We start from the raw sequence: 57671 nt of genomic DNA, 5'->3' as shown, positions 1-57671 counted from the left end.
GCTTGAAATTCCTATGGATGCAGACATAAACATAGGAGATAGCGTTGAAATATTCGGAGAAAATATAAGCGTTTCAGATTTAGCTAAAATATGTGAAACAATTCCTTATGAGCTTTTATGTTGTATAAACAAAAGAGTAAAAAGAGAATATATTTTAAATTCAGAGCCGAGAGAATTTTAATTTCTCGGTTCTTTTTATTTAACATAATTATCTTTAACATGAAATTAGAGAAAAATTTTAAAAGATAATTAATTTTTTTCATAAATACTATTGACAATATATATAAGTGTGCTAAAATACTATTAGCACTCAGGAAAGAGGAGTGCTAACGAGATTGATTATAACTAATATAAAATATATTTTAGGAGGCGTGAGTTAATCATGAAATTACAGCCACTTGGCGACAAAGTCGTAATAAAAGTAAAAGAAGAAGAAAATAAAACAGCAACAGGTATCATTTTACCTGATACAGCAAAAGAAAAACCTGTTATGGGTGAAGTAATCGCTGTTGGTACAGGTGAAATCGTAGATGGTAAAAAAGTTGCTTTAGATGTAAAAGAAGGCGATACTGTTATTTATTCAAAATATGCAGGCTCAGAAGTAAAATTAGAAGGCGAAGAATATCTTATTTTAAGACAAAACGATATTTTAGCTATTGTTAAATAATTTTAATAATTAGTAGATAAGGAAAGGTGATATAAAATGGCAAAAGAAATTAAATACGGAATTGAAGCAAGAGAAGGTTTAAAAGCCGGAGTTGATAAATTAGCTGATACAGTTAAAGTAACATTAGGACCAAGAGGAAGAAATGTTGTTCTTGGTAAAAGCTTTGGTTCTCCAATCATTACAAATGATGGTGTAACAATTGCAAGAGAAATTGAACTTGAAGATAACTTTGAAAACATGGGTGCACAACTTGTAAAAGAAGTTGCAACAAACACAAATGATGCAGCAGGAGATGGTACAACAACAGCAACTGTTCTTGCACAATCAATCATTAACGAGGGTCTTAAAAACGTTGCAGCAGGAGCAAACCCAATGGTACTTAAAAAAGGTATCGAAAAAGCAGTAGATAAATTCGTTGAAGAACTTAAGAAAATTTCTAAACCTGTTGAAGGTAAAAAAGCTATTGCTCAAGTAGCAGCTATTTCTTCAGCTGATGAAACAGTAGGTGAACTTATTTCAGAAGCTATGGAAAAAGTTGGTAATGACGGTGTTATTACAATCGAAGAAGGAAAGTCAATGAAAGTTGAACTTGAATTCACAGAAGGTATGCAATTTGACAGAGGTTATTTATCAGCATACATGGCAACAGATGTAGAAAAAATGGAATGTGTATATGACAAACCATACATCTTATTAACAGATAAAAAAATCACTAATATGCAAGAAATCTTACCTTTATTAACAGAATTACAACAAGCTGCAGGTAACTTACTTATCATTGCTGATGATATCGAAGGCGAAGCTCTTTCTACATTAATTGTAAATAAACTTAGAGGCGTAATTAACTGTGTAGCAGTAAAAGCTCCTGGATTTGGTGATAGAAGAAAAGCTATGCTTGACGATTTAGCAATTTTAACAGGTGGTACAGTAATAAGTGATGATTTAGGTATGGATCTTAAATCTACAACTCTTGATATGCTTGGTAGAGCAACACAAATCAGAGTTGACAAAGAAAACACAATCATCGTTGAAGGTCATGGTGATCCAGAAAAAATCGAAGACAGAAGAAATCAAATTAAAGCTCAAATTCCTGAAACAACTTCAGAATATGACAAAGAAAAATTACAAGAAAGACTTGCTAAACTTTCTGGCGGTGTAGCAGTAATTCAAGTAGGTGCTGCAACAGAAACAGAAATGAAAGAAAAGAAATACAGAATCGAAGATGCTCTTAATGCTACAAGAGCAGCTGTAGAAGAAGGTATCGTTCCTGGTGGTGGTAGCGCAATGATTTCTACAATTCCAGCATTAGACGAACTTGTAAACTCTCTAGAAGGAGATGAAAAAACAGGTGCTGCAATTATCAGAAAAGCTGTTGAAGCTCCACTTAGACAAATTGCTTACAATGCCGGTGTTGAAGGTAGCGTAGTAGTTGATAAATTATTAAATGAAGAAAAAGGTAAAGGTTTCGATGCATTTAACTTTGAATACAAAGACATGGTTGAAGCAGGTATCGTAGACCCAACTAAAGTAACAAGATCAGCGATGCAAAATGCTGCAAGTGTAAGTGCTATGTTCCTTACAACAGAAGCTAGTGTTGCTGATATTAAATCAGAAGACAACGCTCCTCAAATGACACCTCCAATGATGTAATTTAAGTGAAGCGAAATTAAAACACCCTTTATTAAGGGTGTTTTTTTATTAAAAAAAATTAATATTATAAAACATTATAAATTTATATTTTATGATAAAATTACTATATAAAATAAAATCAGAGGGTTTTTATGAGATATATAATAAGTGATATACATGGTTGTTATGATGAGTACATGGATTTAATTAATAAAATAAACTTGAAAGACAAAGATATATTATATATTTTAGGTGATGTAGTGGACAGAGGACCAAAACCAATGGATGTATTTAAAGATATAATGAATAGGAAAAATGTTGTTTATCTTCTAGGAAATCATGATTTTCTTTTTTATGAAATGATAAAAAAATTTGACAATGATTTAAAAGATAAAGATAAGAAAAATTTATCTTCTGCCGATATTGATTTATATTTTGCATGGAGCGAAAGCGGCGGGAAAATAACAATGAATGAATTTAAAAAGATGAGTAAAGAAGAAAAGATAGCATTGGCTGATTATATAGAAAATGCAAGTTTATATGAAGAAATATATCATGACAATAAACATTATATTCTTACTCATGCCGGACTTGAAAATTTTGATAAAGATAAAGAAATCGGTGAATATGAAATATTTGATTATATAGAAGGAAGAAGTGACTATTCAAAAAGATATCTTGAAGATAAAAATACTTTTTTTATAAGTGGACATACTCCGACTATGTTAATTAATGATGACAGCAAACCTCATATATATAAGCAAAATGGACATATTGCAATAGATTGCGGTTGTGTATATGGAGGAAAGTTGGCGGCATATTGCATAGAAACACAAGAAGAATTCTACAGCGATTAATATATATTCTTTTAGCTCTTTCTTTTGTTTTTTACTGAAGTTGCAATAACACAGAAATTTATATTTACACTATAAAAATAAAAAGGTATATCAATTTGATATACCTTTTTTTTATATAAAGTTTGAAAATAAATCAATTATTATTCCACAAAGTGAACCTATTAGATAGAGAAGAATAAGAATTTTAATGTTTTCTTTTCTGTCCTTGTTAACCTTAAATAAAACCAAAAGACCAACTCCTGCACTTACAAGTAATCCTGACATCATGGCTCCAAAGCCGAGTCCTCCACTTAAATATAAATTTGTTATTATTACTGAACCTGCACAGTTAGGTATAAGTCCTACAATACCGGCAATTAATGAACCTATTATAGGTTTATTTAAAATAATGTTTGAAAGATTTTCTTCTCCAATAAATTCAATAAAAATATTTAGTACAAATGTAAATATAAATATGAAAATAAAAATATTTATAGTGTGTTTAATTGCAGAAAACAAAAAACTTTCTTCTTCTTTGCAATCATCATGCATATGGTTATCACTGTGTCCCATATTAACTTTATGATCTATGTCTGATTTTCTAAGTAATATATCTATTATTAACCCAAAAAATATTCCGATTACTACTTTTGAAAAAATTATCTTAAGTATTAAAGAAATAGGAGCAGCACTTGCAATCATTATAGGAAGCATTTCATCTGATGTTGATAAAAAGATTGCAATTAAGGTACCAAGAGAAATTATTCTTCCTGCATAAAAATTTGATGCAGCGGTTGAAAACCCGCATTGTGGTATTGCTCCAAGCACAGCCCCTACAATTGGACCGAATATACCAGCTTTTTCAATTATCTTATTAAACTTATCTTCTGTTTTATGTTCAATAAATTCAAGTATTATATATGTAATAAGTAAGAACGGAAATATTTTAATGCTGTCGGTAAAAGCATGTTCCAAAGAATGTAATAGCATGTAACTCTCCTTAAATTGTATTATGTTAGTTTATGGTAACATATATTAACATAAAAAGTCTACCATAATTATATAATAAAAATTGTTTTTTTCTAATAGTAATAAAGTATTTTTAATATTATTTACAACTGTCTTGTCATATGTAAAGTTTAGTGCTATAATATGTGACAAGTCAATTAAGGAGTATAAAATGGGAGATACAGTTATTAGTAAAATCGAGAAATTAAAAAAAGAAAAAAATGCAGTTATATTGGCGCATTATTATGTGGATGATGAAATACAAAAAATAGCAGATTATGTTGGAGATTCATTTTATCTTGCAAAAGTGGCAACAAAAATAAAAGAAGATGTAATAGTATTCTGCGGAGTATCTTTTATGGGAGAGAGTGCAAAGATACTTAATCCAAATAAAAAGGTTTTAATGCCTGATGAAAGTGCAGATTGTCCAATGGCACATATGGCAAGTGTAGAAAAAATAGAACAAATGAAAAAGGAATACGATGATTTGGCAGTTGTATGTTATGTAAACTCAAGTGCAAAATTAAAATCACACTCTGATGTATGCGTAACATCTTCAAATGCATTAAAAATTGTTGAAAGCTTGCCAAATAAAAATATTTTCTTTATACCTGATGAAAATCTAGGAAGATATGTATCAGAAAAAGTAAAAGATAAAAACATTATTTTAAATGACGGATATTGTCCTATACATAAAAAAATGGATAAAGAAAGTTTATTAAAGGCAAAAGAGCTTCATGAAAATGCTGAAGTTTTGGTTCATCCTGAATGTACAGAAGATGTATTAAAACTTGCTGATTACATAGGCAGTACAGCTGGTATTATTGATTATGCCACAAATTCTTCATGTAATGAATTTATTGTAGTAACAGAAACCGGTGTTTTATATGAATTAAAAGAAAAGAATAAAGATAAAAAATTCTATACTATTTCATGTGAACAGATTTGTCCTGATATGAAAAAAATTACTCTTGATAAAATACTTAACTGTCTTGAAAATGGCAGTGGTGAAGTAGTATTAGATGAAAATTTAATGAAGGAAGCATATTTACCTTTGGAAAAAATGCTTGAACTTGGGAAATAAGGAAGAGATAATGAAAACAGATATAGTGATTGTGGGTACAGGTGCGGCAGGACTTTTTGCCGCACTTAATTTACCTAAAGAAAAAAATATAATTATAATAACTAAAGATGAAGCGAAAAACAGTGATTCATTTTTGGCTCAAGGCGGAATGTGTGTTTTAAAAAGTGAAGATGATTATGAGAATTATTTTGAAGATACAATGAAAGCCGGACATTATGAAAATGATAAAAAATCCGTTGATATAATGATAAGATCTTCTGTTGATATATTAAAAGATTTGGAAAAATATAATGTAGATTTTGCAAAAGAAGGTAATAATTATATATATACAAGAGAAGGTGCTCATTCTTCCAAAAGAATATTATTTCATGAAGACACAACGGGAAAAGAAATTACATCTAAGCTGCTTTTAGAAGCAGAAAAAAGAGAAAACATAACAATAATGGAACATGTTACAATGGTTGATGTTATTTCAAAAGATAATGTATGTTATGGTATTGTTGCAAGAAATGAAGAAAATGAAGTTTTTCTTATAAATGCAGATTATACTGTATTTGCTTGTGGAGGAATTGGAGGGCTTTATGATAACTCCACAAATTTTCCTCACATTACAGCTGATGCAATAGCCATTGCAATTAACAGGGGAATAGAACTTAAAAATATTGATTATATTCAAATTCATCCAACCACTCTTTATTCTAAGAAGAAAGGAAGAAGATTTTTGATTTCCGAATCAGTAAGAGGGGAAGGGGCAATTCTTTTAAATAAAAACATGGAAAGATTTGCAAATGAACTTTTACCAAGAGATCTTCTTTCAAAAGAAATTTTAAAACAAATGAAAAAGGATAATATGCCTTATGTATGGCTATCAATGAAACCGATAGATAAAGAGGTAATAAAAAAACATTTTCCTAATATATATAAACATTGCCTTGAAGAAGGTTATGACGTTACAAAAGAGCCTATTCCTGTTGTTCCGTCTCAGCATTATTTCATGGGAGGAATAAAGGTGGATTATAATTCAAAAACTTCTATGGAACATTTATATGCAGTAGGAGAAACAAGCTGTAACGGAGTTCATGGAAAGAACAGACTTGCAAGTAATTCCTTGCTTGAAAGTTTAGTTTTTGCTAAAAGAGCAGCAAAGGAAATAACCGAAAAGTATGAAAAATTAAATAAAATTGATATAAATATCAATTTAGATAATTACAAAGACTATACTTCATTAAAACAACAATATAAAGAAAAGGTACTTAAAGAAGTCGAAAGGAACAAGAAAGAACATGAAAGAGCAAATTAGCATGAAATTAAATATGGACAGTCTCATCATGCAGGCTTTAAGAGAAGATATAACAAGTGAAGATATAACTACAAATGCCGTAATGAAAGAATATAAAAAAGGTGAAGTTGAGCTTATATGTAAAGAAGATGGGATTATTGCCGGACTTGATGTTTTTAAAAGAACTTTTGAACTTTTAGATGAAGATACAAAAGTTGAATTTTATGTAAAAGATGGACAAGAAGTAAAGAATAAACAACTTATAGGTAAAATTACGGGAGATATAAGAGTTCTTCTTTCAGGGGAGAGGACAGCACTTAATTATCTTCAAAGAATGAGCGGTATTGCAACTTATACAAATAAAGTCGCATCAATGCTAAAAGGAACAAAAACAAAACTTTTAGATACGAGAAAAACAACTCCGAATATGAGAATATTTGAAAAATATTCCGTTAAAGTCGGAGGAGGGTATAATCATAGATACAATCTTTCAGATGGTATACTTTTAAAAGACAATCACATTGCAGCAGCTGGAGGAGTTAAAGAAGCTGTTATTATGGCAAAAGAATATGCTCCTTTTGTAAGAAAAATTGAAGTTGAGGTTGAAAATTTGGATATGTTAAAGGAAGCCTTAGATGCAGGAGCTGATATAATAATGCTTGATAATATGCAAAAAGATGATATGATAGAAGCTGTAAAGATGTGTAAGGGGAAAGCCAAAACAGAGTGTTCTGGAAATGTAACAAAAGAAAATATAAAAAATTTAACTGATATTGGGGTTGATTATATTTCAAGCGGTGCTCTTACTCATTCGGCAAAAATTCTTGATTTGTCTATGAAAAATTTAAGAGCTTTATAAAGGATAAAACAATGGATGCAAAAACCAGAAGGAAAGAAATTTTAAATATAATTAAATATAATATGGAACCTGTTTCAGGCAGTGCGTTAGCAAAAAAGCTAAATGTCAGCAGACAGGTTATAGTTCAGGATATAGCGCTCCTTAGAGCCGAAAATAACGATATTATTTCTACACACAAGGGTTATATCATAAACGGAGGAAACACTTTTAAAAGAGTTTTTAAGGTCTATCACAGCGATGATGAAATAATAGATGAACTTAATACTATTGTAGACCTTGGAGCAAGAGTTTTAGATGTGTTTGTAAATCATAAAGTTTACGGAAAGTTAACAGCAAAGCTTGATGTTTCTTCCAGAAGAGATGTAATGAACTTTATTGATGGAATAAACAAAGGTAAATCTGCGCCTCTTAAAAATACTACTTCAAATTATCATTATCATACAGTGGAAAGTGACAGCGAAGAAGTATTGGATCTTGTTGAAAATGCATTAAAAGAAAAGAACTATCTAATAGAAAAAACAGCTGAATAATCAGCTGTTTTTTTATAATATATTTTAGAACATGCCTTTCATAAATCCTGACATTATGCAAGCACCTTTTGCACCCATATTAATAACTGTATCTATATTTTCCTTATTAATTCCGCCTATTGCATATACCGGAATATCGACACATTCTGTTACTTCTTTTAAAAAGTCAAGACCTCTTCCTTTAAGACCTTTTTTACAGTCCGTTTCAAAAATATGTCCTGCTGTTATATATGTTGCTCCAAGCTTTTTTGCTTCTATTGCTTCTTTAGTGCTGTGTGTTGAAATTCCAATAATATCAAAATATTTAAGCTTTTCTTTTTCCTCTTTTGCTTTCCAAAGAGGAAGATGTATTTTCTTTTGATTTAAGGATATTGCTGTATCAATGAAATTATGAAGTATTATGTCTGTGCTGTATTTATCACATATTTTTATTACTTCCATAGCAAGTATTTTATATTCGTCTTCTTTTAAGTCTTTTTCCCTTAAAACTATAGCTTTAGGATTTTTTTTACATATTTGTTCTATTCTTTGTAAAAAATCTATATTGCATAAATGTCTGTTTGTGATACATATTAAATTATGATAAGTATACATAATCATTCATTACGGGTTGAAGACCTCTATTTTTAATTGCGTCTAAAACTTCATCAAGAGTTCTAGAATCGCTGATTTCAAATTGGTCGTCTCCTTCTTCTTCTACTTCATCAGTATGACTTCCAACTCCCGTACTTACTCCTGCTGATATTTTTGTTGCACACATTCCAAGAACATTATCTCTAAAACCTGCTCTTTCTCTTGTTGAGATAGTTAGCCCTGCAAAAGGCATAAATAATCTATATGCGCACATAACTTGAAGTAATTGTGGTTCGTGTACGTCTTTTGGATTTATTTTGTCGTTGTTTATTATAGGTCTAAGTCTAGGACATGAGAAAGATATTTCTGCATGAGGATATTTTCTTTGAAGATAATATGCATGAAGTCCCGTTGCAAGAGCGTCTTTTCTAAAATCATCAAGACCAAGCAGTGCGGCAAAGGCAACTCCTCTCATTCCACCCATTAAGGCTCTTTCTTGTGCATTAAATCTATAAGGGAAAATTCTTTTATGCCCCATTAAATGAAGTGTTTCATATTTATCTGAATTGTATGTTTCTTGGAATACCGTTACAAAATCTGCACCGTGTTCGTGTAAGTATTTGTATTCATCGCTATTCATAGGATAAACTTCAATACCTACGTTTTTAAAGTATTTTTTTGCTATTTCGCAGGCTTTACCTATGTATTCAACATCAGACATTTTTCTGCTTTCGCCTGTTAGTATAAGTATTTCTTCTATACCTGTTTTACTTATTGCTTCCATTTCTTTTTCAATATTTTCATATGGAAGTTTTGCTCTCTTAATTTTATTGTAGCAGTTAAATCCACAGTATATACAATAGTTTTCACAGTAATTTGATATATAAAGAGGAGTAAAAAGATATATTGAGTTCCCAAAATGTTTTCTTGTTTCTTTTGTAGCAGCTTTTGCTATATCTTCAAGAAAAGGAAGAGCTGCTGGAGATAATAGAGCCTTAAAGTCTTCTATGGATTTTTCGTCTTTGTTTAAAGCTCTTATTACGTCTTCTTTTGTATATATATCAAAATTTGTATTTTCTATTTCGTTTATTACTTTATCCATAATGTCGGAAGGTATTTGTTCCATATCTTCCATATATTCCATATGACTTACTTTTCTCATTTCTTCGATGCTTTTCATTTCTGCCTCCTTAGTCTCTTAAAAATCCTGTTAGCGGAGAAGATGAAACTGCTCCGTCTTCTATAACCCTTCCAAGACCTGCAAGATAAGCGTTTCTGCCGGCATTTATTGCATCTTTAAATGCTTTTGCCATTAGAGGAATATCTTTTGCTGTTGCTACTGCAGTATTTACCATTACGGCATCTGCTCCCATTTCCATTACTTCACAGGCTTCGCTTGGTCTTCCAAGACCTGCATCAACTATTACGGGAACATCTATTTCGTTTATAAGTACTTTTATGAATTCTTTTGTTGAAAGTCCTTTGTTTGAACCGATAGGAGAAGCAAGAGGCATTACACAGGCTGCTCCCGCATTTACCATATCCCTTGCTGCGTTTAAGTCAGGATACATATAAGGCATTACAATAAATCCTTCTTTTGCTAATTCTTCCGTTGCTTTTATTGTTTCGTAATTATCAGGTAAAAGATATTTTGATTCATGTATAACTTCTATTTTAATAAAGTCTCCACATCCAAGTTCTCTTGCTAACTTTGCTATTCTTACAGCTTCTTTTGCGTTTCTTGCTCCTGATGTGTTTGGTAGAAGGGTTACTCCTTTTGGAATAAAATCAAGTATATTTTCTCCTTTTACAGTGTTTGCTCTTCTTAAAGCAAGGGTTATTATTTGTGCGTCGGCGTATTTAATTGCCGCATCAATTAAGTTTAAGTCGTATTTTCCTGAACCTAGGATAAATCTTGAAGAAAATTCTTTTCCTCCGATTATAAGTTTGTCTTCTTTGTTTTGCATTGTTTTTCTCCTTTACACTTCTTCTTTTCCTAAAATAAGTCTTACTGCCATGTTTGCTTGATGTGCTGCACATATGTTTACTCTTGGTGCCATAAGTCCCATACCATTATTTATATCGCTTTTCTCATCACCGCAAATATATAAGTTTTTCATTTTTTTCGTTGTTTTTATGAGATTTGAACTGTCAAATCCTGCCATACCGTTTCCTGAAATAATTTTTTTGTCTTTATATTCACTTAGAATAGCAGTTATCAGCATAGCTTTATTTTTTGCATCGTCAAAAGCTTCACATATTATATCGTCATCTTTAAATATTTCTGCTGCATTTGTTTCGTTTATCTTTATATCGTCAGCTTTAATATTTAAGTATGGATTTACTTCTTTTAATATATCTATTGTTGCTTTTGTTTTTTTCATTCCAAGGTGTTTTATATAATAATTTTGTCTGTTTAAATTACTTAAGTCTACTTTGTCGAAATCGACTATATGAATATTTTCAATTCCGCTTCTTGCAAGCATTACGGCTATATTTGAACCAAGCCCTCCAAGTCCTGCCACTGCGACTTTTGCGTTTTTTAGCTTTTCATGTATTTCATTTGAAAATCTTATATCTATTATTTGGTTTATTTCTTCTTTTGTAGGTACTTTATTCATCAGCCTCCTCCTACAAAACTTACTACTTCTATTTTGTCGTTATCTTTTATTTTGATCTTATCAAAATCTTTTTTGCTTATTATTTCTTCATTAAGTTCCACTGCTACTTTCTCACTATCAAAATTGCATTTTTCCAGCAGTTCTTTTAAAGAAATATCAGAGAATTTTGTATCTTGACCGTTTATCTTTATCATATTTCCTCCTTTTTCGTAAAAAAAATACCACAAGAAGAATCTACACCCGTGGTGGTGTACCCCTTCTTGTGGTAATCACAATCTAAATATATTATATTAAGTTATATTTTGTTTGTCAATTAAAATTACATTAGAATTCTTTAGAATTATTGACTTTATATAGACATTAGATTAAAATGTGTAGCATGATACATAATATAAAGAGGGAAGATTATGAAAGAAGAAAACTTAGAATTTTATTTTAAAAGAATAAATGACGCACTAATATCTTATGTAAACAATGAACTTAAAGAATTAGATTTAACTTTTTCTCAAATGGAAGTTTTACAGTTTTTATGTGAAAGAAAAAATGAAGAAATATATCAAAAGGATATTGAAAAACATTTTAACCTCTCTCATCCAACAGTAATAGGTATATTAAAAAGACTACAATCAAAAGATTTAATCATAATTAAAAGAAGTGAAAAGGATAAAAGGAAAAGAAATATTATTATTACAAAAAAAGTAACAGATTCGGAAGAAAAAATGTATGCGAAAAAAAATGAAATAGAAGATCATATAAAAAGTTTATTATCAGATGAAGAAATATCTGAGCTAGAAAGGCTTCTTAAAATTTTATGTGAAAATATTATATATAAATTATAGATAATAGGAGAAAATTATGAAAAAAATGGACAATGGAACAAAACGTACTTTAAAAATTTATGGTGCAATACTTATATTCATTATTTTAATGAATATGTTTGTAATTCCTTCTTTAAGTGCAAAACAGATTAAAGAAGTTGATTACAGTACATTTATTACTATGACAGAAGAAAAACAAATTGACGAAGTGGAAATTACATCAAATAAAATATTATTTACAGATAAGTCAGAACCAAAGCATATTTATAAAACAGGTATTATAAATACAGATACACAGCTTGTTGAGAGATTACAAGAAAGCGGTGCAAAGTTTGGTAGTGAAATTGTAGAACAAAATTCTGCTTTTTCTAACTTTTTTATCTGGTTTATATTACCAATAATAATATTTACAGTATTCTTCAGTTTTATAAATAAGAAGATGGCAAAACGTATGGGTTCAGGTGGATTTGGTGCAATGCAGTTTGGAAAAAGTAATGCTAAAGTATACGTTAAATCAACTGACGGTGTAAAATTTAAGGATGTTGCAGGAGAAGATGAAGCGAAAGAAGCTTTAACAGAGATAGTAGATTTTCTACATAATCCCGGCAGATACCAACAAATCGGAGCGAAGATTCCAAAGGGCGCATTACTTGTAGGGCCTCCTGGAACAGGTAAAACACTTCTTGCCAAAGCTGTGGCAGGTGAAGCAAACGTACCATTTTTCTCAATTTCCGGTTCGGAATTTGTTGAGATGTTTGTAGGTATGGGTGCTGCAAAAGTAAGAGATTTATTTAAACAGGCAAATGAAAAGGCTCCTTGCATAGTGTTCATCGATGAAATAGATACTATAGGAAAGAAAAGAGGAAATGCAAATATAGGCGGTAATGATGAAAGAGAACAGACTCTTAATCAGTTGCTTACAGAAATGGACGGTTTTGATTCTTCAAAAGGTGTAATCATATTGGCAGCATCAAACAGACCTGACTCTCTTGATCCTGCACTATTAAGACCCGGAAGATTTGATAGAAGAATTCCTGTTGAGCTTCCAGATTTAAAAGGCAGGGAAGCGATACTTAAAGTTCATGCTAAAAATATCAAGATAGCAAAAAATGTTGATTTTGAAGTTATTGCAAGAACCGCTGCAGGTGCAAGCGGGGCAGAACTTGCAAACATAATAAATGAAGCTGCACTTCATGCGGTTAGAAACGGGAGAAGTGAAGTTACACAACAAGATTTGGAAGAAAGCATTGAAACTGTAATTGCAGGATATCAGAAGAAGAATAAAGTACTTTCTGACAAAGAAAAACTTATTGTTGCTTACCATGAAGTAGGGCATGCACTTGTTGCTGCGAAACAAACAAATTCTGCTCCTGTAACAAAAATCACTATAATACCAAGAACTTCAGGGGCTCTTGGTTATACACTTCAAGTTGATGAAGGCGAACATAACTTAATGAGCAAAGAAGAGCTTGAAAATAAAATTGCAACTTTTACAGGTGGAAGAGCCAGTGAAGAGATTATATTTAATTCAATAACAACCGGTGCTTCAAATGATATCGAACAAGCAACAAAGCTTGCAAGAGCGATGATTACAAGATTTGGTATGAGTGAAGAATTTGGTATGGTTGCATTAGAGACACAAAACAATATGTATCTTGGTGGAGATACTTCCCTTGCTTGTTCAAACGAAACAGCAAGAGAAATTGACAAAAAAGTCGTTGAAGTAATTAATAAACAATATGAAAAAGCAAAAGGAATCCTTAATGACAATATTATGAAACTTCATGAAATCGCAAAATATTTATATGAACATGAAACAATTACAGGTGAAGAATTTATGAAGATTTTAAATGATGAAAAAACTATGGAATAATCCATAGTTTTTTTATTGTATTTTTATTTTTTGTAGTAAAATAATGTATATAAAATCATAAGGATAAAGAAATGAAAATAAATAATAAAATTAAATTGTTTATGATGCTTGGCATTTTATTTTTAATATTAATATTTCCATTTTCATGGATACCTCTTGTAGTATTTCTATATTTTTATTTAAAGAAAAGCGATGATGATAATAAATTAAAAAACAAGAGAAGTATATTGATTATTTTATGTATTTTGGTATGTTTTGTAATTAATATTTTTGTTATTTTTACTCCAAAAATTAACTCGATAAAAATGTCTTCCAATGTAAAAGAAATGAATATTAATTCTACTTATCAAATAAATGTGGATATTTCACCTGATACTTTTTTCAAAGATGATATAAAGTTTTATTCTTCAAATGAAGATGTTGCCACTATATATAAACAGGCGGATAAATTTTATATAAAAAGTTATGAAGAAGGAAATGCAACTTTAAAAATAATTTCTAAAAACAGTAAAACACAAAGTAATGAAATAAATATAAAAGTCATTGATGAGAATAATAAAGAAAAAAGTGAAGATGTAAAAGAAGATGTTAATTATAATAATGCCGATGATTCCAGCGAAGAAAAAACATATGTTTATATTTCAAAGTCTGGAAGTAAATATCATTCTAAAGCAGATTGTTCAAATATGAAGAATGCAGAAAAAATTACTTTAAAAGAAGCAAAAGAAAAGGGACTTACTCCTTGTAAAAGATGTTATTAAAAGGAGAGAAAAATGGAAAATTTTAAACTAACAAACACAATTACAATACCCAAAATCGGATTTGGAACCTATAAAGCAGGAAATGGAAACTGTGAAAGTGCGGTTATTGATGCAATAAATTCGGGATATACCTACTTTGATACTGCTGCTTTTTATAAAAATGAAAGTGATATTGCAAAAGCGATAAAAAATTCAAACGTAAAAAGAGAAGATTTAATAATAGCTTCAAAAGTATGGAGAGAAGACCTCGGATATGATGAAACAATGAAAGCCTTTGAGAAATCATTAAAAGAATTAAATACCGATTATTTAGATGTTTATTTAATTCATTGGCCAAAAGAAAATCCTAACGATATAAATTGGAAACAAAAGGATATAAAAACGTGGAAAGCAATGGAAGAATTATATAAAGCCGGTCGTATTAAAGTAATAGGAGTAAGTAACTTTCTTCCACACCATCTTATAAATTTAATGGAGAATTGCGAAATAAAACCTATGGTAAATCAGCTTGAGTCGCATATAGGATATTTGCAAAAAACAGCATTAGATTTTTGTGTGAAAAATGATATTTTAGTTCAGGCTTGGTCACCTCTTGGCAGAGGAAGAGTTTTAGGTGAAGACTCATTAAAGAAAATTGCAGAGAAATATGGTAAAACAGTACCACAGCTTTGTATTAGATTTTTATATCAATTAGGAATAATGCCAATAATAAAATCCTCATCTGTATATAGAATGAAGGAAAATTTAGATATATTTGATTTTAGTATTGAAAGAGACGATATGTATTATTTAATGTGTCTTCCGCAAATAGGATGGTCAGGAGAACATCCAGATAGAGAAAGAGTTTATTTTGATTGATTAAAGGAGTTAAAATGGAATTTCATAATATAAAACCTGTATATAATAAAGATTCAAAAATACTTATTTTAGGTTCTTTCCCTTCTGTAAAGTCAAGGGAAGAGGAATTCTTTTATGCACATCCTCAAAACAGGTTTTGGAAGGTTATAAGTACTATTACAAATTATCCACTTCCTAAAACTGTAAAAGAAAAGAAAGAAATGTTATTAGAAAGTCATATAGCTGTTTTTGATGTAATAGAGTCTTGTGATATTGTAGGTTCTTCTGACAGTTCAATAAAAAATGTTAAGGTAAATGATTTAAAAGTTATTATTAATAATTCAAAAATAAAAAATATATTTTTAAATGGTGGAACAGCTTTTAATCTTTATAAAAAATATAATAAGGATATTGATATAAGCTATAAAAAATTACCTTCCACAAGTCCTGCAAATGCAAGATATTCTCTTGAGATGCTTTTGAATGAATGGATGGAGATAAAAAAATATATTTAAAAGTACAAGCAAATTTATTTTTTACCCTCATATATTTTATGGGGGTGATTTTTTATGTTAGGATTTTTAGGTATTCTTGATTTACTTCAACAAGTCCTTGTTTTTCTTGGTTACTTATCTTCAAACGAATCTTTTCCAAAACCACTTAAAAAAGATGAAGAGCTTAAGTATTTCAAGCAGTTTAAGGAAGAGAATAATAATAATGCAAAAGAAAAACTTATTAATCATAATTTAAGGTTAGTTGCTCATGTAAGTAAAAAATATTCTTCATCAAATATTCCAAAAGACGACCTTATTTCTATTGGAATAATAGGTCTCATTAAAGGTATAAATTCTTTCGATTATGGCAAAGGAACAAAGTTTGCGACATATGCATCAAGGTGCATAGATAATGAAATATTAATGGCACTTAGAAGTGAAAGCAAAATATCATCAAATGTTTTTTTAGAAGATTATATAAGTTTTGATGAAGAGGGAAATAACATATCCCTTATAGATATTTTATCAACTGATGAAGATGATGTTAATTCTAAAGTGAATTTAAAAGTAGAAAGTGAAAGGTTATATAATATTATAGATGAAGTTTTAACTAAAAGAGAAAAGGAAATTATATATTTAAGATATGGCTTAAAAGGAAGTAAAAATTATACACAAAGAGAAATAGCTAAGAAGTATAATATTTCAAGGTCGTATGTTTCGAGAATAGAAAAAAAGGCAATAGGGAAAATAGCAAATAAGTTTAAAGAATATTAAAACGCCAAAAGGCGTTTTTTTATTATATAACTTTTAGCTATAACAAGCTATGAAAAACAAGAATTATCATATAATAAAAAGATGTGTTATACTATAAGAAATTACCGATAAGGTTTTTTTATTTTTAAAATAAAATTGAAAAATTTTATGGTATAATATAGCGCGTATTTAATAAAAAAATGAGGAATTGGAAGATATGGAGTTAGAAAAAAATAATAGTCCGATTATAAAAATCGAAAACTTACATAAGACTTTTTATTCCAAAGACGGAGAAGTAAACGCCTTAAAAGATATTAACCTTGAAATAAACAAAGGTGATATTTACGGAATAATTGGTATGAGTGGTGCAGGAAAAAGTACCCTTGTAAGATGTATAAACTATCTTGAAAAACCTACAAAAGGAAGAGTTTATATTTCAGGTAAAGATTTATCAAAGTTAAGTGATAAAGAACTTAGAGAAACAAGACATCATGTTGGAATGATTTTTCAACAATTTAATCTTTTAATGCAAGAAACAGTAATAAAAAATGTTATGTTTCCTCTTGAAATTGTAGGAGTAAAAAAAGAGGATGCAAAAAAGAGAGCTTTAGAACTTCTTGAAATGGTAGGTTTAAGTGAAAAAGAAAATGCTTATCCTGCAAAATTAAGTGGTGGTCAAAAACAAAGAGTTGCAATAGCAAGAGCTCTTGCATCAAATCCGGAAGTGTTACTTTGTGACGAAGCAACATCAGCTCTTGACCCAAATACAACAAAGTCAATTTTAGATTTGCTTAAAGACATAAATAAAAAACTTGGTATAACAATAGTTATAATAACTCATGAAATGAGTGTTGTTGAAGAAATTTGTACTCATGTTGCAGTAATCGAAAATTCAATGATTACAGAAACAGGAAGTGTTGAAGAAATATTCACACATCCAAAAAGTAACTGGGCTAAAAATACAATTAATCCTGACAGTAAAAAAATGAGTCAAGATTTGAAGAATAATTCTCTTAGAATTGTATTTGACGGAAGTACAACACATGAACCGGTTATATCAAATATGATTTTAGATACAGGAGTTAAAGTTTCTATTCTTTATGCAAACGTAAAAGATATAGAAGGAAAAGCTCTTGGACAAATTGTTATAGAAATTCCAAAAGACGAAGAAGAAAAAAGAAAAGTTATGGAATATCTTGAAGGTAAAAATTTAGTAGTGGAAAGGATGGAAGATTAATATGTTAGGCAGTGCTGAATGGCAAATGATAGGTGTCGGTATTCTTCAAACACTATATATGACCATTGTTTCCACATTTTTAGGATATATTATAGGTCTTCCAATGGGAGTGTTGCTTGTAACTTCCGCAAAAGGAGGAATAAAAGAAAACAAGGTTATATTTAAGATACTTGACGTTGTTACAAATGTTTTAAGAAGTGTTCCGTTTTTGATTTTACTTGTAGTTTTAATTCCTTTTACAAGATTAATCGTTGGAACAACAATAGGTTCAACAGCAACAATCGTTCCTCTTGTTATAGGAGCGGCACCATTTATTGCAAGAATGGTTGAATCTTCACTTAAGGAGGTTGATAGAGGGGTTATAGAAGCCTCACTTTCAATGGGTGCATCAGTTTACCAAATAGTAACAAAGGTTTTAATTAAAGAAGCAATGCCTTCTTTAATGGTAGGATTTTCAATTTCTATAACAACCATACTTAGTTACTCTGCTCTTGCTGGTTTTGTAGGAGGCGGTGGACTTGGTGATATAGCAATACGTTACGGATATTACAGATATGAATCAACAATAATGATTATTACCGTTGTATTGTTAGTTTTAATAGTTCAAGTTCTTCAGGCAATGGGAACAATTATTGCAAGGAAGATTGATAAAAGAATATAAAATTAAAAAGAAAAGGGAGAAAAGATATGAAAAAATTATTTGCGGTATTATTAACCGGGGCTTTAGTATTCGGCTTATTTGCCGGATGCGGAAGTAGTTCAAGTTCAGATGACAAAGTTATTAAAGTAGGAGCAACAGCAGTTCCTCATGCAGAAATTTTAAATGCAGTTAAAGAAGATTTAGCAAAAGAAGGCTATACACTAGAAATTACAGAATTTACTGATTATGTACAACCAAACAAAGCCGTTGAAGATGGTTCTTTGGATGCAAACTTCTTCCAACATAAACCATACATGGATTCTTTCAATGAAGAACAAGGTACAAATCTTGTATCAGTAGGAACAGTTCACTATGAACCTCTTGGAATTTATCCTGGAAAATCTAAAGATTTAAAAAATATTCCTGATGGTGCAACAATAGCAGTTCCAAACGATACAACAAATGAAGCAAGAGCATTACTTCTTCTTGAAAAAAATGGTGTAATCACACTTAAAAAAGATGCTGGATTAAATGCAACAGCTAAAGATATTGAAAGCAATCCTCACAATGTAAAAATTCAAGAATTAGAAGCTGCTCAAATTCCAAAGAGTTTACAAGATGTTGACTTTGCTGTAATTAACGGTAACTATGCAATGGAAGCTGGTTTAAGCGTAAATAAAGATGCTATCGCAATTGAAACAGCTGATAGTGAAGCTGCTAAAACATATGCAAACATTCTTTGTGTAAAAGCAGGTAATGAAGAAACTGACAAAACAAAAGCATTACTTAAAGCTCTTCAATCAGATACAGTTAAAAACTTCATTGATGAAAAATATGATGGTAGTGTAGTATCTATTTTTGAATAAAATTTAAATGATAAAGAGATATACATTTTAATGTATATCTCTTTTTTTATACTAAAAATTACCAAATAAAATTTTTTATAAAGAATTGAGGAATGTTTTTTAATGTGATATAAAATCTAAAAGCTTATATAAATCAGAAGTTTCAAAATATAATATATAATAATAAATGGAGAAAACACAGGGGTTACAGTAAATGGAATTTTAAGTCCACATGTTCAGAAGTATGAAAATACATAGATACTTTATAAAGTAAACCATTGGGAAAAATGTTCTTGCGTTGATAAAGTTGAATTTGAGAGTTATGAATATAACTGAATAATAGATAAAGAAGCAACATCTACCGAAAAAGGTTTAAAACACCAAGAATGTAGTGTTTGTGGATATAAATTAGTGGAAGTTGAGATTCCTGCTAAATATAGATAATAATGAGAATAATTATAGTAATAATATAGATGAGCTTGATATTAAAGAAAACCGAATACCATCTCTTAAAACCTTGGATAAAAAATTATGGTATTTAGTATGTTACTAATTGTAAGTTTAATATTTATTATAGAGATAATGATATTTATAAAAAAGAAGATTAATATAATTAATTTTCTTTTTGGATAAAATATGAAAAAATCTTTTTTACTTGTAAAAATATAAAAAAAATGTTATAAATATATTATAAAAAATATGTCTTTATTTTTATGATTAAATTCTAGAAAGGAAAATGAGAAATGAAGAAAAAAATATTATCTTTAGCTTTATCAATGTTAATGGTTCTTGCTATGTTGCCAGCAACAGCTTTTGCAGCAACTTCAATTTCTGATAATATTGATGAGCCTGCACTGTAAAAAGCCGCTATTGCTGCTTTAGGAAAAGAAGATGAGCCTGATTATGTCTTAACTGATGAAGATGCAGCAACAATTGAAAGTCTAACAGTTACAGGACTAAAATATGGTTCTTTGAGAGGTTTAGAATATTTTACTGGACTTAAAACTTTGACTGTAACAGATTCTAAAGTTCAAGATTTAAGCTTTTTACAAGGATTATCATCTTTGGAAACTGTTGATTTATCAAATAACAATATTGAGGATTTATCTGGGTTATCAGGCTTAACAAATATAACAAGCCTTAACTTATCAGGTAATAAAATTCAAGATTTAAGTAAGTTAGCTAATTTAACAAGTCTTACATCTTTAAATTTATCAAATAACCTTATTGAAGACGCAGATTTAGCTTCAATATCTGCTATGTCAACAATTACTGATTTAGATTTATCAAATAACAATATTGAGGATTTATCTGGGTTATCAGGCTTAACAGATATAACAAGCCTTAACTTATCAGGTAATAAAATTCAAGATTTAGATGGGATTAAAGGGTTAACAAGTTTAACAGATTTAAATTTATCTTATAATAAAATTGAAGATATTTCTTTCTTAAGTAATTTGTCAAATCTTACTACTTTAGATTTAACAAATAACAGCATTAGTGATAGTGCATATGATAACTTCTTACCTGCTAATTTTAAATCTCAAAGTGGATATGAAAATTGGAAAAAAGAACAAATGGCTACTCAATTAAATCATAACCATAATTATGGTGAATGGGTAAGTGATGAAACAAATCACTGGAAAGAATGTAGTCTTTGTGGCAATATGACAGATATTTCAAATCATACATATAAATGGGTAATCGATAAAGAAGCAACATCTACTGAAAAAGGTTCTAAACACCAAGAATGTAGTGTTTGTGGATATAAATTAGCAGCTGTTGAAATTCCTGTTATAGATGATAGCACTGGAACAAGCGATAATGAAAATGTAGATAAAGTTGATGATAATAAAACTCAAACATTAGCTCCTAAAACATCAGATGAAAATAATATTGTATTATGGGTTGCTATGCTTTGTGTAGGTTTAGTTGGTTTTGGTGGAATAGTTATTTATAATAAAAAAAGAAGTTGTAAATAAGTAATAAAAAAAGACAGTTTAAAAACTGTCTTTTTTATTTTATTCATCAAAGATACTTACGATTTCGCCTTCCAAAATTCTGTTTGTATTTTTTACAGCACAGAAGTTACCGCACATTGAACATGTATCTTCTTTTTCTGGTTTTGATTCTTCTCTGTATCTTCTTGCTTTTTCAGGGTCAATGCATATTTCAAACATTTTTTCCCAGTCAAGTTTCTTTCTTGCTGTACTCATTTCGTTATCCCAGTCTGCTGCATGAGGAACGCCCTTTGCAATATCAGCTGCGTGAGCTGCAATTTTTGTTGCGATGATTCCTTCTTTAACATCATCTAAGTTAGGAAGTCTTAAATGTTCTGCAGGGGTTACGTAGCAAAGGAAACTTGCTCCGTATGTAGCCGCGATTGCTCCACCGATTGCAGATGTTATATGGTCATATCCAGGAGCTACATCTGTTACTATAGGTCCAAGTACATAGAAAGGTGCACCGTGACAAAGTGTTTTTTGTATTTCCATATTAGCTGCTATTTGGTTAAGTGGCATATGTCCAGGGCCTTCAATCATTACTTGAACATCTTTTTCCCATGCTCTTTTTGTAAGTTCTCCAAGAGTTATAAGTTCTTCGATTTGAGCTGCGTCTGTTCCGTCTGCTATTGAACCTGGACGGCAAGCATCACCAAGACTCATAGTTACATCATATTCTCTACAAATATCTAAAACTTCATCATAATATTCATAGAATGGGTTTTCTTCTCCTGTCATTTCCATCCATGCAAAGATGATTGAACCACCTCTTGATACGATATTTGTAAGTCTTTTGTTTCTTTTAAATTTAGTTATTGTTTCTTTATTAATTCCGCAGTGTATTGTCATAAAGTCAACACCGTCTTCTGCATGCATTCTTACAATATCAAGCCATTCTTTTGCAGTAATTTTTATAAGAGGTTTATGATAGTATACAACCGCATCATAAATTGGAACTGTACCTATCATTGCAGGGCATTCACTTGTAAGTCTTCTTCTGAATTTTCTTGTATCTCCATAAGAAGATAAGTCCATGATTGATTCTGCACCCATTTTTACAGCATTGTTTACTTTTTCAACTTCAAGATCCATATCTTTAAAGTCTCTTGATACTCCAAGATTTACATTGATTTTTGTTGTAAGCATAGAGCCTACTCCGTTTGGATCAATGCATTTGTGGTTTTTGTTGCATGGAATTATAACTTTTCCTTCAGCAACAAGCTTAACTAATTTGTTAATATCCATATGTTCTTTTTTTGCGACGATTTCCATTTCTTTTGTTATGATACCTTTTTTTGCCGCATCCATTTGTGTTGTGTAATTCATTTGTTTTCTCCTTTTATAAAAAAAAGCTTATCCAAATGGATAAGCTTAAAATTAACAATATTATTAGCATACATATCATGGCATTATCCATACGAAGTTAAGGGTCAAAATTCGATCGTTTTTTTTCTCAGCCTACGCGTAAGCTCCCCTGCTATTTATTATTTTATTAAATATTATCATTATAATAAAATATTGTCAATAAACATAAAAAAATTTATTTTAGAACTGCATTTGATATTAATTTGTCAAATTTTCTTATGTCCACACCTTTTTTTAAATTAACTTTAATATGTCCGACTTTTGTCCATAATTCTACTTCAGCATTCATATCTAAAAATCCGCCTGCATTTTCTGTGCTCCACATATCTATTGATGTATAAGGAAGAGAATATATTTCTACTTTTTTCCCTTTAAGTCCTTGAGCATCTCTTACAATAAGTCTTTTTGTTGTAAAAACAGCACTGTCTCTTATTGTTTTATATGCCGCTACAGGTTGTTCTCCTTCTACAAGTAATTCTTGTACATCTGCAGGAATAGGGCATTCTGCTGCAAACGTCCATATTAAAATTTCGTTTACTTCTGGCATAATAATTTCCCCCTTAGTTTATTTTCTATATTATATCATATGTTTATTTAAACGTTTAAATAAAATTGTTTAATTTTAAATAAAAAAATGTATAATTTTTTGTTATAATAAATTGAAATAATAGTTTATAGAGGAGAATGTCATGGGAAGAGAAATATATAAATATTTCTTTATGTTTATAATCTGTTTTGCATTTATGTTTCTTTTTATGCCTACACAAAGTTTTGCGGCAACTAATGATTGGAAATATGAAAACGGAACATTAATTAATAGTGAATATGCGTCAGTAGTAATATAAAATGTAACAGAAAATGAAGGAATGCTTACAATAGGGGATAATCGTTTTAATGATAATTTAAAAACTGTTTCTAGCATTGATTTATCGGGAAAAATAACAGATGTTTCTAATCCTGAAAAAGAATATGAAATTTTAGAAATCGGAGAAGATTCTTTTTTTAATTATCGTTTATTAGAAGAGATGGTTTTACCTGAAAGTATAACTTCAATTGGTGGCAGTGCATTTTATAATTGCGAAAAGTTAAATAAAATAAATTTGCCTAATAGTTTAACATACATAGGGGATGGAGCTTTTCAATATTGTGCATCATTAGAAAAAATAATAATACCAAATAATATAACAACAATAAAAGAAAGGACATTTGATGGATGTAGATCATTATCTATAGTTGTTTTGCCGAATAATTTGACTACGATAGAAATGTGTGCATTTAGGTATTGTGAATCATTAGAAGAAATAACTATTCCTGCAAGTGTAACAAATATGGGTATAGATATCTTTTCTTCATGTAAATCTCTTAAAGCCGTTTATTTATTAAGTGAAAATCCACCTTCTATTGGAGGTGAAATATTAGGTTCTTTTAATGAAGCAAAAATTTATATTTCATATAGTAATTTAGAAAAATATAAAAATGATCCTATATGGTCTAAATATATAGATAGTGTAGATTACATAAAAACAAAATTAACAGTTCAAAATGGAACTGGTAGCGGAAATTATGGAGATGGAGAAATTGTAACCATAAAAGCAAATGAAGATAATGAAAAAGAACATTTTTCATATTGGAGTGTATTTGCTTCTCCTAAAAGTAATAGTATTATTGCAAATGAAAATGCAAGAGAAACAACTATTACAATGCCTAACTATGACACTACTGTAGTGGCAAATTTTGAAGCACATGATTATGTTAATGGAAAATGTAGCATTTGCGGATATGACGACCCTAATTATGTTCCAACAAAAGATGATGATAATAATAATGATAATGTAAGTTCCGATACGAGTGAAATTACACAAAATAATAAAAATAATTCTTCTGTTAATACATCAGACCAAAATAATTTTATTTATTATATTTTAGGTCTTATTGTATCTATTATAGGTTTAGGAAGTTTAGTTATTTATAAAAAGAGAAAAAGCTGTTAATATATATTAACAGCTTTTTATATTAATAATTTAATTTAGTAAAAGGATTAATTTATAAGTAAATTTTTTAATTTCATATATAAATAAAAAATATAAAATAACTGTATATTTTTACCCTTATTTGTTGACAATAGGGCTTAATAAAATTATAATAGAAATACTTGATTATAAGCGGTAAGAAGAGTAGATTTAACATCATATCAGGGAGAAAATGCCGTGACTGGAAGCATTTTTTATGCTCTGTTACTTTGAAAAACAACTTACACATACGCTTAACAATTTAATAAAAAGCGGGTATTATACCAATTGGGGTGGCACCGCGGGAAATGAATTCTCGTCCCTGACATAGTTTTTATGTCAGGGGCTTATTTTATATAGAAAGGGAAATAAAATGGGAAGTAAAATATTTGCACCTAAAGGAACAAGAGACCTTTTACCTGATGAAGTAAAAGCTTGGGAAATGGTTGAAGGTAAAATAAAAGAAATATGCAAAACATTTAACTATAAGCAAATCAGAGTGCCTGATTTTGAACATTATGCACTTTTTGACAGAGGGGTAGGAGAAAGTACAGATATTGTAAGTAAAGAGATGTACACTCTAAATCACAGAGGTAAAGATGTATTTGCTCTTAAGCCGGAAGGAACAAGCTCAGTAATAAGAGCTTATATTGAACATGGTATGTCAAGTGGAATTACACCTACTAAACTATATTATATTACATCATGTTTTAGAAGTGAAAGACCACAAAAAGGAAGACAAAGACAATTCCATCAATTTGGTATTGAAGCAATAGGTTCATATTCTGCAAGTATGGATGCAGAAGTAATAATGCTTGTAAGAACTTTATTTAAAAAACTTGGAATAAAAGGCTTACAACTTAGAATAAACAGTGTAGGCTGTCCAAAATGCAGAAGCGCATATTATGAAAAGTTAAAAGAATATGTAAAACCATTTGAAAATGAACTTTGCGAAGACTGTAGAGATAGACTTAATAAAAATCCAATGAGAATTTTAGACTGTAAAAACGAACATTGTAAAACACTTCTTAAAGATGCACCTTTAATGGTTGATTATTTATGTGAAGAATGTAATGAACATTTTGAAAGTGTAAAAGATTATCTTACAAATGCTGAAATTGAGTTTGTTGTAGATCCTAAAATAGTAAGAGGACTTGATTATTATACACAAACGGCTTTTGAGTTTGTTTCTACTGACTTAGGCTCACAAGGAACAGTATGTGGCGGAGGAAGATATAACGGTCTTGTTAAGATGATAGGCGGTCCTGATACTCCTGGAGTTGGGTTTGGGCTTGGACTTGAAAGATTAATGCTTATTATGGAAGAACAAGGACTTTTAAATGACTTAGAAGATGATGAGATTGATGTATATTTGGCTCCTGTTGGAAAAGAAGCTTCAAAAGTTGCTTTTAAGACATTTAAGAAACTTACAGATAGCGGTATTAAAGCAAGTATCGATGTTATGGATAGAAGCTTAAAGGCTCAAATGAAATATGCAAATAAAGTTAATACAAAATATACTGCAATTTTAGGTGAAGATGAACTTCAAAAAGGAGTTTATACTCTAAGAGATATGCGCTCTAAAGAACAAGAAGAAGTTAATATAGAAAATTTATTTGAATATATAAAAGAAAAATTAGGAGAGTAAGATGAAGAGAAAAACAAGTTATAGAACATGCATGTGTGCAGAAATAACAAAAGAAGATTTAGGAAAAACAGTTACCCTTGCAGGTTGGGTACAAAGAAGAAGAGACCTTGGCGGGGTTATTTTCATTCATTTAAGAGACAGAAGCGGTATTATGCAATTAGTTGCAAATAGTGAACTTAATAAAGAAGTATTTGAAAAAGCAGAACATATTAGAAATGAATATGTACTTAAAGTAACAGGTGAAGTTGTTTTAAGAGATGAAGAAAACTTCAACCCAAATATTGAAACAGGTGAACTTGAACTTAAACTTGATACAATGGAAGTTCTTGATACAGCAAATACACCACCTATTTATATCGATGAAACAGATAATGCAAATGAAGCAACAAGACTTGAATATAGATTCTTAGACCTTAGAAAAGAAGGCATTAAAAATAATCTTATTACAAGAGCAAAAACATGTTCTATTGTAAGAAACTTCTTAGATAGTGAAGGATTTTTAGAAATTGAAACTCCATTCCTTGGAAAACCTACACCTGAAGGTGCCAGAGACTTCCTTGTTCCAAGTAGAGTAAGAAAAGGAAAATTCTTTGGACTTCCACAATCACCACAATTATTTAAACAAATTTTAATGATTGCCGGAATGGATAGATATTATCAAATAGTAAAATGTTTCAGGGATGAAGACTTAAGACAAGACAGACAACCTGAATTTACTCAAATTGACCTTGAAATGAGTTTTGTTGATGTTGATGATGTTATTGACGTAAATGAAAGACTTGTTAAAAAGATTTTCAAAGAAATCATTGATTATGATATTGAAACTCCTATTATGAGAATGGAATATCAAGAAGCAATGGACAGATTTGGTTCTGATAAACCTGATACAAGATTTGGAATGGAACTTTTTGATTTAAGTGATATTTTAAAAGATTGTAAATTTAATGTATTTGCAGGGCCAATCAAAAACGGCGGAAGCGTAAGAGCAATAAACGCAAAAGGTCTTGCAAGTTTCTTCTCTAGAAGAGATATTGACGCATTAGTTGATTATGTTAAAACATATGGTGCAAAAGGTCTTGCTTGGATTGCTGTAAATGAAGACGGTTCAATTAAATCTCAAATTACAAAATTCTTAAGTGAAGAAGAAACAAATGGTATTTTAGAAAGAGCTAAAGCAGAAAACGGAGATATCGTATTTATTGTTGCAGATAAAAATAAGGTTGTTTATGATTCTTTAGGAAACTTAAGACTTCATATTGCTAAAAAAGCAGATATTAAAATGGATGAAGGTTTTAATTTCTTATGGGTTACAAACTTCCCAATGTTTGAATATGATGAAAATGAAAAGAGATTTAAAGCAATGCATCATCCTTTCACTGCTCCAATGGATGAAGATCTTGATAAACTTGAAAGTGATCCTGCAAGTGTAAGAGCAAAAGCTTATGACCTTGTAGTAAATGGAGTTGAAATGGGTGGAGGAAGTATCAGAATCCATTCAGGTGATGTACAACAAAGAGTATTCAATGTTCTTGGTTTCTCTGATGAAGAAGCTGAAAATAAATTCGGTTTCTTGTTAAAAGCTTTAAAATACGGAACACCTCCACATGGTGGTTTAGCATTTGGTTTAGATAGAATGATCATGCTTTTAGTTGGAACAGAAAACATAAGAGACGTTATTGCATTCCCTAAAACTCAAAACCACTCTTGTTTAATGTCAGATGCTCCAAGTATCGTAAGTGAAGAACAACTTGAAGAACTAGGCATTGAAGTTGTTGATGAGGAAGAATAATGGATAAAAAACAAATTGATAGAATAAACGAACTTGCAAAAAAGAAGAAAACTGTTGGACTTACAGATGAAGAATTAAAAGAACAACAAGAACTATATAAAATTTATCTTGGTAATATTAGAAGAAATTTCAAAAATACCGTTGATAATATTGTTGTTGAAAGAGAAGACGGAAGTACTATTCCTTTAAAAGAATTTAACAGAAGAAAAAAACAATAAAAAAGAGCTTATTATAAGCTCTTTTTTTGTAGAAATAAGTTTTGTTTGTAAACTTATTTAATAAATGAAGAAATAATAATTAAATTAAGAAAAGTTATATAGTTATTATTACCCATTTTTGGCAAAAAATGGGTAATATACAAATAAGTACTAAACATGATAAAATAATTATAACGTTAAAATTTAAGGAGAAAGCCATGAAAAAGAAAATTCTCAAATATTTATTTATGTTTGTCTTATGTTTTGCTTTTGTATTTATTCCAAGGGAAAGTTTTGCTGCTTTAGGAGACTGGATTTATGATGAACAGGCTGCAACTTTAACAAATGAAGAAGGTATAGTAATAAACAATGTAACGGCAAATGGCAACGAGTTTACAATTGGGAATAATGAAAATGGAAGTTTTACTACTATTGATTTAACAGGAGAAATAAAGGATGTTTCGGGAGAAGAATATAGGATTGTATCAATTAGCGATTGGGCGTTTTATAATTGTATCAGGCTAACAGAAGTAAGTATCCCTAGTAGTATAACATCAATTGGTGAAGGAGTTTTTCATTCTTGTACGGGGCTTAATAAAATAACTATACCTGATAATATAACATCAATCGGGAATTTAGCATTCTTTAATTGTAGTAAATTATCACAAATAACTATACCAAATAAAGTAACGTCAATTGGTGAATATGTATTTTATAATTGCGAAAATTTATCAGAAATAATCATACCGGAAAGTATAACATCAATTGGTGAAGGTGCGTTTTATAATTGTATAGGATTAACTGAAATAACAATACCTGAAGGTATAACATCAATAGAAGAAGGTACATTTAATAAATGTGAAAATTTAGCAAAAATAACTTTACCAGAAGGCGTAACATCAATAGGAAATTTGGCTTTTGACTGCTGTTATTCATTAACAGAAATAAATATTCCAGAAAGTGTAACTTCTATTGGCGAAAATTCTTTTGCTTTTTGTACAAAATTAGAAGAAATAATTATACCAAAGTCAGTGAAATCAATTGGTTTAGATGCATTTTATAATTGTTCTTTTTTAGAAAGAGTTTATTTAATGAGCGAAGATCCTGCAAAGCTTGGAGATAATGTTTTTTATAGCTGCAGCAGTCTTTCTGATATTTATGTTCCTTCTTTAAGTGTTGATACTTACAAAAAGGAGGATAAGTGGAGTGACTATGCACATTTAATTAAAGCTGGAATTTATAAATTAACTGTTGAAAATGGAAGTGGAAGTGGGTATTATTTGCCTGGAAAAATAGTAACTATAAAAGCAAAAAAAGAGAATAATGAAAATGAACATTTTATTTCATGGACTATAGTAAGTGGAGAAGGTGTTGTTTTAGCTGATGAAAATGCAAAAGAAACGACATTTACAATGCCGAATAATGACGTTACTATTACAGCTAACTTTGAAATACACGATTATGAAGATGGTAAATGCAGTATATGTGGATATGAAGATGAAAACTATATTCCGCCAAAAGATCAAAATAAAAATGATAGCAGTATAAATAATGAAACGAATAATAAAACTCAAACTGCATTATCTTCCGTGAATACATCAGATGAAAATAATGTTGTTTATTATGTTATTGCGTTAATTATATCTATAATATCTATAGGAAGTTTATGTATTTATAAAAATAAAAAAGGCTGTTAAGAAGATTTCTTAACGGTCTTTTTTTATGTTTATATTTTTAAATATATTTAACTAAATTAAAAAAAATATACCCATTTTTAATAAAAAATGGGTAGTGTACAAATGATTAGTAAATATGATAAAATAATTATAACGTTAAAATTAAAGGAGAAAGCCATGAAGAAGAAATTACTCAAATGTTTATGTATGCTTGCTATATGTTTTGCCTTTATATTCCTTTTTATTCCAAAGGAAAGCTTTGCTGCATCAGGCGACTGGACGTATAATGCACAAAACCAAACATTAACAAATAGTGAAAATACTCAATTAGTAATAAATAATGTAACGGCTGACGGAAATAGTTTAACCATAGGAGCAAATCAAAAAGGAAGTTTTACAACTCTTGATTTAACGGGAGAAATAAGAGATGGGAATGGAACAGAGTATGCGATTACCGCAATCGATAGTCAAGGTTTTTATGCTTGTTCCTCATTAACAAATATAGAACTTCCAAACACTCTTACATCTATTGGAGACTCTGCTTTTGAAAGTTGTGAAGCGTTAAAGGAAATAGTAATTCCAGACAGTGTAACTTCAATGGGAGGATGGGTGTTTAAATATTGCTATGCCCTTCAAAACGTAACATTATCTAATAATTTAACATCAATCAAAAATAGTACTTTTCAGTTATGTGAGGCATTAACTGAAATAACCATACCAGATAGTGTAACTTTGATTGAGACAAATGCATTTGCAAACTGCTCTTCATTAACTAAAATAAATATACCTAACGGAGTAAGTAGGATAAACGAAAATACATTTTACAAATGTTACTCATTAAGTGAAATAACTATACCGGATAGCGTGACATCAATAGGTACTTTATCATTTTTCGGGTGTAGAGCTTTAAGTGAAATAACAATACCTGAAAATGTAACGTCTATTGAGGAAAGTGCATTTCAGGGGTGTATCTTATTAAATGAAATAACAATACCTAAAGGGGTAACCTCTATTAGTAATTATGCATTTTTTGAGTGTAAAGCCTTAAGTAAAGTAAACATTTTAGGTAATGTAACGAAAATAGGCGATTATGCATTTCAATCATGCGAAGCACTAGAAGAAATAAATATACCAGATAGTGTAACATCAATAGGTACATTTGCATTTAAAAATTGCTATTCATTAACAAATATAAACATACCGGATGGAGTGACATCAATTAATAATTATACATTTGATGGGTGTAAATCATTAAGTGAAATAGTAATTCCAAGCAGTGTGACAACAATAGGAAGTTCTGCCTTTGAAGATTGTTATTCATTAAGCAAGGTAACTATGTCAGATGGAATTACATCAATTAATGGGTCTGCCTTTAAAGGATGTAGAGCTTTAAGTGAAATAACCATTCCAGATACTGTAACAACATTAGGAAGTTCTGTATTTTCAGGCTGTACTTTATTAACAAAGGTAAATATACCAGGTGGAGTAACATCAGTCAGCAGTTATCTATTTAGAGAATGCAGTTCATTAAGTGAAGTAATAATTCCGGATAAAGTAACGAAAATAGGAAGTTCTTCCTTTGAAGGATGCAGTTCCATAAAGGAAATAACAATTCCAAATAATGTAACATCAATAGGAGAGTACGCTTTTGAAGACTGCTCTTCATTAACAAAGATAAACATACCGGATGGAGTGACATCAATTAGTAAATATACTTTTGATGGATGTAGTTCTTTAAGTGAAATAACAATTCCAAAGAATGTTACATCAATAGAAAGATATGCATTTGAAAATTGTACTTTGCTTAAAAAGGTTTATTTATTGAGTGAAACTCCTGTATCTATTGGAGATGATATTTTTTATAATTGTAATAGTCTTTCTGTTATTTATGTTCCTTCTGCTTTGGTTGAAGAATATAAAAGTTCAAATGACTGGAACAATTATAAAGATATAATCAAAGGAATATATAAATTAACCGTTGAAAATGGAAGTGGAAGCGGTAATTTTGGAGAAGGTGAAATAGTAAGCATAAAAGCAAATAATAATAATAAGAATGGACATTTTACTTCATGGAGCATAACGAGCGGAAACGATATTGTTTTTTCTAATATAAATGCAGTAGAAACTACATTTACAATGCCAAATAGTGATGTTATAATTACTGCTGTATTTGAAGCTCATAATTATGTAAACGGAAAATGCAGTGTTTGTGGATACGAAGACCCTGATTATATTATCTCAAACGGTGATAGAAACGATAAGACAACAGCTTCTTTAGTTAATACATCAGATGAGAATAATGTTATAGTTTATGTTACTTTGCTTATAATATCTTTAATGGCAATAGGAAGTTTATATATTTATAAAAATAAAAAAGACTGTTAAGAATTCTTAACAGTCTTTTCTTATGTTTTTATGATAAATAAAAAAAGCCCTAAGGCTTATAAATTATGGCGGAGTGGGTGGGATTCGAACCCACGGTACCCCGATAAGAGTACAATTGATTTCCAATCAATCCCGTTATGACCACTTCGATACCACTCCTAATTATTTACTTATTAATAATATCTAAAAAGGTCTATAAAATCAAGTAAATTGTTTTTTATTATCTTTAAATGGTAATTTCTTTAATTAAAAAAGACCGCATATTGCGGTCTAATATTTTTACTATTTAACTCTTTCCATGTATTCACCAGTTCTTGTATCGATTCTGATGATATCTCCTTCTTCAACGAATAAAGGAACGTTAACTTGAGCGCCTGTTTCTACAGTTGCAGGTTTTGTTGCACCTTGAGCTGTATCACCTTTAAAACCAGGTTCTGTTTGAGTTATTTCTAATTCAACAAATAATGGAGGTGCCACGCTGAAAGCTTCTCCCGCATGGAATCTGATTGTAGCATTATCATTTTCTTTTAAGTAGATAATAGCATCTGCTACTTGGTCGTAGTTAAGTGGAATTTGGTCAAAAGTTTCACCATCCATGAAATAGTATAATTCACCATCGTTGTATAAATATTGCATTTCTTTTGTTGTAATTTCTGCTTTTGGATATTTTTCGTTTGGTGAGAATGTTTTTTCTACAGTTGAACCTGTTTTAATGTTTTTTATTTTTGCTCTTACGAAAGCGCTTCCTTTTCCTGGTTTTACATGTTGAAATTGGACAATTGTAAATACGTCTCCGTCCATTTCAAATGTTACACCATTTCTAAAATCGCCTGCTGAAATCATAAATTATATACCTCCATATATTTTGTAACCTATTATTTTTCACATATTCAATTTATTATAGCATACATATTTTAGTTTGGAAATAGTATTGTATCTTTTTTTTCCAACTTTACTTTGTTTGCTTTTTCAATTTCTTCAAAGTTTTCTCTTAAAAGTTTTAATAAATCATTTGGTGATAAAATTTCATTTATTCTTAAAGAAAGAGTAGTGTTTATAATTAATACATTATTTTCTTGTTCACATGTAAAATCAAATATATTTGGTTTTATGTCTCTTGTTACTTCTCTTCCTTTTTTATTTATTTTTGTTATATTTAATTCACTGGAATTTTTTATAAAGTCATTTATTTTATCATCAAGATTATTATTTGCTTCACTTATATATATTTTTATTTGATATATGGCACTGTCAAGAACTTTCCCGAGTGTTTTTGAACCTTCTTCAAGTTTTTCTGCCTTTATTATTTGAAGATTATCAGGAAGAGCATTGTTTAATCTTTCCATTAGTTCATTAGTTTCATAATCTTCTTTAGTTTCAACATCCATATATTCTCCCTTAGAAGATGTAAATAAAGGCAGCGGTGGGGCAAAGTGTACTTTTGGATGAGGGTTAAAACCTTTTGAATGTTCAAGATCCATTCCTGCTCTTCTAAATGCTCTTTGTACTACATTTAGTATATCAAGATGAGATATAAATACGAGATTATCTACTTTTATATATTTAAGTCTATACTTCAAATTTACACCTCCCATATGCTTTGCTTATTCCACAAGCCGAACATTGTTTATGACAAGGCGGGGTTGTGGTTTCTTTTTTTGCTTTTTCATTTTCCCTTATTAAGAATTCTTTATCTACATGATAATCGAATTTATCCCAAGGAAGTTCATCTTCATAACTAAGCTTTCTTGATGCATATTCCTGTGCATCTATTCCCATATCTTTTAAGGCTTTTATCCAGCCTTCATAGTTGAAATGATCAAACCATGAGTCAAATACACATCCGTTATTATATGCGTTTATTATCGCCTGTGACAAGCTCCTGTCTCCCTTTGCAAGCACTGCTTCAAGCATTGAAAGTTTGCTGTCATGGTAATTATATGTTACCTGCTTTGGCATTACAGATTTTAGATATTGTTGTTTTCTGTGAAATTCTTCCATTGTGTTTTGAGGGAACCACTGAAATGCCGTAAAAGGTTTTGGAACAAAACACGATGTGCTTACAGTAAGTTTAAATGGTTTTGCTCTTTTCTTTTTATCTATGCTGTAATATACATCAATTATTTTTTGTGCAAGGTCTGCAATACCTTTTATATCTTCATCTGTTTCGTATGGTAGGCCTATCATAAAATAAAGTTTTATTTTTGAGTATCCTGTTTCAAATACTTGTTTTATTGTTGATAAGATTTCTTCTTCGGTTAAGTTTTTATTTATTATGTTTCTCATTCTTTGGCTTCCTGCTTCAGGGGCAAAAGTAAGAGAACCTTTTTTTTGATTTCCAAGTTCTTCAGATAATTCAAGAGAGAATTGATCCATTCTAAGAGATGGAAGAGAAATATTTACTTTCTTATCTTTATAAGTTGAAACAAGATGTTTTATTAAATCCATACAATGAAAATGGTCTGTTGTACTAAGGCTTGAAAGAGACATTTCTTCATACCCTGTATTTTCTATTAAAGCTTTTGCTTCCTTTTGTAAGTTTTCTAGAGATTTCTGTCTTACGGGACGGTATATCATTCCTGCTTGGCAAAATCTACATCCTCTGAAACATCCACGCATTACTTCAAGTGTTATTCTGTCATGTACTGCCGGAGTGTATGGAACAATCGGTTTTTTTATTGTGTATACGTTGTTCATACTTTCAATAATAGATTTTTCTACTTTTTCTTGTTTGATTTCTTCAAGGTTTGGAATATATACTCCCGTAACTTCACTGGATTTTATAAGGAAATCTTTTTTTGAAGAAGAATTCTTATATAATTCCATTAAGTGAGGTAATACTTCTTCTCCTTCTCCAAGCATCATCAAATCAAAAAAGTCTGCAAATGGTTCTGGATTACATGTGCAAGGACCTCCGCAAACAACAAGAGGATCATCTTCGGTTCTGTCTTTTGCAAGAAATGGAATTCCTGCAAGATCAAGCATTAACAGAACTGTTGTAAGGCACATTTCAAATTGTATTGTAAAACCTACAAAATCACAGTCTGATACTTTTGAGAAACTTTCCAAAGTATATAATGGGAAGTTGTGTTCTCTCATAAGGTTAACCATGTCCATGTTGGGAGCAAATACTCTTTCACACATTACATCATCCATATTATTTAATACTTCATAAAGTATTTTCATTCCAAGATGTGACATTCCTATTTCATATATATCAGGGAAACAAAAAGCAAATCTAACCGCAGGATTTTCCTTTGGCTTTTCGCTGTTAAATTCATCTCCGATATATCTTGATGGTTTTTCTACGTAAGGTAAAATATTTTCAAATAAATAATTTTTTAAATCTTTCATATTCTTTCCTCATATATGTTTTGATGGTTTATTATAGCATGTTTAAACGATTTTTAAAAGATGTTGATATCTTACAGTAAATAAAAAAACTCCATAAGGAGTTTTTTATTCGTTTTTGTTTTCTTCATCATCGATTAACAAATCTTCAATTTTGCAGTCAAATACTTTTAACAATCTTTCAAGCATATCGAAAGTAATTTTTGTAGTCTCGTTTTCAACGAGTTTGTTTACAGTTGTATAGTTACTGTTTAACTGCTTCATTAACCAATATCTTGTTTTGTTTTCTTTTTGTAGTAAATACTTTAAATTTAGCCTAATCATGACAAACTTCCTTTTTTTTAATTATTCATTATATTTTAAACAAATCTTATTTAAAATATAAGTAGCTTTAAATTAAGATATCTTTAAGAAACTTATTTACAAATAATATATTTGATTAGGTTTTAAGTTTTATATGAACAAGTAAATATATTAATTTTTATACATATGATATTTTATATAAAATTAAATTATTATTTAAAAAATCCCTATTATATATAATTATTATTTTATTATTTTTGCATAAATATACGTTTTCATGTTTATATATTTCTATTATTTATTGAAAATTCCAAATTTTTTTGATAATATAGATTAAATGAAATTTTAAGGAGATAAATTTATGAAAAAGACTCTTACATATAAAATACTTGAAAGTCATCTTGTAAGTGGAAACATGGTAGCCGGAGAAGGTATTTCAATAAGAATAGATAATACACTTACTCAAGACTCAACTGGAACAATGGCTTATTTACAATATGAAGCTATAAGTGATGATAAAGTAAAGACAAAACGTTCTGTTGCTTATATTGACCATAATATGCTTCAAACAGGTCCTGAAAATATGGATGACCATATATATATTCAAACAGTAACAGATAAAATCGGGGTTATTTATTCTCGTCCCGGAAATGGAATATGTCATAGACTTAACCTTGAAAGATTTTCTATGCCAGGTGAAACACTTCTTGGTTCAGACTCTCATACTCCTACTTGTGGTGGTGTAGGTATGATTGCTATTGGTGCTGGTGGACTTGATATTGCAGCAGCTATGGCAGGAAGTGAATATTATCTAACAATGCCTAAAGTTGTAGGGGTAAAACTTACAGGAAAACTTGATAAAGGCGTTAGCGCAAAAGACGTAATTCTTGAAGTTTTAAGAAGACTTTCTGTAAAAGGTGGAGTTGGGAAAGTTATAGAATACTATGGTGAAGGAGTTAAATCTCTAACAGTATCACAAAGAGGCTCTATTACAAACATGGGTGCGGAACTTGGTGCTACAACATCAATTTTCCCTTCAGACGAAGTAACTCTTAAATTCTTTAAAGCACAACACAGAGAAGAAGATTATAAACCTTTATGTTCTGATGAAGGCTGTGAATACGATGAAAATCTTGAAATTAATTTAAGCGAACTAAAACCTCTTGCTGCTTGTCCTCATTCACCTGATAATGTAAAAAGCGTAAAAGAGCTTGAAGGAACAAAAATAACTCAAGTATCAATCGGAAGTTGTACAAACTCTTCTTATGAAGATTTAATGACAGCAGCTAAAATACTTAAAGGAAAAACAATTGCAGATAACGTATCTCTTACAATAGCTCCTGGTTCAAGACAAGTTCTTGATATGCTTTCAAGAGACGGCGGACTTTCTGATTTAATAAATGCAGGTGCAAGAATACTTGAATGTGGTTGTGGTCCTTGTATCGGCATGGGACAAAGCCCTAACTCTGGCGGGGTATCTCTAAGAACATTTAACAGAAACTTTAAAGGTAGAAGTGGTACTGTAGATGCAAATGTATATCTTGTATCTCCAGAAGTTGCTGCTTATTCTGCAATAAAAGGTGAAATTGCCGATCCTTACGGAAAAATTGACTTTGTTGTTGAAGAACCAAGTGAATATATTATCAACGATAATATGTTTATTATGCCAAAACCTGATAAAAACAAAGTCAGTGTAAAAGGTCCAAATATTAAACCTTTCCCTAAAGCAAGTGTTATATATAATGATTTTGAATTAAAAGCAGTAACAAAACTTGGTGATAATATTACAACTGATGATATTATGCCTTCAAATGCTAAACTTCTTCCATTTAGATCAAATATTGAATATTTAAGTGAATTCTGCTTAAGACCTGTTGATGAAAACTTTGCTACAAAAGCAAAAGCAGAAGAAAAAGGTTCAATTATCGTTGCGGGAGATAACTACGGACAAGGTTCAAGTAGGGAACATGCGGCTTTAGCTCCTTTATACCTTGGTGTAAAAGTTGTTATAGCAAAATCATTTGCAAGAATCCATAAAAACAACTTAATTAACAATGGTATTGTTCCTCTAACATTTATAGATGAAGCTGATTATGATACTATAGATATTGACGATATTTTAAGTGCAAAAGATGTATTAAAACAACTTGATACAGATGAAGTTGTAATTAAGAATGAAACTAAAAATAAAGAATATAAATTAAGACTTACTGTATCAGAAAGAGAAAGAATTCTACTTAAAAACGGTGGACTTATCAATTATCTAAAAACAAAATAAATATAAAAAAGACCGTAATTTTACGGTCTTTCTTTTTTAATAAAATTCTTTTTTTACGCTTCTAAGGAACATATCTTTAAGCATTTTATGAGGGTTTATTTCGCCCTTTAGTACTGCATTTACTCCTGATGTTATAGGCATATCTATGCCGTACTCTTTACTTAGTTTCACTAAAGCCTCAGCTGTTGTAACACCTTCGGCAAGATAATTTTCATCATTAGTTCCTCTAACAAAGTTTTCACCGTATTTTCTGTTGTTAGAAAATTCGCTGAACAGTGTTGCTTCATAGTCTCCCAGGTGACAAAGTCCATAAGCAGTTATTTCTCGTCCTCCCATAGCCTTTATCAGTCTTGAAACTTCTCTTGCCCCTCTTGCCATTAATGCACCTTTTAGTGAAGCGTATCCCACAGCATCAAGCATTCCCGCTGCAATACCAATTACATTTTTTGCTGCAGCTCCTATTTCATCGCCGATTAAATCGTCTCCTATATAAAGTCTTATTAGGTCGCTTGAAAATTCTTTTACGATTTTGTTTGTAATTTCTTCGCTTTTACTGTCTATAACCATACAATTAGGAATTCTTTTTATAAAGCTTTGGACATGTCCAGGTCCAACCCATACTGCAACATTTGCATTTTCGCCAAGAACTTCTTCGACAACTTGTGTAAGTCTATAACCTGTAGCTATTTCGATGCCTTTCATACAAAGAATAAAAATTTTATCTTTATAATCAAATTCTTTTATATTCTTTAATAGATTTCTTAGTTGTTGTGAGGAAATTGAAATTATAATTATCTCATTATTTTCAACAGCTTCTTTTAAATTGGTTGTTAGCTTTGTATTTTCACTTAAATATAAATATTTATTTTTTCTTGTATTTATTAATTCTTTTAAATTATTGGAATTTTCTCTTCCCCATATTGTTACATCGTGACCTATTTTATCACTATACCAACCTAAAAAAGTTCCCCATCTACCACATCCAAGTACAGATACCTTCATAATTTACCTCTTTAAATTTATTTTGATATAATTATTTTACATTTTAAATATTTATTATTCAATATTAAAATACATTTAAAATTGTATTCAAAATACAGGTATTTATAAAAAATTTATTATTTATTGTTAAAAATATTTTTAAACTATTGAATTGTGTTATTATAAAATATATTTGTAAAAATTTTACAATAGGTTATAATAAAACCGAGGTATTTAGTATGAAAATAAAAGAAAATTATGATATGAAGTTTTTAATGGAAGTAAATAACGATGTTGAAGCCTGTGTTGTAGAAGGGCTTCTTGATTCTTGCAATATAAAAGTAAAGTTAAAATATGACACAGATATTGGTGGAGCAAAGGTTATAATTGGAAAAAGTGCAATGCCTGTTAATATATATGTAAATAAAGAAGATTATGAGCTTGCAAAAGAAATAATAAACAGTGAATTTGAAGAGAGTAAAGATGATTAAGAAGGTAACACTATGAATTATTATGACATAAATTTAAAGAAGTTTGTGGACTATTTTAAAAATGGAATAAAACAAAAAGAAGATAAAACTCTAGGTGTTGAACTTGAGCATTTTATTGTTAAAGAGAATATGGAAAGTGTAGATTATTATGAAGAACATGGTGTAAGATATATTCTCGAAAAATTAAGTCCATTTTTTGATGAGAAGGTATATAAAGACGGTAATCTTATTGGACTTTCTAAGAATAAATCAAATATTTCCTTAGAGCCTGCAAGTCAGCTTGAAATAAGCATTGGACCTTTTATAAAAATTGCTGATATTTTAGAAGAATATAATTATTTTCTTTTAAAGATAACCCCTATATTAAAAGAATTAAATTACAAACTTGTGTACTCAGGATATCAACCTAAGTCGAAAATTGATAATCTTAATTTAATACCTAAAAAACGTTATGAATATATGCTTGATTATTTTTCATCGGTAGGTAACCATGGTAAGAACATGATGAAAGGTTCTGCTTCAACTCAAGTAAGTGTTGATTATTTTAGTGAAGAGGATTTTAAAAATAAGTTCCGTCTTGCAAATATTTTTTCACCTTTAATTTCTTTGATGACAGACAATACATTTATATTTGAGGGAGAAGAATATAAGAAAAATTGTATTAGGGTAGAAATATGGAATGATGTAGACAAAGATAGAAGCATGGTTGTAAAAGATGCTTTAAATAAGGGTTTTGGATTTGAAGATTATGCAAAATATATTTTAGATGCCCCTGCAATTTTAATTGAAGACGAACAAGGTAACAGTATTTATACAAAAGATAAAAAAATAAAGGATATATATAAAAATAAGGAAATAACTAAAAAGGATATAGAACATTTAATATCAATGTTTTTCCCTGATGTAAGGCTTAAGAATTATGTGGAAATAAGAATGGCAGATTGTATGCCAATGTATTATGCTCTTTCTTATGCGGCAATAATAAAAGGAATATTTTATAACGAGGGAGCAATAAAATATTTTTTAGATAAATTTAGTTTTGTAAGAAATGAAGATGTTATAAAAGCAAAAAAAGAGATTATACAAAATGGATATGAAGCTAAAGTTTATGGAATGTATGCTTCTGACATAATAATGGAAATGATAGAAATTGCAAAAGAAAACTTACATGAAGAAGAAAAAGAAAGTGTTGATTTATTTTATCAGCTTGCAAAAAACAAACTCACTTTGAAAATGAAAAAAGAAAGAGGAGAGTAAGATGAAAGTAAGAGAACTTACGGATGAATATTTAGATTTAATAAATGAAGATTTGGAATATTCAAAGGAAAATTATAATAAGGCTTTTGATTATATAAATTCTTCTACTGCGATTTATCATGGAAGCCCAATAAGATTTCCATATGTTCCAAAACTTTATACAAATGAAGTAATAGAGTATTTTGAATATGTAGCAAAAACTACACATACTATTCTTTGCAAAATAATTAATAAATACATGGAAGATGAGAATTACAGAAAACTATTCCCTTTTTCAAAAGAGCTTGAAGAACTTATTCTTTGTGACAATGGATATTCTCAGCCTCTTCCGATAGCGAGAATAGATTTATTTTTTAATGAAGATGATTTTTCTTTTAAGTTTTGTGAGTTTAATGCCGACGGTGCAAGTGCCATGAATGAAGATAGAGAACTTAACAATGCCTATAAAGATGATAAATTATTTTTAAAATTCTGTGAAAAATACAATGTAAGACATTTTGAACTTTTCGATACATGGGTTGATGAATTTATGAATATTTACTCAGAATTTAAATATAAAGTAGATAACCCAACTGTTGCGATTGTTGATTTTATGGAAAGCGCAACGAATGAAGAGTTTAAAATATTTAAACAAAGATTTGAGAAAAAAGGTTATAAGACTTTAATAGAAGATATAACAACGTTAAAATATGATAACGGATTATATTCAAAAGACGGAGTGAAGATTGATGTTGTATACAGAAGAGCAGTAACAAGCGAGCTTATGGAGAAGATTGATAAAGCTCCTGCTTTTATTGAAGCTATAAAAGACAAAAAGACTTGTATAATCGGTTCAATAAGGACACAGGTTATACATAATAAGATAATATATAAAATTATGCACCAAAAAGAAACTTTTGAATTTTTAACAGATGAAGAAATTCAATTTATTAAAGAACATATTCCTGAAACAAGCTGGTTAAAAGAGGGTGAATTTGATAGAGAAGAAGTTGTAAATAATAAGGATAAATGGATAATAAAACCTGATGATTTATATGGAGCAAGGGGGGTATATGCCGGAGTTGATTATTCAAAGGAAGAATTTGAAAAACTTGTTGATGAACATACAAATAAAGGATATCTCCTTCAAGAATATGCACCTATGTATAAAACAAAAAATTTCTTAAAAGAAAAAAGTGGGGAATTTGTATTTGATGAATTTAATAATATGCCCGGACTTTTCCTTTATAATGGAAAATTTGCAGGAGTCTATTCAAGAGCAGGAAGACAAGGAATAATATGTGAAGATGCAGGCGGCGTTGCAATTTGTTCTATGAATGTGGATATATAAAAGACAATATTAATTGTCTTTTTTTTTTGAGATTTCGTAAAAAAAATAGTATACAAATTAGAATGATTATGATATAATGTCATAGACATAACAAATTTTTACAAAATTCTAATTATAATCAGTTATTTTGATTTTAAAAATAATATTATTTTTTTTTGATTAAATTAAATATACTAAAAGTAACAAATGCATTATAATACATTGATTAACAATCAATGTATTATTTTTTTCTATTTATTTAACTTCTTTATTATTTTAATTTCATTGATGTAATAAATTCCACTGTTACAAATTGTATAACATACTGTAAAACTATTTAACATTTTTTCAAATCATATTAAATAGTTTAATTAATTCTTAAATTTTAATATTTTTTGTAGTGTGTTTTATAAAAAGTATAATGAAAAATTTTAATATTTTTATTTATATAAATTTTTATTTTATCACTTATATAATTATTTTAATAAAAGGAGATATTTATGAAAAAGGTTTTATCAATTATTTTATCTGGAATTATAGCATTAAGTACATTCGCTCTTATTCCTAACAAAGCTGTTCAAGCGTCAAGTTTGACACCAGAAGAAGTGTTTAATCAATGGGTAAATTTCCCTGGGACAAATTTAGGTTCAGGTTATAATGCACAATGGTCTTATAGTGAAACTGAAGGAATCCATACAACTGCAAATGTTGGTTTTACTGGCTATTATAATCCTAATGTATTAAATTTTACGACCGGAACATTTGAGTTTGAAGTTTTAAACCAAGATCCAACACAAGACTCGTTAGGCTTTGTTTGGGGAGTAAAGAAGTGGGTTAATGAAAAAGGACAAGAGACATATTCTTTTTATGCTTATGAGGAATGTCACTGTTCTACAAATCATTGGACTTTGGCATATATAGATAAATGGGTTCCTGCCGAAGATACAAGAGAACATGTGGGGCCTTTATATCATGGCAATATTGGTTTTTATTGGTATGATGGTACACCTCACACAGGAATTACAGGTAATAGTGATTATGCAACAGGAACAATTCTTGGAACAGGAACAGGCGATTTTTTTGGTAAAAGATATCCTATAAAAATAGAGGTAAGCGAAAACCATATAAAAATAACATCAGACGGAAAAGTAACAGCAGATGTTGATGCACCAGTACAAGCAGGAAGCTATGGTCCAGTAGCATGTAGTAATCCTGGTGCACATTTTTATAATCTTGAAGTAACAGCAGATGAAAATAATGCAGCAATAAGCTCAGACTTTGATATAGAAGTAAATGATAAAGTTAGTGATAGTGGAAAAGTCGGAGATAAGATAGAAATAGTTGATAAATCAAAAACAGATGCTCCAGCAACAATAGTTGATAAAGAATGGGTGGTAAAACTAGATGGAGAAGAAATTTACAGAGGAGATACTCCATATACAGATTACAATAAGAAACCGGGAAAATATGAAACAACTCTAACTGTTGAAAATTCACAGGGAATGACATCATCAACAACAAAAGAATTAGAAGTAAAAGATAGCGGTAAAGTAATAATAATATATGAAGATGAAAAAGGGAATGAAATAAAAAGAGAAGAAATAACAGGAGCTGTTGGAGACGAAATAACAGTTCAAAAACCAGAAATTCCAGGTTATACCTTTGATAAGATTATCGATGGAAAAGATAAATACATTATTACAAAAGAAGATCAAGTAGTAAAAGTAGTTTACACAAAGGACAAAGATGCGGCAATTGGAAGTAATGATAATAATAGTAACAATGATAACAATGATAAAAAAGGTAATGACGCAAGTGATAGTGTAAAGACATCAGATGAAAGTAATTTAATCTTTTATGTAGCTTTTATGGCTATCAGTATTATTGGTATAGGAATAACTTTAAGAAAGAAATTTGTTAAATAAATGGAGAAAAAAAATGTCGCAAAATAAAATCATGAAAAATATGCATAAAAAATTTATAAAAACATTTATAGTGTTTATTACATTATTATTTCTTTTCCCTTCAAATGTTTTGGGATTAAATTTATTTTCTGTAGATTTACGTTCATGGGAAAGTGATCCTGTGACGAATGAATCTTATGATGATATTTTTCATCATAATACATTAAATTCAGGTAAAGTTTGGACAGATAAAAGTGTAAACACTTCTTTTGATATACAAACACCTCAACAAACAGTAACGGCAAATGAGGGAAATAATTTAGTTGAACTTTCTGCAATGTCACAGTCTTCTTCTTTATATGTAAATGCAACAGGAGCTTTAGACGTTGTTTACGTTTTAGATATTTCTGCATCAATGAGAGATACGATGGAAGGAATAATAAAAGTTCAAGCAATGGTTGATGCAACTAATAAATCGATAAAATCTCTTATGGAAATGAACCCAAATAATAGGGTTGCCGTAACAGCTTATAATGATTATTCATATACTTTAATGAATTTACAGCATTATGAAGGTAATAATCCATTAAGTGTAAATATAGGTTCTTCAACAAACCAATGGACAATATCAGGACCTAACGGAAATGGTACTATTTATACAGGAAAAGAAACAAGCGGATATTTAGGTGGAGCAACAAATATTCAAAGAGGTGTAATAACCGGCATGAATATATTGCAAAACGCTGATACTAATGTAACAATAGATGGAAGTATTGTAAAAAGAACTCCTTCTTTAGTTCTGCTTTCAGATGGTGCCCCAACAAGATGTAATGGTAATGCTTTACGAGGATATTGGATTCAGAGTGATCAATGGTTTGGACATGGAGCTTTACCTTATGCTGGAAATGGTTTCTTTGCATTAATAACAGCAGCAAAAAATAAAGAGATGGTTACATCTCATTATGGTAAAGATTGTAATGTCTTTACCATAGGGGTAGGTCTTGATTCTTTGGATACTAATTCTAAGAATTTAGCAAAGGTAACTGTAGATCCTAAAAATCACTTAAATGATAATACAACTTATGCAGCATCAATTAGAGGCTATTGGAATCAATATGTAAATGATAGAAGGGTTAATTCTATAACGGTAGGAGCACCTTACGGTTCAAGTTCACCTACGTATACTAATATTCGTTATGGAGATTGTGTAACAATAAGAAGTGGAATTCAATATAATGATGAATATTATAATGTAAATAATATAGAAGAACTAGATAAAGCATTTGAAGAAGTTTCAGATAATGTTAGTGAAACAATTCTAGCTGGGGAACATACATACCCAACTGATATAGGAGACGGTACAGACTTAAATCATCAAGGTTATGTAACCATTAAAGATGAGATAGGGGATTATGTAGATATAAAAAACATTATAGGTGTTGAAGGGAATAATAGTTTTACTGAAAATACAAGCTTTGACTATAATACATTGTCAAGCATTGATAAAACATCTTTTGACTCATCATTTGCAAAGCGAATGAGTAATATATCAAATGCAACAAGTGAACAAAGCAAATCCTTAATAACAGATGCAGTTGCAGCAGGGCAGTTGTCATCATCAAAAAATTATGTTGCATGGTATGCAGGAGAAAAAGATGCAAGTGGGAAATATGAATATCTTGGACTATGCACCTCAGACAGCATGAATAATATTCTTGTAGGTAAAAATGCACCAGAAGGCGCAACAAGAGTAATAAAGAATTATTTCTTCTATAATGATACATACTTGACTTCTATAGGAAAAGAGAAAACAAATCTAATGTATTTGAATGTGTATGTAGATACACAAATAAAAACAGGTAAACAAGTTATTTATGAACAAATACCAGCATCATTGCTTCCTATAACAAGAACAGATTTGATAAGACCAAATTCAGAAAACAATAAGGTTTATTTTGCAAGTCCTTTAAGACTTATTTATGAAGTAGGTGTAAGAGGAGATATTACAGATGATAGAATCAGTGAAAAAATAGACCAAGAGTATATTAATACACATTCTGCAGGAACAGACGGAGAATTTTATTTATACACGAATAAATACGATTCAGAACCCGCAAAAACAAATGCTACATTTACGCCAAATAAGAAGAATGATTATTATTATTTCAAAAATAATATGCCAATATATTCCTCAAAAGATGCAAATTCAAGAGTTAGCGAACTAGAAGTTGGAAAAACATATTATTATAGAGTAATATATTATGATATTGAAAAGCCAGATATTATAAATGAAGATATAAAGTATGAATGGGTAGCATTTACATACGGGGCAGAAAAAGGAGCTAATTCATACACAAGCAGTGAAGTTGAAAAAGATGCTTCTGGAAACTATTATATAAAAGCTGGAACAGTAAAAATAAATGACGGAAATAATTATCAAAATGAAAAGACAAAAAATGTTACTCAGACAGCAAGCTATAGTACAAATGCTTCATGGAGTGAAGAAAGTACAACAGCATTAATGCTTCTAGGTAATAACGGAAGAACAAAATTAAAACCTACACCTACTTTAACATTAGAAAAGAAAGTTAAAGGAGATGAGGATATTCCGATTCCAGATAAGGAATTTACTTTTGAAATAATTGTAGATTCAGATCTATTTAAAGCTCCGGCAGGAAGCACAATAGAAAAAGATGCAGCAATAATAACAACTGATCCTGCTACTAATGAAGAAACTAGAGAAGAGATAAAATTAATTTTTGACGAAAATGGAAAAACAACTTGCACTTTAAAAGCAAATCAAAAAATTATAATTAAGGATATGGAGGAAGGTAGCGATTATACAATAAAAGAGATAAATATTCCAACAAACTTTACTCCTGATAGAAATAACATAGAGGGAACAATAACAGGGAATAATTACGAACTAATAACAAATACATATTTAATTCCTCCATTAAACCCAGATTTAGATGATGAAGTTGGTATCATAGGATTAAAACGTATTGAGGGTAGAGATTTCAAAGTAGGAGATAGTTTTTCATTTAATATTAAAGCTTTAAATGGAGCTCCTGCACCAAAAACAGATACAATAACAATTAATCCAACAAGTGGTAATGAATTTAATATTCCATTTGTAAAAGATTTATTTACATTTACTAAACCGGGAAGTTATGAATATGAAATAAGTGAAGTAATACCGACGAATGGTATTTTGGGTATAACTTATGATCAAACAGTATATAAACTAACATTAAATATTGAAATAGAAAATGAACAGTTTGTTGTAAAAAGTTATACTTTGGTGAAAAAAGAAAATGCTCAAAGTAGCGTATGGGAAGATGTAACAAATAATACAATTTTATTTGTTAATAAACATAAACCAACAGGAATATTAGATGGTAATACAAATTTAAAAGTAACAAAAAGCTTTACAGGAAGAGATAACAATCAATGGTTAGAAAAAGATTCTTTTACATTCAAATTAGAAGGTGGAGATGATTTAACTAAGCAAGCTATAACAGATGGCAAAATTATATTACCTAGCAATGCAGGCGGAATAACAATAGATAAAAATACATCTATTAAAGAAGCAATCTTTGGTAATATAACATTTAAAGAAGCCGGAACATTTAAATTTGCTATTAGCGAAGTATTGCCAGAGGGTGTTGATGCATCAAACCCGGTAAAAGATGGAATAACATATGATACGACAGTAAGATATATAACAGTTACAGTTACTCTAAGTGATGGTAATTTTGTTGTGAGCGTAGATAGCAGTGATAATTTAACATTCACAAATGTATATGATCATGGGGAAACAAGCATAGGTTCTCCTGGAGATGAAACTTTAAAAGTAACAAAAAGCTTTACAGGTAGACCTGGAGATGAATGGCTTGAAGGTGATGTATTTACATTTACATTAGGAGCTTATGACGACATAACAAAACAAGCTGTTATAAACGGGGATGTTGTTTTACCAAGTAATGCAGGTGGCATAACAATAGATAAAGATACCCCACTAAAAGAAGCTTTATTCGGAGCAATTCAATTTAAAAAAGCTGGTACATATAAATTTGTTGTAAAAGAAGTATTACCAGACGGTGTTACTGAAGATTCACCTAATAAAGATAAAATTACATATGATACAAGCGAAAAAATAATAACAGTAGTAGTAACAGATGATAATAATGGTAATTTAACTGCACAAGTAGAATCTTCTAGTGATGAATTATATTTTGAAAATAAGTATGAATCTGTTGTAATAGTTGAAGACGATACTGAATTCAAAGTTGTAAAATCATTTACTGGCAGAGAAGATGATAAATGGCTTGATAGTGATGTATTTACATTTAAACTTGAAGGCGGAGACACAACAACAGTTAAAGCAATAAAAGATAAGCATATTATTTTACCTGGTAAAGGTGAAACTGCGACTGTAACAATTAATAAAGATACAGCTAATCATGAAGCATTGTTTGGTAAGTTACAATTTAAAAAAGCAGGAATATATACATTTAAAATAACAGAAGAAAAAGGCAATATTCCTGGTGTATCATATGATGAACATGCTTACTATATTACAGTAGAAGTAGTTGAAGATATTGATGGAAATTTATCAGCTGTAGTTAAAGAAACTGTACAAACGGGAAGCAATACTTTCGTAAATGTTTATAAACCTAGTGAAGGTAATACAGGAGACGATCCTGATACAGTATTAGGAGGAGAAAAAGTTTTAATTGGTAAAACTCTTCAAGGAGGAGAATTTACATTTATTGTTGAAGCTTTAGAGGGTGCTCCAGAACCTCCATTTAAAGAAGTAACAAATAATAAGGACGGAACTTTCAATTTCGGAAATATTACATTTGATACTCCTGGTGTTTATAAATATAAAATAACTGAAAAAATTGAAGGTAGAGATGGATATACATATGATGGTAGAGTTTATATTGTAACTTATACAGTTGTAAACAATAATGAAACTGGAAAACTTGATGTAACAAGGACAATAACCGTTGATGGAAAAGAAACAGATTCTATCATCTTTGAAAATATCTATGAACAAGGAGATGAAGATGACAGTGTAAGTGGAGGAGATATTACTGGAGAAAAAACAGTAACTTCTAACAGTGGAGACTATAATCTTGGCAGTGGAGATTTTACATTCTATATGTATTGCGTATCTGCAATAGATGAAAATAATAATGAAATATCAGACTGGCCAAAAGATAAGATTGAAGTGAAAAATGCAGCTGATGGAAGTATTTTATTCCCAGAAATCACTTTCACAAAACCTGGTACATATACATATGTAGTAAGAGAAAATACATCTGATGCAAAACCTGGTTTTGATTATGATGATAGTATATATGTAATTGTATATAAAGTATATTATAATAAAGATACTGGAAAATTAGAGTGTAGTAAAACAATTACAAAAAACGGACAAGAATCTGATATTGTATTTGAAAATATATATCAACCTGGAACAAAAGATATAACAGTTGATATAAATGGAATAAAGACTTTATCCGGAAAAGATCTTGCTGAAGGAGAATTTACTTTTGTATTGGAAGGAAAAGATTCTGCTCCAATGCCTCCAAATTCTCAAATAACTAATAATAAAGACGGAAGTTTTGATTTTGGCAGCATAAACTTTACTGCTCCTGGTGTATATGAATATGAAATAAAAGAAGTTATTACAGACAGCAATAACGGTATAATATATGATAAGACAATTTATAAAGTTATAGTAACCGTTACTGAAGTAGATGGAGAGCTTAAGGTTGATGTCAAATATGAAAAAGAAGGCAATATTGTTTCTGGAATAGTATTTAATAACAAGTATGTGCCAGAAGAAGATATAATAGATGAAGATGACGGCTTTATCGGAACTAAGATTCTTGATGGAAGAGACTTAAATGGTAATGAGTTTGAGTTTGAAGTAAGAGATGAATCTGGAAAAGTTGTCAGCACAGGGAAAAATGATAAAGACGGAAATATTATATTTAAAGATTTAGTATTTGAAAAAGAAGGAACTTATAAATATACTATTACCGAAAAATCAAATGGATTAGGTGGAATAACATATGATAAAAAAACATATGTTGTTGAAATTATCGTAACAGATGATGGAAGCGGAAAATTAACGGCTAAAATTAGTAAAATTACACTTGACGGAAAAGAAGTTAGCAGTATAAGTTTTATAAATAAATATCAACCTAAACCTACTGATGTTAGTATAAGTAGTTTAAAAATACTTAAAGATGGACAATTAAAAGAAGGAATGTTTACATTTGTTCTGAAGGATGAAAATGGAAAAATTATTTCAAAAGTTACCAATAAAGCAGATGGAAGCATAAATTTTGATAAATTGAAATTTACAACTATCGGAGAGTATATTTATACATTAGAAGAAGTAAAGGGAAATGATAAAAATATATCATACGATAAAAATATTTATAAAATAAAAGTAACTGTAACAGATGATAAGAAAGGAAATTTAGTTGCTAAGGTATCATTTGTGGGAGATTCACCAATATTTACAAATACTGTTATTAGTAATCATGATAAATATGGTGGTAGTGCAGGCACATCTGATGGAAATAATGTAATTTTATGGATTAGTATCTTATTATCTTCAATTGGACTACTAGTATTTGCTATAAAACATCTAAAAATAAATAGATAATATTTTATACAAAAGGAGGCTTGCCTCCTTTTGTTTTTTTATATTTTTGTAGTATCATAATATAAAGTAAACATAAAAGAGGTAATATTACATTTATGAAAATAGACAGACTTGTTACTATTGTTATAACCTTGCTTGAAGAAGATAAGGTAACAGTATCATCTTTGGCAAAAAAATTAAATGTTTCAATTAGAACAATAAATAGAGATATACTGGAGTTATCTAATGCAGGAATTCCTATTAATACCGTTAAAGGAAAAAACGGTGGAGTAATGATAGATAAAGAATATAAAACTCAAAATAATATTTTAAATACAGATAATGCCGATACGATATACTCAGGACTTAGGAGTCTTGATAACATGACAAACAATGTCAGATATAAAATTTTACTTGATAAGTTTAAAGAACATCCAGGTAGTGAAAATAATATAAATTTATCAAATTATTTTAATAATTCTTTATCTGAGAAAATAGATAAAATAAATGATTCAATTTCAAAAAATAAAGTTATTAATTTTGATTATTTTTCAAAAAAAGGAAAGATAAATATTAAAGTTCATCCTTATAGTCTTTCTTTTAGATGTTATTCTTGGTATTTATATGGATATTGTGAGAATGAAGAAAAATTTAATGTATATAATATAGATAAAATATTAAATTTAAATCAAGTTGAATGTTTTTTTAAGAAGAAAAAAGACATAGACGAAAAGAAAGAAATAGACAAAATATTTAAAAATAGAAAAGGTATTAATGTAGCAATATTATTTGATAAAAGTGTGGAATACAGATTGTTAAATGAATTTGGACAAGGAAGTTATATGCACTTTTTAGATGATAAGTTAATTTTTGAATATACTTTTCATGATAAAGATTATTTGTTTTCATGGCTGCTTACTTTTGCAGATAAAGCGAAACTTATTTATCCAACAAAACTACGTGAAGATTTCCTTTGTATGTTAAATAAAATAAAAGATAATTATTCTATGGAAACATAAAAAAACAGCTTTATTAGCTGTTTTTTACTATATCCAAAAGTTCTTTAAGGCTGTCAATAAAATAATTAGGGTTTTCTGTAGATAAGTATTCTTTTGTGTTATATCCGTATGTTACGCTTGCAACTTTAATATTTGCTTTATGAGCAGAAACAATATCCCTTACTTCATCACCTACATATAAAATTTCATCATCTTCTAATTTTAGTTTTTTCTTGATTTTATTTATTTTAATTTCCTTTGAGAATAAAGGTGAAGAAATAATAAAATCCATATTATTTATATTCTCGTTTTTAAGAAAATTATTTATATTTTTTTTCGTGTTTGAAGATATAATTCCCATATATTTTAAATTGCTTTTTAAATTTATTAAAATATCTTTTATATCTTCTTCATATGGGTCCATAGATTTATGATGTTCTTTCATAAGTTTCTGACCTTTTTTCATTAGTGAAAAAATTTTTAAATATGGAACTCCAAGGTCTTTTGCAATATTGTGAATTGGCTGTCTTTTTAATTCGTCAATATACTCATGTGTAATTTCTTTATAACCGTATTTTCTTGCAATTTGATTGTATACAACAAATATTACATTCTCTGTATTAGCTAATGTTCCATCAAAGTCAAAAATGACACATTTATAACTCATTTGTGTTTCCTTTTCCAAATCTTATTGTATTTTAGTTTATTATATCACAATATTATAAAAGTTAAATTACATTTATATTAACTTTCTCTTATTTATGTTTAAAATAATGGAATGGTTTATTATATCACAGTAAGAAAAAGTAAGCGTGTTTTGTTTGTTATTTGAGATTGTAGAAATAGTAAAAATATTTTGATAAGCATTTTCTATTGTTCCTTTTTGTTTTATTATTTTCCCTCTGGATTCTTTCCTTATAAAATCAACATCTTCACCTATATTGTTTTTTATAAGATTTTTTGCATATGAATAAGAATATTTTGGTAGCTTCATCTAAACCTCCTTTTATATAAATTATTATTGACTTTTTCACTTTGTTTTAACCATTTTTTTCTTTTATTTCCACAAAGTATCATTAAAATTAAAGTAATATTCTTTATTTTTTTTTACTAATATGGTAAACTTTTAATACGTGTAGATATTAACTATAAAGAGTTAAAACACAGGGAGGTCATGTTTATTCATGAAATTGAAATGGGTTAGTAGACGAAATGAGGAACAAGAACTTAATAAAGTCTACAGACAAATTGTAAAAAGAGAAAATAAATATCATATAGCTGAAGAATCAACTTATATACATAAAAAAGAAAATATATTTAAAAAAATTGCAGGCGGTAAAAAAGTAGAAAAGAAGCCTTCAAAAATAAGAGAGAAGTATCAAGATAGTTGGCTAAATAGACAAATTAATGAAATAAAAGAAGATTTGTCGGATTTAATTTTAAGCATTAAATATTACATTAAAAAAATAAAATTTGGTTTTAGAGATTTTAGAGTTTATGCTAAAAGCCACTTTTTTAATGTTGTTGTTGGATTTTTTGTACTAATTATTATAGGTGTTGGTGTATTTACTTACAATAATTTGTTTGCTTATGAAGTTGTATTTAATGGTACTAAAATAGGGGTTGTAAAAAATGTTGAAGATTTTGAACAGGCTCTAACAAATGTAGATGCAAACCTTACGAAATGGTATGGAAGTTCAAATGTATTCTATGAAAAATCTATAAGTTATCAAAAAGTACCTATTGAAAATCCAAATGATATTTTAGATAGTGATGATTGTGAAAATGCAATATATAATATGAACTTACCTCTTTTTTGTAAAGGTGCAGTAATTACGGTAAATGGAGAAGAAGCCGTTAGAGTTGCCTCAACTCAAGATGCAAAAACTGTTATTTCAAATATAGGAAGCATTTATGAAGAAGAGAATGAAAATGAAAAAGTAATCAAAAGCAGTGAAGTAAAAGAAGATTTGGAATATAAAGAAAAACTTATTTCAATTGATTCTGCAATGGAAGTTAATGATGCAATAGAATACTTAAATGATACTTCAGACGATAAAGTTGTAAATAATGATAATAGTAATATTTTAAATGAAATTGATAAGGCAAAAGAAGGTACAAACCTTGTAAGTGCTCTTAATTTTAGGGCAGATGATTTTGCTACAGAAGAAATAGATTCAAAACCTTCTATAACAATAACAACTGTAAAACAAGTAACTTATAAAGAAGATGTTGATTATAAGACAATATATAAAGACGATTCAAGTGTTTATGTCGGAACAACAAAAGTTACACAAGAAGGTAAAGACGGAGAAAAGAAAGTAACGGCAGTAAATACATACGAAAATGGAGAAGTTGTTGAAAGTGATGTTCAAAGTGAGGAAATAATTGAAGATTATACTCCAAAAATTGTAGCAAGAGGTTCAAAACCACTTCCTCCGACAACAAGTAGCGGCACATTTATTATGCCTGCAAGTGGTACAATATCTGCTTTAAATAAAGCAGGGTCTCATGCGGGATATAAAGCTGTTGATATTGCAAATCCTACAGGAACACCTATTTATGCATCTGATACAGGTATCGTTGTTAGAGCAGGATGGTATGCAGGATATGGTAACTGTGTAGATATTGATCATGGTAATGGATATTTAACAAGATATGGTCATAACTCTTCAATTTTAGTTACTGTCGGACAAAAAGTTCAACAAGGTGAAAAAATTGCTCTTATGGGAAGTACAGGAAACTCAACAGGTCCACATTGTCACTTTGAAATTCAGTATAATGGAGTTCAACAAGTTATATTAAATTATTTTGATTATTTAAGAAACGGACTTTATGTAAATGCCTTACAAGAATAATTGGGGGAAAATTGTAATGAGTACTATAATAATTATTGCATGTTTAGTCGTTGCGGTATCGATTCAAGTAGTTCTTTGTAGAAAAGATAATATTCACATGGGATTAATAATTCCAGGAATATTTATTCTTATTGCTCTTGTTATGAGTTTATTAGCCGGTGGAGATACACTATTAAAAGTAAATACTTTTATGCAGTGGGTTTCTCCTGGTATTGTGGCACTTGCTATTTATATTTATATAAAAAAGAAAAAATATGACTTAAGAAAGCAAGAACACGAGGAATACAAAAAAAATCAAAATAATAATTTAGTTGATATAAATGAAAATGAAGTAATTGAAGTAGAAGCTGAAATAATAGATAAAGAGGAATAAAATCGGGAGGTAATAAGCCTCCCGTTTTTTATATTTAATATATATTTTAAATTATGTTGGTTTGTATTATAATGTAAACAAATATCTTAGGAGATGAAGATTATGACATTAGAAGAATTCTTTATGAAATATAAGAAAGTTGCTCTTGCATATAGTGGAGGAATAGACTCTTCATATCTTTTATATATGGCAAAAAAATATAATGTAGATGTAACGGCGTATTTTGTTAAAACAGAATTCCAGCCTAATTTTGCAATGAAAGATTGTCTAAGATTTGCAAAAAAGGTTGATGCAGATTTAAAGATAATTGCACAAAATATTATTGATAATTCTGATATTGTAAATAATAGTAGTAATAGATGTTATTTTTGCAAGAAGTATTTTATGAATCTTATAAAAACGAAGGCAAAAGAAGACGGATATGAGATATTAATTGACGGTACTAACTTTTCCGATGATGAGCATGACAGTCCCGGTATAAAAGCTTTAAAGGAAATGGATATTTTATCACCTTTAAAAATGTGCAGTATTACGCAAAAAGATGTAATACAACTATCTCTCAAGGAAGGGCTTGATATTGAAAATAAAAATTCGTATTCTTGTCTTGCAACCAGAGTATGTGAAGGTGAAAAAATAACAAAAAACTTTTATCCAATATTGAAAAAACTGAAGCATATCTTTTTTCTTTAGGTTTTAGAGATTTTGATTTATCTGTTACAAATAATACTGCTGTTATAACGGTAAAGAAAGATGATATGGATAATATTTTTGCATATAGAGATAAAATCATAATTGCAATGTCTCCGATGGTTGATAATGTTTACTTAAATTTAAACAATAAAAAATAGATAGATTTTATATTGGGAGGAAATATGAAACAAATTTATGTTAATTGTTCTAATGGTGTAGACTGCGAAAGTATAATGTCTGCATTATATGATTTATATGATAATAAAACAGAATTTTTAAATGTAATAAATAATTTAGAGATTGGCGATATAAATATTTCTTTTAAAGATAGAAAAATAAATAATAGAGTATTTAAAAGTGTAAGTAATGATTATATAAATTACAATAAAGGAAAAGAAATAGATAATAATATTATTGAAGAAGATATTCCTTTAGATAGTTTATATGCATATGAAGTAGGTTATGATGATTATTTAAAAGAAAGAGCCATGATAAATAATAATGTAACTAATGAGAATAATGAACAATCAGATTCTGAAATTATGGATTTTCCTTTAGACGGACTATATGCTTTCGAGGTAGGATATAATGATTATTTAAAGGGAAGGAGTGAATTTCAAAAAAAAGAGCAGGATGTTAAATATGAAGAAAGTAACGATTTTCCAGTTGATAGTCTTTGTGCTTTTGAGATAGGCTATGATGATTATTTGAAGGAAATGATAAAGAATCATGAAAAAGAACATGAGCATAATAGTATTTTACTAAATGAAATTAATAATATTATAGATAAGACGAATTTAGATTTTAATATAAAAGAAGATATAAAAAATATATTTTCTATTCTTACTTTAGCTATGGCAAAAGTACAGGGGATTGATGTAAGTGAAGTTCATTTTCATAAAGATAAGATTTTTTATGATATTACTTATGTATGTGGGGTAGCATATTTAATAAATAAGTTAAATGTAAAAAAAGTTATATCATCTTCTGTTGCAGTAAGTAATATGAGTAAAAATGCAGATAGCAGTTATTATATCGTGAATGAAATTTTAAAAGGAATTCCTGTACATGTAAAAGAAAATACAAAAAATCTTACTCCATTAGCTGCTGCGGTTATAAAATATTATTCTGATGAGTTTATAGATGATTTAAGTATAGCTTATAATAATATTGGATATGGGATAGGTGAAGATGAAGATATTTTTTTAGAAGTGTTTATTGGGGATTATAATAATCAATTAATTCCGGAAGATAAGGTTATTTCTCTTTTAGTTGATTTATCTGATATGAACACAAATGAAATTGATTTTGTATTTGAAAGATTATTACAATCAGGAGTTTTAGATGTTTATACTATACCAATACATAAGAAAAATGGTTATTCAAGCTTAATGGAAGTCATATTAAATCCTGAAGATGAAGAATCTATTGTTAAAGAAATATTTAAGTATACTAAGGCCTTTGATATAAGAAGAAAAGAATATGATAGATATGTTTTGGATAAAAAGGTTGAAAATATATATACGAAATATGGTATGGTAAGATTTAATATTGCAAAAGGATTTGGTGTAAATAAAGTTGAACCTGAGATTGAAGATTTAAAAGAAATAGCAAAGCGAGAAAATATTACTTTGGATGAAATTGATTTTAAATAAAAAAAGAACATCTTTATTGATGTTCTTTTTTATTTATCATTTACTAAAATTATTCGATAATTTCAGCAACAACTCCTGAACCTACTGTTCTACCACCTTCTCTGATAGCGAATCTTAATCCTTCTTCGATAGCGATT

52 protein-coding genes and 1 tRNA gene (1 of these 53 running past the window's edge) are annotated in these 57671 nt (G+C 29.3%); 36 read left to right on the top strand and 17 right to left on the bottom strand.

All coding sequences use genetic code 11. From position 1 onward, the window contains the following. The 4 genes from alr to V2W16_RS06665 all read left to right on the top strand — a co-directional run. Nucleotides 1–181 carry the 3' end of an alanine racemase gene (gene alr, locus V2W16_RS06680; RefSeq protein WP_329383402.1) on the top strand. The gene continues 947 nt to the left of window position 1, outside the view, so the window shows 181 of its 1128 coding nt (coding positions 948–1128); its start codon lies beyond the left edge, outside the window; the stop codon is at nucleotides 179–181. Between the two features lie 201 nt (nucleotides 182–382). Next, a complete protein-coding gene (gene groES / locus V2W16_RS06675) occupies nucleotides 383–667 on the top strand; it encodes a co-chaperone GroES (RefSeq protein ID WP_138268192.1) in 285 nt (94 codons plus the stop codon). Between the two features lie 36 nt (nucleotides 668–703). Further along, complete coding sequence (gene groL, locus V2W16_RS06670; RefSeq protein ID WP_329383399.1) at nucleotides 704–2317, top strand: chaperonin GroEL; 1614 nt, start codon at nucleotides 704–706, stop codon at nucleotides 2315–2317. Nucleotides 2318–2448: 131 nt separating this feature from the next. Next, nucleotides 2449–3153 (top strand): metallophosphoesterase, encoded by a 705-nt coding sequence (locus V2W16_RS06665; RefSeq protein WP_329383396.1) that lies wholly within the window; start codon nucleotides 2449–2451, stop codon nucleotides 3151–3153. 111 nt (nucleotides 3154–3264) lie between these two features. Here the strand turns inward: V2W16_RS06665 and V2W16_RS06660 are convergent, their stop codons facing one another. Further along, complete coding sequence (locus tag V2W16_RS06660; RefSeq protein ID WP_329383393.1) at nucleotides 3265–4122, bottom strand: putative manganese transporter; 858 nt, start codon at nucleotides 4120–4122, stop codon at nucleotides 3265–3267. Nucleotides 4123–4312: 190 nt separating this feature from the next. Between V2W16_RS06660 and nadA the strand changes: the two genes are divergently transcribed. The 4 genes from nadA to V2W16_RS06640 are packed head-to-tail and all read left to right on the top strand — an operon-like array spanning nucleotide 4313 to nucleotide 7892. Further along, nucleotides 4313–5224, top strand: coding sequence for a quinolinate synthase NadA (nadA, locus tag V2W16_RS06655; RefSeq protein ID WP_138268188.1), 912 nt, complete (start codon nucleotides 4313–4315; stop codon nucleotides 5222–5224). A gap of 10 nt (nucleotides 5225–5234) precedes the next feature. After that, nucleotides 5235–6524, top strand: coding sequence for an L-aspartate oxidase (locus V2W16_RS06650; RefSeq protein ID WP_329383389.1), 1290 nt, complete (start codon nucleotides 5235–5237; stop codon nucleotides 6522–6524). Next, on the top strand, nucleotides 6508–7362 hold the full coding sequence (nadC, locus tag V2W16_RS06645) for a carboxylating nicotinate-nucleotide diphosphorylase (protein ID WP_425353954.1): 855 nt from the start codon (nucleotides 6508–6510) through the stop codon (nucleotides 7360–7362). Before V2W16_RS06650 ends, nadC begins: the two co-directional genes overlap by 17 nt. 11 nt (nucleotides 7363–7373) lie before the next feature. Continuing rightward, the gene (locus V2W16_RS06640) at nucleotides 7374–7892 is read left to right on the top strand and encodes a transcription repressor NadR (RefSeq protein WP_329383383.1); all 519 of its coding nucleotides are present in this window, start codon (nucleotides 7374–7376) and stop codon (nucleotides 7890–7892) included. A gap of 24 nt (nucleotides 7893–7916) precedes the next feature. On the opposite strand, the gene V2W16_RS06635 is transcribed toward V2W16_RS06640, so the two are convergent. From V2W16_RS06635 to thiS, 5 genes are read right to left on the bottom strand one after another with little or no spacing between them, the layout of a single operon-like run. Then, complete coding sequence (locus V2W16_RS06635) at nucleotides 7917–8486, bottom strand: thiamine phosphate synthase (protein ID WP_329383378.1); 570 nt, start codon at nucleotides 8484–8486, stop codon at nucleotides 7917–7919. Then, entirely contained in the window at nucleotides 8470–9645 is a 1176-nt protein-coding gene (thiH, locus tag V2W16_RS06630; protein ID WP_329383375.1) for a 2-iminoacetate synthase ThiH, read from the bottom strand. Before thiH ends, V2W16_RS06635 begins: the two co-directional genes overlap by 17 nt. A 10-nt stretch (nucleotides 9646–9655) precedes the next feature. Beyond that, nucleotides 9656–10432, bottom strand: coding sequence for a thiazole synthase (locus V2W16_RS06625; protein WP_329383373.1), 777 nt, complete (start codon nucleotides 10430–10432; stop codon nucleotides 9656–9658). 12 nt (nucleotides 10433–10444) lie between these two features. Then, nucleotides 10445–11086, bottom strand: a complete 642-nt coding sequence (gene thiF / locus V2W16_RS06620) for a sulfur carrier protein ThiS adenylyltransferase ThiF (RefSeq protein WP_329383370.1) — start codon at nucleotides 11084–11086, stop codon at nucleotides 10445–10447. Next, nucleotides 11086–11280, bottom strand: coding sequence for a sulfur carrier protein ThiS (gene thiS, locus V2W16_RS06615; protein WP_329383367.1), 195 nt, complete (start codon nucleotides 11278–11280; stop codon nucleotides 11086–11088). The genes thiF and thiS overlap by 1 nt, the downstream gene beginning before the upstream one ends. 213 nt (nucleotides 11281–11493) lie before the next feature. On the opposite strand from thiS, the gene V2W16_RS06610 reads away from it, so the two are divergent. The 10 genes from V2W16_RS06610 to V2W16_RS06565 all read left to right on the top strand — a co-directional run bounded on the left by V2W16_RS06610 (nucleotide 11494) and on the right by V2W16_RS06565 (nucleotide 21326). Beyond that, the gene (locus V2W16_RS06610) at nucleotides 11494–11925 is read left to right on the top strand and encodes a MarR family winged helix-turn-helix transcriptional regulator (RefSeq protein WP_329383364.1); all 432 of its coding nucleotides are present in this window, start codon (nucleotides 11494–11496) and stop codon (nucleotides 11923–11925) included. 16 nt (nucleotides 11926–11941) lie between these two features. After that, complete coding sequence (ftsH, locus tag V2W16_RS06605; protein WP_329383361.1) at nucleotides 11942–13777, top strand: ATP-dependent zinc metalloprotease FtsH; 1836 nt, start codon at nucleotides 11942–11944, stop codon at nucleotides 13775–13777. A gap of 71 nt (nucleotides 13778–13848) precedes the next feature. Continuing rightward, nucleotides 13849–14538 carry a hypothetical protein gene (locus tag V2W16_RS06600; protein ID WP_329383358.1) on the top strand — a complete coding sequence of 230 codons (690 nt, stop codon included), beginning with the start codon at nucleotides 13849–13851 and terminating at the stop codon, nucleotides 14536–14538. 12 nt (nucleotides 14539–14550) lie between these two features. Beyond that, complete coding sequence (locus V2W16_RS06595) at nucleotides 14551–15396, top strand: aldo/keto reductase (protein ID WP_329383354.1); 846 nt, start codon at nucleotides 14551–14553, stop codon at nucleotides 15394–15396. Nucleotides 15397–15410: 14 nt separating this feature from the next. Next, nucleotides 15411–15890 carry a DNA-deoxyinosine glycosylase gene (locus tag V2W16_RS06590; protein ID WP_329383351.1) on the top strand — a complete coding sequence of 160 codons (480 nt, stop codon included), beginning with the start codon at nucleotides 15411–15413 and terminating at the stop codon, nucleotides 15888–15890. 54 nt (nucleotides 15891–15944) lie between these two features. After that, entirely contained in the window at nucleotides 15945–16643 is a 699-nt protein-coding gene (sigK, locus tag V2W16_RS06585; RefSeq protein WP_329383348.1) for an RNA polymerase sporulation sigma factor SigK, read from the top strand. A 196-nt stretch (nucleotides 16644–16839) separates the two neighbouring features. Next, entirely contained in the window at nucleotides 16840–17859 is a 1020-nt protein-coding gene (locus tag V2W16_RS06580) for a methionine ABC transporter ATP-binding protein (protein WP_138268171.1), read from the top strand. A 1-nt stretch (nucleotide 17860) separates the two neighbouring features. Next, entirely contained in the window at nucleotides 17861–18520 is a 660-nt protein-coding gene (locus V2W16_RS06575; protein WP_138268170.1) for a methionine ABC transporter permease, read from the top strand. A 26-nt stretch (nucleotides 18521–18546) separates the two neighbouring features. Then, nucleotides 18547–19365, top strand: coding sequence for a MetQ/NlpA family ABC transporter substrate-binding protein (locus V2W16_RS06570; protein ID WP_138268169.1), 819 nt, complete (start codon nucleotides 18547–18549; stop codon nucleotides 19363–19365). Between the two features lie 950 nt (nucleotides 19366–20315). Further along, a complete protein-coding gene (locus tag V2W16_RS06565; protein WP_329383342.1) occupies nucleotides 20316–21326 on the top strand; it encodes a leucine-rich repeat domain-containing protein in 1011 nt (336 codons plus the stop codon). A gap of 39 nt (nucleotides 21327–21365) precedes the next feature. Here the strand turns inward: V2W16_RS06565 and thiC are convergent, their stop codons facing one another. Together thiC and V2W16_RS06555 are read right to left on the bottom strand one after the other, a co-directional pair. Beyond that, complete coding sequence (gene thiC, locus V2W16_RS06560) at nucleotides 21366–22673, bottom strand: phosphomethylpyrimidine synthase ThiC (protein WP_329383339.1); 1308 nt, start codon at nucleotides 22671–22673, stop codon at nucleotides 21366–21368. Between the two features lie 214 nt (nucleotides 22674–22887). Then, the gene (locus tag V2W16_RS06555; RefSeq protein WP_329383337.1) at nucleotides 22888–23259 is read right to left on the bottom strand and encodes a PH domain-containing protein; all 372 of its coding nucleotides are present in this window, start codon (nucleotides 23257–23259) and stop codon (nucleotides 22888–22890) included. A gap of 142 nt (nucleotides 23260–23401) precedes the next feature. Here V2W16_RS06555 and V2W16_RS06550 point away from each other — a divergent pair, with 142 nt between their 5' ends. The 7 genes from V2W16_RS06550 (at nucleotide 23402) to V2W16_RS06520 (ending at nucleotide 32416) form a co-directional block, all read left to right on the top strand. Next, a complete protein-coding gene (locus V2W16_RS06550) occupies nucleotides 23402–23557 on the top strand; it encodes a hypothetical protein (protein WP_329383335.1) in 156 nt (51 codons plus the stop codon). A 21-nt stretch (nucleotides 23558–23578) separates the two neighbouring features. Further along, on the top strand, nucleotides 23579–24703 hold the full coding sequence (locus V2W16_RS06545; protein WP_329383332.1) for a leucine-rich repeat protein: 1125 nt from the start codon (nucleotides 23579–23581) through the stop codon (nucleotides 24701–24703). Between the two features lie 391 nt (nucleotides 24704–25094). Beyond that, nucleotides 25095–26369, top strand: a complete 1275-nt coding sequence (gene hisS / locus V2W16_RS06540; protein ID WP_329383329.1) for a histidine--tRNA ligase — start codon at nucleotides 25095–25097, stop codon at nucleotides 26367–26369. Between the two features lies 1 nt (nucleotide 26370). Then, the gene (aspS, locus tag V2W16_RS06535; RefSeq protein ID WP_329383326.1) at nucleotides 26371–28158 is read left to right on the top strand and encodes an aspartate--tRNA ligase; all 1788 of its coding nucleotides are present in this window, start codon (nucleotides 26371–26373) and stop codon (nucleotides 28156–28158) included. Beyond that, nucleotides 28158–28376, top strand: a complete 219-nt coding sequence (locus tag V2W16_RS06530; RefSeq protein WP_329383323.1) for a DUF896 domain-containing protein — start codon at nucleotides 28158–28160, stop codon at nucleotides 28374–28376. The genes aspS and V2W16_RS06530 overlap by 1 nt, the downstream gene beginning before the upstream one ends. Nucleotides 28377–28573: 197 nt before the next feature. Further along, on the top strand, nucleotides 28574–30052 hold the full coding sequence (locus tag V2W16_RS06525; RefSeq protein WP_329383321.1) for a leucine-rich repeat protein: 1479 nt from the start codon (nucleotides 28574–28576) through the stop codon (nucleotides 30050–30052). A 156-nt stretch (nucleotides 30053–30208) separates the two neighbouring features. Beyond that, the gene (locus V2W16_RS06520; protein ID WP_329383318.1) at nucleotides 30209–32416 is read left to right on the top strand and encodes a leucine-rich repeat protein; all 2208 of its coding nucleotides are present in this window, start codon (nucleotides 30209–30211) and stop codon (nucleotides 32414–32416) included. 66 nt (nucleotides 32417–32482) lie between these two features. On the opposite strand, the gene V2W16_RS06515 is transcribed toward V2W16_RS06520, so the two are convergent. The 5 genes from V2W16_RS06515 to V2W16_RS06495 form a co-directional block, all read right to left on the bottom strand. Further along, nucleotides 32483–32575 (bottom strand) — tRNA-Ser (locus V2W16_RS06515). A gap of 123 nt (nucleotides 32576–32698) precedes the next feature. Next, nucleotides 32699–33259, bottom strand: a complete 561-nt coding sequence (gene efp / locus V2W16_RS06510; RefSeq protein ID WP_138268158.1) for an elongation factor P — start codon at nucleotides 33257–33259, stop codon at nucleotides 32699–32701. Nucleotides 33260–33330: 71 nt separating this feature from the next. After that, on the bottom strand, nucleotides 33331–33996 hold the full coding sequence (locus V2W16_RS06505; RefSeq protein ID WP_329383315.1) for a TIGR03936 family radical SAM-associated protein: 666 nt from the start codon (nucleotides 33994–33996) through the stop codon (nucleotides 33331–33333). Next, nucleotides 33986–35770, bottom strand: a complete 1785-nt coding sequence (locus tag V2W16_RS06500; RefSeq protein ID WP_329383312.1) for a TIGR03960 family B12-binding radical SAM protein — start codon at nucleotides 35768–35770, stop codon at nucleotides 33986–33988. Before V2W16_RS06500 ends, V2W16_RS06505 begins: the two co-directional genes overlap by 11 nt. 105 nt (nucleotides 35771–35875) lie before the next feature. Then, nucleotides 35876–36091, bottom strand: a complete 216-nt coding sequence (locus tag V2W16_RS06495; protein ID WP_138268155.1) for a helix-turn-helix domain-containing protein — start codon at nucleotides 36089–36091, stop codon at nucleotides 35876–35878. Between the two features lie 340 nt (nucleotides 36092–36431). Here V2W16_RS06495 and V2W16_RS06490 point away from each other — a divergent pair, with 340 nt between their 5' ends. Continuing rightward, a complete protein-coding gene (locus V2W16_RS06490; protein WP_329383308.1) occupies nucleotides 36432–38348 on the top strand; it encodes an aconitate hydratase in 1917 nt (638 codons plus the stop codon). A 36-nt stretch (nucleotides 38349–38384) separates the two neighbouring features. On the opposite strand, the gene V2W16_RS06485 is transcribed toward V2W16_RS06490, so the two are convergent. Then, complete coding sequence (locus tag V2W16_RS06485) at nucleotides 38385–39350, bottom strand: NAD(P)H-dependent glycerol-3-phosphate dehydrogenase (RefSeq protein ID WP_329383306.1); 966 nt, start codon at nucleotides 39348–39350, stop codon at nucleotides 38385–38387. A 218-nt stretch (nucleotides 39351–39568) separates the two neighbouring features. On the opposite strand from V2W16_RS06485, the gene V2W16_RS06480 reads away from it, so the two are divergent. From V2W16_RS06480 to V2W16_RS06455, 6 genes are all read left to right on the top strand, one after another. Beyond that, nucleotides 39569–39820 carry a putative signal transducing protein gene (locus V2W16_RS06480; RefSeq protein ID WP_329383304.1) on the top strand — a complete coding sequence of 84 codons (252 nt, stop codon included), beginning with the start codon at nucleotides 39569–39571 and terminating at the stop codon, nucleotides 39818–39820. Between the two features lie 12 nt (nucleotides 39821–39832). Next, nucleotides 39833–41077, top strand: a complete 1245-nt coding sequence (locus V2W16_RS06475) for a glutamate-cysteine ligase family protein (protein ID WP_329383301.1) — start codon at nucleotides 39833–39835, stop codon at nucleotides 41075–41077. Between the two features lies 1 nt (nucleotide 41078). Then, nucleotides 41079–42407 carry a hypothetical protein gene (locus V2W16_RS06470; RefSeq protein WP_329383299.1) on the top strand — a complete coding sequence of 443 codons (1329 nt, stop codon included), beginning with the start codon at nucleotides 41079–41081 and terminating at the stop codon, nucleotides 42405–42407. A 479-nt stretch (nucleotides 42408–42886) separates the two neighbouring features. Beyond that, nucleotides 42887–44311 carry a MucBP domain-containing protein gene (locus tag V2W16_RS06465; protein WP_329383296.1) on the top strand — a complete coding sequence of 475 codons (1425 nt, stop codon included), beginning with the start codon at nucleotides 42887–42889 and terminating at the stop codon, nucleotides 44309–44311. Between the two features lie 13 nt (nucleotides 44312–44324). After that, nucleotides 44325–50981: a Spy0128 family protein gene (locus V2W16_RS06460; RefSeq protein ID WP_329383292.1), complete on the top strand. Its 6657-nt coding sequence runs from the start codon at nucleotides 44325–44327 to the stop codon at nucleotides 50979–50981. Between the two features lie 95 nt (nucleotides 50982–51076). Next, complete coding sequence (locus V2W16_RS06455) at nucleotides 51077–51979, top strand: helix-turn-helix transcriptional regulator (protein ID WP_329383289.1); 903 nt, start codon at nucleotides 51077–51079, stop codon at nucleotides 51977–51979. Between the two features lie 13 nt (nucleotides 51980–51992). On the opposite strand, the gene V2W16_RS06450 is transcribed toward V2W16_RS06455, so the two are convergent. Together V2W16_RS06450 and V2W16_RS06445 are read right to left on the bottom strand one after the other, a co-directional pair. Further along, nucleotides 51993–52625, bottom strand: a complete 633-nt coding sequence (locus V2W16_RS06450) for an HAD-IA family hydrolase (RefSeq protein ID WP_138269712.1) — start codon at nucleotides 52623–52625, stop codon at nucleotides 51993–51995. A 72-nt stretch (nucleotides 52626–52697) separates the two neighbouring features. Next, the gene (locus V2W16_RS06445; RefSeq protein ID WP_329383286.1) at nucleotides 52698–52952 is read right to left on the bottom strand and encodes a Veg family protein; all 255 of its coding nucleotides are present in this window, start codon (nucleotides 52950–52952) and stop codon (nucleotides 52698–52700) included. A 190-nt stretch (nucleotides 52953–53142) separates the two neighbouring features. Here V2W16_RS06445 and V2W16_RS06440 point away from each other — a divergent pair, with 190 nt between their 5' ends. The 4 genes from V2W16_RS06440 to larC2 all read left to right on the top strand — a co-directional run bounded on the left by V2W16_RS06440 (nucleotide 53143) and on the right by larC2 (nucleotide 57534). Next, nucleotides 53143–54816, top strand: coding sequence for a peptidoglycan DD-metalloendopeptidase family protein (locus V2W16_RS06440; RefSeq protein WP_329383283.1), 1674 nt, complete (start codon nucleotides 53143–53145; stop codon nucleotides 54814–54816). A 16-nt stretch (nucleotides 54817–54832) separates the two neighbouring features. Beyond that, nucleotides 54833–55189, top strand: a complete 357-nt coding sequence (locus tag V2W16_RS06435; RefSeq protein WP_329383280.1) for a hypothetical protein — start codon at nucleotides 54833–54835, stop codon at nucleotides 55187–55189. 102 nt (nucleotides 55190–55291) lie between these two features. Then, nucleotides 55292–55879: an ATP-dependent sacrificial sulfur transferase LarE gene (gene larE / locus V2W16_RS06430; RefSeq protein WP_329383277.1), complete on the top strand. Its 588-nt coding sequence runs from the start codon at nucleotides 55292–55294 to the stop codon at nucleotides 55877–55879. A 182-nt stretch (nucleotides 55880–56061) separates the two neighbouring features. Then, entirely contained in the window at nucleotides 56062–57534 is a 1473-nt protein-coding gene (gene larC2, locus V2W16_RS06425) for a nickel pincer cofactor biosynthesis protein LarC2 (RefSeq protein WP_329383274.1), read from the top strand. A 49-nt stretch (nucleotides 57535–57583) separates the two neighbouring features. On the opposite strand, the gene V2W16_RS06420 is transcribed toward larC2, so the two are convergent. Next, nucleotides 57584–57671: EF-Tu C-terminal domain-related protein (locus V2W16_RS06420; RefSeq protein WP_483416155.1), on the bottom strand; the 88-nt coding region annotated here is incomplete at its 5' end.

Origin of the sequence: Anaerofustis butyriciformans, assembly GCF_036289385.1 — a bacterium.
Lineage (GTDB): Bacteria > Bacillota > Clostridia > Eubacteriales > Anaerofustaceae > Anaerofustis > Anaerofustis butyriciformans.
This window is presented reverse-complemented; position numbering and strand designations above follow the sequence as displayed.

What these genes read in the sequence shown, in the direction of transcription:
- groES (WP_138268192.1), top strand. Translation starts at nt 383, where the DNA reads ATGAAATTACAGCCACTTGGCGACAAAGTCGTAATAAAAGTAAAAGAA.
- groL (WP_329383399.1), top strand. Translation starts at nt 704, where the DNA reads ATGGCAAAAGAAATTAAATACGGAATTGAAGCAAGAGAAGGTTTAAAA.
- V2W16_RS06665 (WP_329383396.1), top strand. Translation starts at nt 2,449, where the DNA reads ATGAGATATATAATAAGTGATATACATGGTTGTTATGATGAGTACATG.
- V2W16_RS06660 (WP_329383393.1), bottom strand. Translation starts at nt 4,122, where the DNA reads ATGCTATTACATTCTTTGGAACATGCTTTTACCGACAGCATTAAAATA.
- nadA (WP_138268188.1), top strand. Translation starts at nt 4,313, where the DNA reads ATGGGAGATACAGTTATTAGTAAAATCGAGAAATTAAAAAAAGAAAAA.
- V2W16_RS06650 (WP_329383389.1), top strand. Translation starts at nt 5,235, where the DNA reads ATGAAAACAGATATAGTGATTGTGGGTACAGGTGCGGCAGGACTTTTT.
- nadC (WP_425353954.1), top strand. Translation starts at nt 6,508, where the DNA reads ATGAAAGAGCAAATTAGCATGAAATTAAATATGGACAGTCTCATCATG.
- V2W16_RS06640 (WP_329383383.1), top strand. Translation starts at nt 7,374, where the DNA reads ATGGATGCAAAAACCAGAAGGAAAGAAATTTTAAATATAATTAAATAT.
- V2W16_RS06635 (WP_329383378.1), bottom strand. Translation starts at nt 8,486, where the DNA reads ATGTATACTTATCATAATTTAATATGTATCACAAACAGACATTTATGC.
- thiH (WP_329383375.1), bottom strand. Translation starts at nt 9,645, where the DNA reads ATGAAAAGCATCGAAGAAATGAGAAAAGTAAGTCATATGGAATATATG.
- V2W16_RS06625 (WP_329383373.1), bottom strand. Translation starts at nt 10,432, where the DNA reads ATGCAAAACAAAGAAGACAAACTTATAATCGGAGGAAAAGAATTTTCT.
- thiF (WP_329383370.1), bottom strand. Translation starts at nt 11,086, where the DNA reads ATGAATAAAGTACCTACAAAAGAAGAAATAAACCAAATAATAGATATA.
- thiS (WP_329383367.1), bottom strand. Translation starts at nt 11,280, where the DNA reads ATGATAAAGATAAACGGTCAAGATACAAAATTCTCTGATATTTCTTTA.
- V2W16_RS06610 (WP_329383364.1), top strand. Translation starts at nt 11,494, where the DNA reads ATGAAAGAAGAAAACTTAGAATTTTATTTTAAAAGAATAAATGACGCA.
- ftsH (WP_329383361.1), top strand. Translation starts at nt 11,942, where the DNA reads ATGAAAAAAATGGACAATGGAACAAAACGTACTTTAAAAATTTATGGT.
- V2W16_RS06600 (WP_329383358.1), top strand. Translation starts at nt 13,849, where the DNA reads ATGAAAATAAATAATAAAATTAAATTGTTTATGATGCTTGGCATTTTA.
- V2W16_RS06595 (WP_329383354.1), top strand. Translation starts at nt 14,551, where the DNA reads ATGGAAAATTTTAAACTAACAAACACAATTACAATACCCAAAATCGGA.
- V2W16_RS06590 (WP_329383351.1), top strand. Translation starts at nt 15,411, where the DNA reads ATGGAATTTCATAATATAAAACCTGTATATAATAAAGATTCAAAAATA.
- sigK (WP_329383348.1), top strand. Translation starts at nt 15,945, where the DNA reads ATGTTAGGATTTTTAGGTATTCTTGATTTACTTCAACAAGTCCTTGTT.
- V2W16_RS06580 (WP_138268171.1), top strand. Translation starts at nt 16,840, where the DNA reads ATGGAGTTAGAAAAAAATAATAGTCCGATTATAAAAATCGAAAACTTA.
- V2W16_RS06575 (WP_138268170.1), top strand. Translation starts at nt 17,861, where the DNA reads ATGTTAGGCAGTGCTGAATGGCAAATGATAGGTGTCGGTATTCTTCAA.
- V2W16_RS06570 (WP_138268169.1), top strand. Translation starts at nt 18,547, where the DNA reads ATGAAAAAATTATTTGCGGTATTATTAACCGGGGCTTTAGTATTCGGC.
- thiC (WP_329383339.1), bottom strand. Translation starts at nt 22,673, where the DNA reads ATGAATTACACAACACAAATGGATGCGGCAAAAAAAGGTATCATAACA.
- V2W16_RS06555 (WP_329383337.1), bottom strand. Translation starts at nt 23,259, where the DNA reads ATGCCAGAAGTAAACGAAATTTTAATATGGACGTTTGCAGCAGAATGC.
- V2W16_RS06550 (WP_329383335.1), top strand. Translation starts at nt 23,402, where the DNA reads ATGGGAAGAGAAATATATAAATATTTCTTTATGTTTATAATCTGTTTT.
- V2W16_RS06545 (WP_329383332.1), top strand. Translation starts at nt 23,579, where the DNA reads ATGCTTACAATAGGGGATAATCGTTTTAATGATAATTTAAAAACTGTT.
- hisS (WP_329383329.1), top strand. Translation starts at nt 25,095, where the DNA reads ATGGGAAGTAAAATATTTGCACCTAAAGGAACAAGAGACCTTTTACCT.
- aspS (WP_329383326.1), top strand. Translation starts at nt 26,371, where the DNA reads ATGAAGAGAAAAACAAGTTATAGAACATGCATGTGTGCAGAAATAACA.
- V2W16_RS06530 (WP_329383323.1), top strand. Translation starts at nt 28,158, where the DNA reads ATGGATAAAAAACAAATTGATAGAATAAACGAACTTGCAAAAAAGAAG.
- V2W16_RS06525 (WP_329383321.1), top strand. Translation starts at nt 28,574, where the DNA reads ATGAAAAAGAAAATTCTCAAATATTTATTTATGTTTGTCTTATGTTTT.
- V2W16_RS06520 (WP_329383318.1), top strand. Translation starts at nt 30,209, where the DNA reads ATGAAGAAGAAATTACTCAAATGTTTATGTATGCTTGCTATATGTTTT.
- efp (WP_138268158.1), bottom strand. Translation starts at nt 33,259, where the DNA reads ATGATTTCAGCAGGCGATTTTAGAAATGGTGTAACATTTGAAATGGAC.
- V2W16_RS06500 (WP_329383312.1), bottom strand. Translation starts at nt 35,770, where the DNA reads ATGAAAGATTTAAAAAATTATTTATTTGAAAATATTTTACCTTACGTA.
- V2W16_RS06495 (WP_138268155.1), bottom strand. Translation starts at nt 36,091, where the DNA reads ATGATTAGGCTAAATTTAAAGTATTTACTACAAAAAGAAAACAAAACA.
- V2W16_RS06490 (WP_329383308.1), top strand. Translation starts at nt 36,432, where the DNA reads ATGAAAAAGACTCTTACATATAAAATACTTGAAAGTCATCTTGTAAGT.
- V2W16_RS06485 (WP_329383306.1), bottom strand. Translation starts at nt 39,350, where the DNA reads ATGAAGGTATCTGTACTTGGATGTGGTAGATGGGGAACTTTTTTAGGT.
- V2W16_RS06480 (WP_329383304.1), top strand. Translation starts at nt 39,569, where the DNA reads ATGAAAATAAAAGAAAATTATGATATGAAGTTTTTAATGGAAGTAAAT.
- V2W16_RS06475 (WP_329383301.1), top strand. Translation starts at nt 39,833, where the DNA reads ATGAATTATTATGACATAAATTTAAAGAAGTTTGTGGACTATTTTAAA.
- V2W16_RS06470 (WP_329383299.1), top strand. Translation starts at nt 41,079, where the DNA reads ATGAAAGTAAGAGAACTTACGGATGAATATTTAGATTTAATAAATGAA.
- V2W16_RS06465 (WP_329383296.1), top strand. Translation starts at nt 42,887, where the DNA reads ATGAAAAAGGTTTTATCAATTATTTTATCTGGAATTATAGCATTAAGT.
- V2W16_RS06460 (WP_329383292.1), top strand. Translation starts at nt 44,325, where the DNA reads ATGTCGCAAAATAAAATCATGAAAAATATGCATAAAAAATTTATAAAA.
- V2W16_RS06455 (WP_329383289.1), top strand. Translation starts at nt 51,077, where the DNA reads ATGAAAATAGACAGACTTGTTACTATTGTTATAACCTTGCTTGAAGAA.
- V2W16_RS06450 (WP_138269712.1), bottom strand. Translation starts at nt 52,625, where the DNA reads ATGAGTTATAAATGTGTCATTTTTGACTTTGATGGAACATTAGCTAAT.
- V2W16_RS06445 (WP_329383286.1), bottom strand. Translation starts at nt 52,952, where the DNA reads ATGAAGCTACCAAAATATTCTTATTCATATGCAAAAAATCTTATAAAA.
- V2W16_RS06440 (WP_329383283.1), top strand. Translation starts at nt 53,143, where the DNA reads ATGAAATTGAAATGGGTTAGTAGACGAAATGAGGAACAAGAACTTAAT.
- V2W16_RS06435 (WP_329383280.1), top strand. Translation starts at nt 54,833, where the DNA reads ATGAGTACTATAATAATTATTGCATGTTTAGTCGTTGCGGTATCGATT.
- larE (WP_329383277.1), top strand. Translation starts at nt 55,292, where the DNA reads ATGACATTAGAAGAATTCTTTATGAAATATAAGAAAGTTGCTCTTGCA.
- larC2 (WP_329383274.1), top strand. Translation starts at nt 56,062, where the DNA reads ATGAAACAAATTTATGTTAATTGTTCTAATGGTGTAGACTGCGAAAGT.